This window comes from Salibacterium halotolerans (assembly GCF_900115625.1).
Classification (GTDB): Bacteria; Bacillota; Bacilli; order Bacillales; family Marinococcaceae; genus Salibacterium; species Salibacterium halotolerans.
The window spans coordinates 1-56365 of the sequence record NZ_FOXD01000020.1 but is presented as its reverse complement, the minus strand read 5'-3'; the positions used below and the strand labels follow the sequence as shown (position 1 = coordinate 56365).

At 48.8% G+C, this 56365-nt stretch carries 71 protein-coding genes and 2 other annotated features (1 of these 73 cut by a window edge); of the genes, 1 reads left to right on the top strand and 70 read right to left on the bottom strand.

The window, feature by feature from the left end; all coding sequences use genetic code 11:
• On the top strand, nt 1-98 hold the 3' portion of the coding sequence (gerD, locus tag BM124_RS14750) for a spore germination lipoprotein GerD (RefSeq protein ID WP_093338659.1). 508 nt of this gene lie to the left of the window's left edge; 98 of the gene's 606 nt are visible here — the last part of the coding sequence; its start codon lies off the left edge, out of view; the stop codon is at nt 96-98.
• 93 nt (nt 99-191) lie between these two features.
• On the opposite strand, the gene BM124_RS14745 is transcribed toward gerD, so the two are convergent.
• From BM124_RS14745 to BM124_RS14400, 70 genes are all read right to left on the bottom strand, one after another.
• A complete protein-coding gene (locus BM124_RS14745; protein ID WP_093338664.1) occupies nt 192-1250 on the bottom strand; it encodes an Mrp/NBP35 family ATP-binding protein in 1059 nt (352 codons plus the stop codon).
• 81 nt (nt 1251-1331) lie between these two features.
• Nucleotides 1332-2045, bottom strand: coding sequence for an N-acetylmuramoyl-L-alanine amidase CwlD (cwlD, locus tag BM124_RS14740; protein ID WP_093338657.1), 714 nt, complete (start codon nt 2043-2045; stop codon nt 1332-1334).
• 74 nt (nt 2046-2119) lie between these two features.
• Nucleotides 2120-2566: a DUF2521 family protein gene (locus BM124_RS14735; RefSeq protein ID WP_093338656.1), complete on the bottom strand. Its 447-nt coding sequence runs from the start codon at nt 2564-2566 to the stop codon at nt 2120-2122.
• Between the two features lie 384 nt (nt 2567-2950).
• Nucleotides 2951-3343: a 30S ribosomal protein S9 gene (rpsI, locus tag BM124_RS14730; RefSeq protein WP_093338655.1), complete on the bottom strand. Its 393-nt coding sequence runs from the start codon at nt 3341-3343 to the stop codon at nt 2951-2953.
• 21 nt (nt 3344-3364) lie between these two features.
• Entirely contained in the window at nt 3365-3802 is a 438-nt protein-coding gene (gene rplM, locus BM124_RS14725) for a 50S ribosomal protein L13 (protein WP_093338653.1), read from the bottom strand.
• Between the two features lie 178 nt (nt 3803-3980).
• Nucleotides 3981-4721: a tRNA pseudouridine(38-40) synthase TruA gene (gene truA, locus BM124_RS14720; RefSeq protein ID WP_093338651.1), complete on the bottom strand. Its 741-nt coding sequence runs from the start codon at nt 4719-4721 to the stop codon at nt 3981-3983.
• Nucleotides 4722-4733: 12 nt separating this feature from the next.
• A complete protein-coding gene (locus BM124_RS14715) occupies nt 4734-5531 on the bottom strand; it encodes an energy-coupling factor transporter transmembrane component T family protein (RefSeq protein ID WP_093338650.1) in 798 nt (265 codons plus the stop codon).
• On the bottom strand, nt 5524-6396 hold the full coding sequence (locus BM124_RS14710) for an energy-coupling factor transporter ATPase (RefSeq protein ID WP_093338648.1): 873 nt from the start codon (nt 6394-6396) through the stop codon (nt 5524-5526). The genes BM124_RS14715 and BM124_RS14710 overlap by 8 nt, the downstream gene beginning before the upstream one ends.
• Nucleotides 6393-7202 (bottom strand): energy-coupling factor transporter ATPase, encoded by an 810-nt coding sequence (locus tag BM124_RS14705; protein ID WP_093338647.1) that lies wholly within the window; start codon nt 7200-7202, stop codon nt 6393-6395. The genes BM124_RS14710 and BM124_RS14705 overlap by 4 nt, the downstream gene beginning before the upstream one ends.
• 215 nt (nt 7203-7417) lie before the next feature.
• Nucleotides 7418-7783, bottom strand: a complete 366-nt coding sequence (rplQ, locus tag BM124_RS14700; protein WP_093338645.1) for a 50S ribosomal protein L17 — start codon at nt 7781-7783, stop codon at nt 7418-7420.
• A 43-nt stretch (nt 7784-7826) separates the two neighbouring features.
• A complete protein-coding gene (locus tag BM124_RS14695; RefSeq protein WP_093338643.1) occupies nt 7827-8771 on the bottom strand; it encodes a DNA-directed RNA polymerase subunit alpha in 945 nt (314 codons plus the stop codon).
• A 182-nt stretch (nt 8772-8953) separates the two neighbouring features.
• Nucleotides 8954-9346, bottom strand: a complete 393-nt coding sequence (rpsK, locus tag BM124_RS14690) for a 30S ribosomal protein S11 (RefSeq protein WP_093338642.1) — start codon at nt 9344-9346, stop codon at nt 8954-8956.
• A gap of 24 nt (nt 9347-9370) precedes the next feature.
• Nucleotides 9371-9739: a 30S ribosomal protein S13 gene (rpsM, locus tag BM124_RS14685; protein WP_093338640.1), complete on the bottom strand. Its 369-nt coding sequence runs from the start codon at nt 9737-9739 to the stop codon at nt 9371-9373.
• Nucleotides 9740-9759: 20 nt separating this feature from the next.
• Nucleotides 9760-9873, bottom strand: a complete 114-nt coding sequence (gene rpmJ, locus BM124_RS14680) for a 50S ribosomal protein L36 (protein WP_026702374.1) — start codon at nt 9871-9873, stop codon at nt 9760-9762.
• 88 nt (nt 9874-9961) lie between these two features.
• Nucleotides 9962-10180 (bottom strand): translation initiation factor IF-1, encoded by a 219-nt coding sequence (gene infA / locus BM124_RS14675; RefSeq protein WP_026702375.1) that lies wholly within the window; start codon nt 10178-10180, stop codon nt 9962-9964.
• Between the two features lie 3 nt (nt 10181-10183).
• Nucleotides 10184-10489: a KOW domain-containing RNA-binding protein gene (locus BM124_RS14670; protein ID WP_093338639.1), complete on the bottom strand. Its 306-nt coding sequence runs from the start codon at nt 10487-10489 to the stop codon at nt 10184-10186.
• 19 nt (nt 10490-10508) lie between these two features.
• Nucleotides 10509-11255, bottom strand: coding sequence for a type I methionyl aminopeptidase (gene map / locus BM124_RS14665; RefSeq protein WP_093338637.1), 747 nt, complete (start codon nt 11253-11255; stop codon nt 10509-10511).
• Nucleotides 11252-11905 (bottom strand): adenylate kinase, encoded by a 654-nt coding sequence (locus tag BM124_RS14660; RefSeq protein ID WP_093338635.1) that lies wholly within the window; start codon nt 11903-11905, stop codon nt 11252-11254. Before BM124_RS14660 ends, map begins: the two co-directional genes overlap by 4 nt.
• Before the next feature lie 76 nt (nt 11906-11981).
• The gene (secY, locus tag BM124_RS14655) at nt 11982-13271 is read right to left on the bottom strand and encodes a preprotein translocase subunit SecY (protein ID WP_093338633.1); all 1290 of its coding nucleotides are present in this window, start codon (nt 13269-13271) and stop codon (nt 11982-11984) included.
• Entirely contained in the window at nt 13271-13711 is a 441-nt protein-coding gene (gene rplO / locus BM124_RS14650) for a 50S ribosomal protein L15 (RefSeq protein WP_093338631.1), read from the bottom strand. The genes secY and rplO overlap by 1 nt, the downstream gene beginning before the upstream one ends.
• A 31-nt stretch (nt 13712-13742) precedes the next feature.
• On the bottom strand, nt 13743-13931 hold the full coding sequence (gene rpmD / locus BM124_RS14645; RefSeq protein WP_093338629.1) for a 50S ribosomal protein L30: 189 nt from the start codon (nt 13929-13931) through the stop codon (nt 13743-13745).
• 13 nt (nt 13932-13944) lie between these two features.
• Nucleotides 13945-14442: a 30S ribosomal protein S5 gene (rpsE, locus tag BM124_RS14640; RefSeq protein WP_093338627.1), complete on the bottom strand. Its 498-nt coding sequence runs from the start codon at nt 14440-14442 to the stop codon at nt 13945-13947.
• Nucleotides 14443-14461: 19 nt separating this feature from the next.
• Complete coding sequence (gene rplR / locus BM124_RS14635; protein ID WP_093338624.1) at nt 14462-14824, bottom strand: 50S ribosomal protein L18; 363 nt, start codon at nt 14822-14824, stop codon at nt 14462-14464.
• Nucleotides 14825-14860: 36 nt separating this feature from the next.
• On the bottom strand, nt 14861-15397 hold the full coding sequence (gene rplF / locus BM124_RS14630; RefSeq protein ID WP_093338622.1) for a 50S ribosomal protein L6: 537 nt from the start codon (nt 15395-15397) through the stop codon (nt 14861-14863).
• Nucleotides 15398-15428: 31 nt separating this feature from the next.
• Nucleotides 15429-15827: a 30S ribosomal protein S8 gene (rpsH, locus tag BM124_RS14625; RefSeq protein WP_093338620.1), complete on the bottom strand. Its 399-nt coding sequence runs from the start codon at nt 15825-15827 to the stop codon at nt 15429-15431.
• 29 nt (nt 15828-15856) lie between these two features.
• Entirely contained in the window at nt 15857-16042 is a 186-nt protein-coding gene (locus BM124_RS14620; RefSeq protein ID WP_018924659.1) for a type Z 30S ribosomal protein S14, read from the bottom strand.
• A gap of 29 nt (nt 16043-16071) precedes the next feature.
• Entirely contained in the window at nt 16072-16611 is a 540-nt protein-coding gene (rplE, locus tag BM124_RS14615) for a 50S ribosomal protein L5 (RefSeq protein ID WP_093338619.1), read from the bottom strand.
• Nucleotides 16612-16637: 26 nt separating this feature from the next.
• A complete protein-coding gene (rplX, locus tag BM124_RS14610) occupies nt 16638-16964 on the bottom strand; it encodes a 50S ribosomal protein L24 (RefSeq protein ID WP_093338617.1) in 327 nt (108 codons plus the stop codon).
• A gap of 36 nt (nt 16965-17000) precedes the next feature.
• Nucleotides 17001-17369, bottom strand: a complete 369-nt coding sequence (rplN, locus tag BM124_RS14605; RefSeq protein ID WP_093338616.1) for a 50S ribosomal protein L14 — start codon at nt 17367-17369, stop codon at nt 17001-17003.
• Nucleotides 17370-17404: 35 nt separating this feature from the next.
• The gene (gene rpsQ, locus BM124_RS14600; RefSeq protein ID WP_093338615.1) at nt 17405-17668 is read right to left on the bottom strand and encodes a 30S ribosomal protein S17; all 264 of its coding nucleotides are present in this window, start codon (nt 17666-17668) and stop codon (nt 17405-17407) included.
• Nucleotides 17669-17693: 25 nt separating this feature from the next.
• Nucleotides 17694-17897, bottom strand: coding sequence for a 50S ribosomal protein L29 (rpmC, locus tag BM124_RS14595; RefSeq protein WP_093338613.1), 204 nt, complete (start codon nt 17895-17897; stop codon nt 17694-17696).
• Nucleotides 17887-18321, bottom strand: a complete 435-nt coding sequence (gene rplP, locus BM124_RS14590) for a 50S ribosomal protein L16 (protein WP_090927742.1) — start codon at nt 18319-18321, stop codon at nt 17887-17889. Before rplP ends, rpmC begins: the two co-directional genes overlap by 11 nt.
• 3 nt (nt 18322-18324) lie before the next feature.
• Nucleotides 18325-18984, bottom strand: coding sequence for a 30S ribosomal protein S3 (rpsC, locus tag BM124_RS14585; RefSeq protein WP_093338612.1), 660 nt, complete (start codon nt 18982-18984; stop codon nt 18325-18327).
• Nucleotides 18985-18987: 3 nt separating this feature from the next.
• On the bottom strand, nt 18988-19329 hold the full coding sequence (rplV, locus tag BM124_RS14580; protein WP_093338611.1) for a 50S ribosomal protein L22: 342 nt from the start codon (nt 19327-19329) through the stop codon (nt 18988-18990).
• Nucleotides 19330-19349: 20 nt separating this feature from the next.
• Nucleotides 19350-19628, bottom strand: a complete 279-nt coding sequence (gene rpsS / locus BM124_RS14575; protein WP_093338609.1) for a 30S ribosomal protein S19 — start codon at nt 19626-19628, stop codon at nt 19350-19352.
• A gap of 55 nt (nt 19629-19683) precedes the next feature.
• Nucleotides 19684-20523 carry a 50S ribosomal protein L2 gene (gene rplB / locus BM124_RS14570; protein WP_093338608.1) on the bottom strand — a complete coding sequence of 280 codons (840 nt, stop codon included), beginning with the start codon at nt 20521-20523 and terminating at the stop codon, nt 19684-19686.
• Between the two features lie 24 nt (nt 20524-20547).
• Nucleotides 20548-20838, bottom strand: a complete 291-nt coding sequence (rplW, locus tag BM124_RS14565; protein ID WP_093338606.1) for a 50S ribosomal protein L23 — start codon at nt 20836-20838, stop codon at nt 20548-20550.
• On the bottom strand, nt 20835-21458 hold the full coding sequence (rplD, locus tag BM124_RS14560; RefSeq protein ID WP_093338605.1) for a 50S ribosomal protein L4: 624 nt from the start codon (nt 21456-21458) through the stop codon (nt 20835-20837). The genes rplW and rplD overlap by 4 nt, the downstream gene beginning before the upstream one ends.
• A 25-nt stretch (nt 21459-21483) precedes the next feature.
• Complete coding sequence (rplC, locus tag BM124_RS14555) at nt 21484-22113, bottom strand: 50S ribosomal protein L3 (protein ID WP_093338604.1); 630 nt, start codon at nt 22111-22113, stop codon at nt 21484-21486.
• 28 nt (nt 22114-22141) lie between these two features.
• The gene (rpsJ, locus tag BM124_RS14550; RefSeq protein ID WP_026702399.1) at nt 22142-22450 is read right to left on the bottom strand and encodes a 30S ribosomal protein S10; all 309 of its coding nucleotides are present in this window, start codon (nt 22448-22450) and stop codon (nt 22142-22144) included.
• A gap of 313 nt (nt 22451-22763) precedes the next feature.
• A complete protein-coding gene (gene tuf / locus BM124_RS14545; protein WP_093338602.1) occupies nt 22764-23954 on the bottom strand; it encodes an elongation factor Tu in 1191 nt (396 codons plus the stop codon).
• Between the two features lie 121 nt (nt 23955-24075).
• Nucleotides 24076-26154: an elongation factor G gene (fusA, locus tag BM124_RS14540; RefSeq protein WP_093338601.1), complete on the bottom strand. Its 2079-nt coding sequence runs from the start codon at nt 26152-26154 to the stop codon at nt 24076-24078.
• 63 nt (nt 26155-26217) lie between these two features.
• Nucleotides 26218-26688, bottom strand: coding sequence for a 30S ribosomal protein S7 (rpsG, locus tag BM124_RS14535; RefSeq protein ID WP_090927732.1), 471 nt, complete (start codon nt 26686-26688; stop codon nt 26218-26220).
• A gap of 36 nt (nt 26689-26724) precedes the next feature.
• Entirely contained in the window at nt 26725-27138 is a 414-nt protein-coding gene (gene rpsL / locus BM124_RS14530) for a 30S ribosomal protein S12 (protein ID WP_090927731.1), read from the bottom strand.
• 107 nt (nt 27139-27245) lie between these two features.
• On the bottom strand, nt 27246-27497 hold the full coding sequence (locus BM124_RS14525) for a 50S ribosomal protein L7ae-like protein (RefSeq protein WP_093338600.1): 252 nt from the start codon (nt 27495-27497) through the stop codon (nt 27246-27248).
• Between the two features lie 77 nt (nt 27498-27574).
• Nucleotides 27575-31192, bottom strand: a complete 3618-nt coding sequence (gene rpoC, locus BM124_RS14520; protein ID WP_093338598.1) for a DNA-directed RNA polymerase subunit beta' — start codon at nt 31190-31192, stop codon at nt 27575-27577.
• Between the two features lie 102 nt (nt 31193-31294).
• Nucleotides 31295-34831, bottom strand: a complete 3537-nt coding sequence (gene rpoB, locus BM124_RS14515) for a DNA-directed RNA polymerase subunit beta (protein ID WP_093338597.1) — start codon at nt 34829-34831, stop codon at nt 31295-31297.
• Between the two features lie 375 nt (nt 34832-35206).
• Complete coding sequence (locus BM124_RS14510) at nt 35207-35806, bottom strand: class I SAM-dependent methyltransferase (protein ID WP_093338595.1); 600 nt, start codon at nt 35804-35806, stop codon at nt 35207-35209.
• Between the two features lie 129 nt (nt 35807-35935).
• Nucleotides 35936-36301, bottom strand: coding sequence for a 50S ribosomal protein L7/L12 (gene rplL / locus BM124_RS14505; protein ID WP_093338593.1), 366 nt, complete (start codon nt 36299-36301; stop codon nt 35936-35938).
• Between the two features lie 60 nt (nt 36302-36361).
• Complete coding sequence (gene rplJ / locus BM124_RS14500) at nt 36362-36859, bottom strand: 50S ribosomal protein L10 (protein WP_093338591.1); 498 nt, start codon at nt 36857-36859, stop codon at nt 36362-36364.
• 39 nt (nt 36860-36898) lie between these two features.
• Nucleotides 36899-37050, bottom strand: a sequence feature (ribosomal protein L10 leader region).
• Between the two features lie 59 nt (nt 37051-37109).
• Complete coding sequence (rplA, locus tag BM124_RS14495) at nt 37110-37808, bottom strand: 50S ribosomal protein L1 (protein ID WP_093338589.1); 699 nt, start codon at nt 37806-37808, stop codon at nt 37110-37112.
• A gap of 120 nt (nt 37809-37928) precedes the next feature.
• Complete coding sequence (rplK, locus tag BM124_RS14490) at nt 37929-38351, bottom strand: 50S ribosomal protein L11 (protein ID WP_093338588.1); 423 nt, start codon at nt 38349-38351, stop codon at nt 37929-37931.
• Between the two features lie 239 nt (nt 38352-38590).
• A complete protein-coding gene (nusG, locus tag BM124_RS14485) occupies nt 38591-39124 on the bottom strand; it encodes a transcription termination/antitermination protein NusG (RefSeq protein WP_093338586.1) in 534 nt (177 codons plus the stop codon).
• Nucleotides 39125-39181: 57 nt separating this feature from the next.
• Nucleotides 39182-39376: a preprotein translocase subunit SecE gene (gene secE / locus BM124_RS14480; RefSeq protein ID WP_090928572.1), complete on the bottom strand. Its 195-nt coding sequence runs from the start codon at nt 39374-39376 to the stop codon at nt 39182-39184.
• Between the two features lie 368 nt (nt 39377-39744).
• The gene (sigH, locus tag BM124_RS14475; RefSeq protein WP_093338585.1) at nt 39745-40395 is read right to left on the bottom strand and encodes an RNA polymerase sporulation sigma factor SigH; all 651 of its coding nucleotides are present in this window, start codon (nt 40393-40395) and stop codon (nt 39745-39747) included.
• 85 nt (nt 40396-40480) lie between these two features.
• Nucleotides 40481-40993 carry an NYN domain-containing protein gene (locus tag BM124_RS14470; protein ID WP_093338583.1) on the bottom strand — a complete coding sequence of 171 codons (513 nt, stop codon included), beginning with the start codon at nt 40991-40993 and terminating at the stop codon, nt 40481-40483.
• 1 nt (nt 40994) lies between these two features.
• A complete protein-coding gene (rlmB, locus tag BM124_RS14465; RefSeq protein WP_093338582.1) occupies nt 40995-41744 on the bottom strand; it encodes a 23S rRNA (guanosine(2251)-2'-O)-methyltransferase RlmB in 750 nt (249 codons plus the stop codon).
• Nucleotides 41741-42157, bottom strand: a complete 417-nt coding sequence (locus BM124_RS14460; RefSeq protein WP_093338580.1) for a Mini-ribonuclease 3 — start codon at nt 42155-42157, stop codon at nt 41741-41743. The genes rlmB and BM124_RS14460 overlap by 4 nt, the downstream gene beginning before the upstream one ends.
• Nucleotides 42154-43557, bottom strand: coding sequence for a cysteine--tRNA ligase (gene cysS / locus BM124_RS14455; RefSeq protein WP_093338579.1), 1404 nt, complete (start codon nt 43555-43557; stop codon nt 42154-42156). Before cysS ends, BM124_RS14460 begins: the two co-directional genes overlap by 4 nt.
• Nucleotides 43558-44223 (bottom strand): serine O-acetyltransferase EpsC, encoded by a 666-nt coding sequence (gene epsC / locus BM124_RS14450; protein ID WP_093338663.1) that lies wholly within the window; start codon nt 44221-44223, stop codon nt 43558-43560. It abuts the gene before it with no gap.
• Between the two features lie 60 nt (nt 44224-44283).
• Nucleotides 44284-44516, bottom strand: a binding site (T-box leader).
• A gap of 4 nt (nt 44517-44520) precedes the next feature.
• Nucleotides 44521-45981, bottom strand: coding sequence for a glutamate--tRNA ligase (gene gltX / locus BM124_RS14445; protein WP_093338577.1), 1461 nt, complete (start codon nt 45979-45981; stop codon nt 44521-44523).
• A gap of 53 nt (nt 45982-46034) precedes the next feature.
• A complete protein-coding gene (gene ispF, locus BM124_RS14440) occupies nt 46035-46523 on the bottom strand; it encodes a 2-C-methyl-D-erythritol 2,4-cyclodiphosphate synthase (RefSeq protein ID WP_093338576.1) in 489 nt (162 codons plus the stop codon).
• Nucleotides 46520-47218 carry a 2-C-methyl-D-erythritol 4-phosphate cytidylyltransferase gene (gene ispD, locus BM124_RS14435; RefSeq protein WP_093338574.1) on the bottom strand — a complete coding sequence of 233 codons (699 nt, stop codon included), beginning with the start codon at nt 47216-47218 and terminating at the stop codon, nt 46520-46522. The genes ispF and ispD overlap by 4 nt, the downstream gene beginning before the upstream one ends.
• Before the next feature lie 218 nt (nt 47219-47436).
• Entirely contained in the window at nt 47437-48534 is a 1098-nt protein-coding gene (locus BM124_RS14430) for a PIN/TRAM domain-containing protein (protein WP_093338572.1), read from the bottom strand.
• Between the two features lie 207 nt (nt 48535-48741).
• Nucleotides 48742-50136, bottom strand: a complete 1395-nt coding sequence (radA, locus tag BM124_RS14425) for a DNA repair protein RadA (RefSeq protein WP_093338571.1) — start codon at nt 50134-50136, stop codon at nt 48742-48744.
• 107 nt (nt 50137-50243) lie between these two features.
• Nucleotides 50244-52703 (bottom strand): ATP-dependent protease ATP-binding subunit ClpC, encoded by a 2460-nt coding sequence (clpC, locus tag BM124_RS14420; RefSeq protein WP_093338569.1) that lies wholly within the window; start codon nt 52701-52703, stop codon nt 50244-50246.
• A 27-nt stretch (nt 52704-52730) separates the two neighbouring features.
• Entirely contained in the window at nt 52731-53810 is a 1080-nt protein-coding gene (mcsB, locus tag BM124_RS14415) for a protein-arginine kinase McsB (protein WP_093338568.1), read from the bottom strand.
• Complete coding sequence (mcsA, locus tag BM124_RS14410) at nt 53810-54355, bottom strand: protein-arginine kinase activator protein McsA (RefSeq protein WP_093338566.1); 546 nt, start codon at nt 54353-54355, stop codon at nt 53810-53812. Before mcsA ends, mcsB begins: the two co-directional genes overlap by 1 nt.
• 29 nt (nt 54356-54384) lie before the next feature.
• Nucleotides 54385-54849 (bottom strand): CtsR family transcriptional regulator, encoded by a 465-nt coding sequence (locus tag BM124_RS14405; RefSeq protein ID WP_093338565.1) that lies wholly within the window; start codon nt 54847-54849, stop codon nt 54385-54387.
• Nucleotides 54850-54964: 115 nt separating this feature from the next.
• On the bottom strand, nt 54965-55672 hold the full coding sequence (locus BM124_RS14400) for an MgtC/SapB family protein (RefSeq protein ID WP_093338563.1): 708 nt from the start codon (nt 55670-55672) through the stop codon (nt 54965-54967).
• Between the last annotated feature and the right edge of the window lie 693 nt (nt 55673-56365).

Sequence of the window (56365 nt, the reverse complement as noted above, 5' to 3'; positions counted from 1 at the left end):
AAATCACCAACATTCTGGATAAAGTAGCGGAAAAGCAGATGAGCAAGGGCGGCAGTCAAGGCGGCGGTTCTTCTTCCGGCGGCGGAGGGGGCGGCTGATACATTCAACATCAGCAGGGAGCCCGCCGATTGGGCAACGAACCGGAGCTGAAAAGAACCACCTCGAACAACGGTTGTTCAAGGTGGTTCTTTTTACTTACCGATCTTTTCCATGATACGGCTTGTAATCTCATTGTAGATTTCTCCAATGGGATGATCGGATTCATATACAGACGGGGCGAAGTCTTCTTTTTCCATATCGGGCTGGCCGAGCGGGATCCGGCCGAACATTTCGGTTTTCAGCTCTTCGGTCAGACGATCGCCGCCGCCCTGGCCGAAAATGTACTCGCGTTCCCCGGTTTTTTTACTTTCAAAGTAGGCCATGTTTTCGATGACACCGAGAATCTGGTGGTTCGTCTTAATCGCCATCGCGCCAGCTCTGGCTGCGACAAACGCAGCGGTCGCGTGCGGCGTCGTCACGACCAGTTCTTTACATTCGGGCAGCATGGTGTGCACATCGAGCGCGACGTCCCCGGTTCCCGGCGGCAGGTCGAGAATCAGGTAGTCGAGATCTCCCCACTCGACCTCATTGAAGAAATTATTCAGCATTTTACCGAGCATCGGCCCTCTCCAGACGACAGGGGCGTTATCTTCCACGAAAAAGCCCATAGAAATCACTTTGACTCCAAAGCGTTCCACCGGATAAATCGTTTCCCCCTGCACCGTCGGACGGTCTTCAATACCCATCATGTCCGGAACACTGAAGCCATAGATATCTGCATCAATAATACCGACTCTCTTACCGGCTTTGGCAAGCGACGTTGCGATATTGACAGAGACGGTGGATTTGCCGACTCCGCCCTTACCGCTTGTTACGGCTATAAACTCGACTGGATTGTTTTCGGAGAGGAGGGAAGGATTTTCTTCATCTTCTTCTTCCGCTCCGCCCCCCATTTCTCTGACTTCTTCATCCGACAACGTATCAAAACGCAGGCCGACCGATTCGGCACCTGCTTCTTTTACAATCTGCACAATGTTCTGCTGCACCTGCATCTGTTCGGCTGTGCCGGTTTTGGCAAGTGCGATTTTCAGGCTGACGTTGTCTTCTTTTATCTTTATTTCCCGGACGCCTCCGGTTTCCACGATGCTTTTATGAAGATCCGGGTCCTGGATTTTCTCGAGAGCTTCGCGGATTTGTTCTTCGGTTAACAAATCGGACACCTTCCTTTACAACGCTGTATGCTTCCTCCTACAGCATACCGTCTTTACGGCACCTTTTTCAAACGTTTGCAACTACAGAGCTTCAGGTTCTTCTCCTCCGTAGTACCGAAGAATTCCGCGGTAAATCGAAAACGCGACCTTATTTTGATGTTCCTTTGTCCCAAGACGCTGCCCTTCCGCCGGGTGGGACAGAAAACCGGCCTCCACGAGTACACCGGGAATGTCCGCTTCGTTTAACAAAAAGACTTCTTTTATCCCTTTCGCTTTACGGGTTGTCCGCTCGAGTTCTTCTCTCATCTCTCCCTGAATAAGCCGTGCTATTTTTTCATTTTCAGGAACTCCCGGTTGAAAAAACGTCTGTGCCCCGCTCCAGCGGCTGGAAGGTACCGCGTTTAAATGAAGGGTGAGGAATAAATCCCCGCCGCTTTTGTTTACAATATCCAGACGTTTATGGAGATCTTCTGTTTTACGGCGGCTGTACCCTTTCACGTCGTGAGCAGCCAGATCATAATCGCCTTCCCGTGTCATCAATACAAGCGCCCCGGCTTCCTGCAGATAATCGCGCAGCATAAAGCTGATGGAAAGAGCAACATCCTTTTCAAGCGTCCCGTCTTGTGTGGATGCGCCGCCATCCACGCCACCGTGCCCCGGATCCAGAATAATCACTTTCCCCGATAACGGCGTCTGCCACGATGTTACCGCCTGTGGCATCATCCAACTCTGTATAAGCCATCCCGACGCTGCTAATACTATGAACAGAATGGCAATACCAAGCCATTTTTTCATAAAACGCCCGCTCCTTTATGGTTCACCCAGCTTGTCTCATGTATATGAAGGAGCGGGCCTAATATGACGCTCTGTCACCGTTTTCGATAATCCAGCGGCTGCCGGCGCACCCCTGTCTCGAGGCCGCGTTTCCACCAATACACAATAAAGGAGTCGACCGCTTCTTTCATTTCTTTAAGGTAACAGCCCGGGTCATCTTCCACCCAGCACTGCATAAATTCATACAATTCCCCGGCGATCTCCCCGACTGCTGCGGCAGCCTGCACTTGAAAGGTGAAAGGAAGCGCCCTGCCTTCTACATACCGGCTGTATTTTCCGCCGGAAAGAAACGATTCCAGCGCAAGATCCACGCAGGCTTCCTCCAGAAAAGTATACGGAAACTGAAACCGGTGGAATACCGGCGTAAACACTTTTTCCGCTGTGCTTTTTACTTCCTGCACATCAAGGTCCTGCAGCAGGCGCTTTTCTTCTTTCCACTCCTTTTTGATGCGGTGCGGCTCCAGTGATATGACAATCCCCATCTGACCTCTCCCCCTTCACGATGTAGTATGTGATGGATGGGCGCTGCCATACTAACGGTATATGCCAGTTCTGTGCGGAGGCGTCCCGCGCGGTTATGTTGACGTTTCCGTGCTGATTCCTGGATGAAAAAGGAATCATGAATGGCTTATATTGACGAAAGGATAAGAACTGAAGGGCAAAAACCTAACGATGACTCAGGCATACTTATGTTTTCTTCCCGGGGAATGTGGAAAACGTAAGCATGAACGTTCTTACGTGACGTTTTCACCGTTGTTCATGGTCCAAAAGAAGTGTATATGTATGCTGCGGTCCCGGCACCAATACAAAAACCCCCCACTCGTAAAGAGCAGAGGGGTCTTGAAACCCTTGATATAAGAGGAATTTTAACGCTTCGAGAACTGCGGAGAACGGCGTGCGGATTTGAGGCCGTACTTTTTCCGTTCTTTCATTCTGGAATCGCGTGTCAGGTAGCCGGCGTCTTTCAGCGGCTTGCGGAAATCAGGATCCACGTCCAAGAGAGCGCGCGAAAGACCGTGGCGGATAGCGCCCGCCTGACCGGTGAAGCCGCCGCCGTCGACGTTGACTTTCAGGTCATATTGTCCTTCTGTGCCGGTTTCTGCAAGCGGCTGCTTTACGACAAGCTTCAGTGTTTCCAGGTCAAAATAATCGTCAATGTTTCTGTCATTAATGGTGATGTTGCCGTCGCCTGGTTCAACAAAGACACGGGCTACGGAATTTTTACGGCGTCCGGTGCCGTAATATTGCACTTGTGCCAAATCAATACCCTCCCTTTTGTATTATCCGCGAAGTTCGTACTTCTGCGGCTGCTGTGCTTCGTGTTTATGCTCGGAACCTGCGTAGACGTGAAGCTTTTTCGCCTGCTGACGGCCGAGAGATCCTTTTGGAAGCATTCCTTTCACGGCCAGTTCAAGCATACGCTCCGGCTTGTTCTGACGCATTTCCATCGCACGGGTTTGTTTCAGTCCGCCCGGATACTGGCTGTGACTGTAGTAATACTTGTCCTCCAGCTTGCTTCCGGTAAGCTTAATGCCCGATGCATTAATTAAAATAATATTGTCACCTGTGTCGATATGCGGTGTGTACTGCGGCTTGTGCTTTCCGCGGAGAAGTGACGCTACTTCACTGGCAAGGCGGCCGAGTGTTTCGCCTTCTGCGTCAATCACGTACCACTTTCGTTCTACTTCGCCAGGCTTCGCCATGTAAGTTGTACGCATTGTTTTCCCTCCTGATCCTGTATCATGTGTACGTTTCGTCTATTTGGTTGCACTCATCTTCTTCGTTTTCATTTCGATCCCGGGGCTAGTGGGATTTGAAATGCCAAACTATATCATATAATATCGGCATGTTAATGTCAATGCCTGCAACGCACGGATTCGTTGTTTTTATGTTCTATTATTCATAACGGACTTCCACCAGGTACAACGCGTGGCCCGGCGCGGTGTTTCCGGCGGATTCCCGGTTCTTTGCTTCCACGACGGCGGGCATGTCTTCCGGCCGGCGCAGGCCTTTTCCGACCTCAAGCAGCGTACCTGCCATAATCCGCACCATATTGTACAAAAAGCCGCTTCCGCGGAAGGTAAAATGGAGCTCATCGCCGTCCTCTTCCACCGTTATCTCATGAACCGTGCGGACCATATCCGTCACGTCCGTCCGGGATGAGCAGAATGATGAAAAGTCATGCGTGCCTGTAAGATACGGCGCGGCCTGTTTCATATCCTCCACGCGGACCGGATATGGATAAAAATAAACATAATGCCGCCTGAAAATGTCTCTTTCCTTCGTGAGATGAACCCGGTAGCGGTATGTTTTCTCCACAGCATCAAAACGGGCGTGAAAAGAAGAATCGACGAACGACGTCTCCATGACCTGAACGTCGGGTGCAAGCAGCTGGTTCAGCGCTTTCGGCCATCTATCCTCCGGAACAGCAAGTGTCGTATCAAAATGGATCACCTGGCCGAGCGCATGAACCGAAGAATCCGTTCTGCCCGAAGATACGACCGGCGTGTGCTCTCCTTTATGAATCCTGGTGAGCGCCCGCTCCATCTCCTGCTGCACGGTACGTTTACCGGGTTGCACCTGCCATCCTGAAAAGTGCGTCCCGTCATAACAGATGACTGCTTTTACTCTCTGCATGACCATCTCTCCTTATTTTCCGAACAGTATCAAAAAAACACCAAGTACTGCTGTGAACATACAGGCCATTGTATCACGCCATCCCCATACCAGCTTCCTGAGCTTCGTACGGCTTGTGCCGCTGTTATAGCCTCTTGCCTCCATCGCAAGCGCCAGATCTTCCGCGCGCTTAAAGGCCCGCATAAAGAGTGGAACAAGAAGTGCTGTGAAAGCCTGTGCACGCTTTTTTAACGATCCTTGATGAAACGATGCCCCTCTCGACATCTGGGCCTTCACAATCTTCTCTGTTTCCTGCAGAAGAGTGGGAATAAATCGTATAGCAATGGACATCATCATGGCAATGTCGTGTGCCGGCAGGCCAAACCGCTGGAACGGACGAAACAGCTGCTCCAGAGCATCGGTTAAATCCATCGGATTGGTCGTCAGTGTCAAAAGCGACGTGATAAAGACAAGCAGAAGAAGTCTCAGTGCAATAAACAGCCCTTCTTCCACTCCGCCACCATGTAGGGTGAAACCCCAGACACTTATCCACGCCTCTCCTTCGCTCGTAAACAGAGCATGAAGTAAAAATGTAAACAACACCAACAGCAAAACCGGAAGCATTCCTTTGCGCATATAACGAAGTGATACTCCGGAGATGATAAATGCAGCAACGGCGGTGCTCCAGAGTACGCCGTACCCAAACCAGGTGTCCACCATAAAAACCGTACATATAAACAGAAATACGGTCACCAGCTTCGCACGTGCATCCATCCGGTGTAAAAAAGAATGACCGGGAAGATACTGGCCGACAATAACGTGTTCAAACATCTTTCTCCCTCCCCGGTTGATACCTGCTCATCTCTTCCACCGCTTCTGCGGGAGTGAGGGATAGCGAAGAAAACGTGATACCGGTTTGTGCTTCGATTTGTTTTAACACTTTCGCCTGTTCCGGAAGATCCAGATCCAGTTCCTTAAGCTCTGCTTCCCTTTTGTATATCTCTTCCGGGCTGCCTTCCATGTATATCGTTCCGTTCTCCATCACAATTACATGGTCCGCCAGAGCCGCTGCTTCTTCCATTTGATGCGTAATCATGATAATCGTCGTCCCGCGCTTTTGCTGCCAGTCCTGAAACAGATGTATCATGTCCTGCCGCCCCTCTGGATCAAGGCCGGCTGTAGGTTCATCCAATATAAGCAGCGACGGTTCCATCGCAAGCACACCGGCTATTGCCGTTCTGCGCATCTGTCCGCCGCTTAACTCAAACGGTGAACGAGGCAGAAACGACGCATCCAGACCGACTTTTTCAAGAAGGCCGGGGAGCATCGGCTGTATATCGGTGCTTGCGTATCCCAGATTAAGCGGGCCGAACATGATATCCTTTTCCACTGTTTGTTCAAACAGCTGATGTTCCGGATATTGAAATACCATTCCGACATGCTTTCGCAGAGCGCTTATTTCTTTTCGTTTCATTTTTGAATGGATGCGGTGTCCGCCGACAAACGCCTGCCCCGAGGTAGGTTTTAAAAGACCGTTCAGGTGCTGGACGAGTGTGGATTTTCCGGACCCTGTCCTGCCGATCACAGCCGTGACGGAGCCATCCGGCACCTCGAGGGAAATGTCCCGTAATGCAAGGGTCTCAAACGGGGTTTTGGGCATGTATATGTGATTTAGCTGCTGTACCAACACTCTCATTGCCCTGCCTCCCGGACAGCCTGAATCCACAGCGGGTCCAAGTGCTGTGCCTCCTGTGCCTGCTTCAAAAGGGCATAGGAATAAGGAAGAGGCATATTCAGCTTCTCAAACCATTCCGGATGCTGCAGGATGTAGGACGCGCTGCGGTCATACAGCAGACGCCCTTTTTCCATATACCACACTCTGTCTGCCTCCATCGCTTCGTGCAGACTGTGTGTAATGGACAGTACGGTCATCCCTTCTTCTTTATGAAGGTGCCGCACCATCTCCATGACTGCTTTCCGTCCGGCCGGATCGAGCATGGAGGTCGCTTCATCCAGAATCATGATATCCGGCTGCAGCACCAGCACTCCCGCAATCGCCGCGCGCTGTTTCTGACCGCCGGAAAGCCGGTGCGGTTCTATATCCAGAAGATGACTGGTCCCTGTCTGTTCTGCCACCTTCTGAATCCGCTGTTTCATCTCGGCTCTTTCCACGCCCGCGTTTTCCATCCCAAATGCTATATCATCCCGCACCGTGGGAGCTGTGAATTGATGATCCGGGTTCTGAAAGACCATCCCGACGCGCCGGCGTATGCCGGACAACGCAGCATCATCTTTGGTGGAGGCTCCGTGAACATAGACTCCGCCGCTTGACGGAAGGAGAAGCCCGTTACACAAACGGGCCAATGTGGACTTTCCGGAACCGTTCGGCCCAATGACGGCCGTCCATTCCCCGTCCTTCACTTCGACATCCAAATCCGCTGCTGCCGGTTCATCCTTTTCGTTATAATAGTAATAAACTTGTTTAAATTGAATAACTGTCATTTGAACCCCTCGCTGCTTTCGTTATCACTTCTAAAATGTTAACACATATATAATAAAAGGTTAACAATGAAATAGAATGCCTACACATGCGAGGATTCACCGGGATTTGTACCGGAATAAAAAAAGGGCACAGACGTCTCCCTGTATCAGGTAGTCCTGCCCTTGCAATCCTATTTATACACTTTACCACGAAAAGAAAGCATAAACGCGGACGTTTATACAAATTCAATAATCGCCAACTCGGCCGAATCGCCGCGGCGGGGGCCTGCCTTCAGAACTCTTGTATAGCCGCCCTGACGCTCTTCATAGCGGGGAGCAACGTCATCAAAAAGTTTCTGAATAGCATTCTGGCTGCTGTTTTCATCTGCTGATTCTTTACGGATGATCTGCGCTGCCTGACGGCGTGCGTGCAGGTCACCGCGCTTTCCAAGAGTTACCATTTTCTCGATGATCGGGCGCAATTCCTTAGCTTTTGCTTCCGTCGTTTCAATACGCTCATTGATGATGAGATCTGTTGCCAGATCACGGAACAGTGCTTTTCGTGCGGAACTGTCGCGTCCTAATTTTTGATATGCAGACATGTATATTTCCCTCCTTTATCCGGGACACTAAGGTTACACTGAATCAGTCTTCCTTGCGAAGACCAAGTCCAAGTTCACCCAGTTTCTCCTGTACTTCTTCAAGCGACTTGCGTCCGAGATTACGAACCTTCATCATATCCTCTTCAGACTTCTGCGTGAGCTCCTGTACGGTATTAATACCGGCGCGTTTCAGGCAGTTATAGGAACGGACCGACAAATCCAGTTCTTCGATTGTCATTTCCAGAACCTTCTCTTTTTGGTCTTCTTCCTTCTCTACCATTATCTCCGCTTTTTGAGCCTGGTCCGTCAGCCCGATAAAGATATTGAGATGTTCATTCATAATTTTAGCGGCGAGCGAAATAGCTTCTTCCGGACGGATACTTCCATCAGTCCATACATCCAGGGTCAATTTATCATAGTTGGTAATCTGTCCAACACGTGTGTTTTCCACCTGGTAATTGACACGGTCCACCGGTGTATAAATGGAATCCACCGGGAGTACACCAATCGGCAGGTCATCGCTGTTGTTACCTTCCGCCGGCACATAGCCGCGGCCGCGCTGTGCTGTCATACGCAGATGAAAGTTAGCACCTTTGGTCAGCGTTGCGATGTGCAGATCCGTATTCAGGACATCAACATCACTGTCATGCGTGATATCTTTGGCGGTGACGACACCCTCGCCCTGCGCGTCAATCTCCAATACTTTCTCTTCATCGGAGTATATCTTCAGAGCCAGCTTCTTCAGGTTCAGGACAATCGTCGTTACGTCTTCAACCACACCTTCGATCGTGGAGAATTCATGAAGTACGCCGTCAATCTGAACCGTTGTGACAGCAGACCCTGGAAGGGAGGATAAAAGGATTCGACGCAAGGAGTTTCCCAATGTTGTACCATAACCGCGTTCGAGCGGGTCTACGACAAATTTGCCGTATTTGGCATCCTCGCTTAATTCAACCGTCTCGATATTAGGCTTTTCGATTTCGATCATTCTGGTATATACCCTCCTTCAAAACGTCCACACCCAAGAGCTGTATTTCAGCGTCCCGGGATGTTGCAATAGGCAGTTCCCGACTATATGACACACCTTAACCGTCAATAATAAGCAGGCATTCCGTTTTCAGAGCCTTACCCATTATTGACATTTCAGGGAAAACTAATACCTCTCTCGGGTTACACTCTACGACGTTTCGGTGGACGGCAGCCATTATGAGGGACCGGAGTCACATCGCGGATGACGCTCACCTCAAGACCTGTTGCCTGCAGGGAACGGATTGCTGCTTCACGGCCGGCTCCCGGGCCTTTTACCGCAACTTCAACGGATTTGAGACCGTGTTCCATACCGGTTTTCGCAGCGGACTCTGCTGCCATTTGAGCCGCAAATGGAGTGGACTTACGGGATCCTTTAAATCCAAGAGCCCCTGCACTTGCCCAGGACAGTGCATTTCCCTGTGTATCCGTGATTGTCACAATTGTATTGTTAAATGTGGAACGGATATGGGCGACCCCGGACTCTATATTTTTACGCTGACGGCGTTTGCGGGTGTTTGTTCTGGCTTTAGCCATAATACATGTACCTCCTTTGCTTTATTATTTCCGTTTGTTTGCTACCGTGCGGGCCGGACCTTTACGGGTACGGGCATTGTTTTTCGTTTTCTGTCCTCTTGCCGGAAGTCCTCTGCGGTGACGGATACCGCGGTAGCTTCCAATTTCAATAAGACGCTTGATGTTCAGGGAATGGTTCCGGCGGAGATCCCCTTCCACCAGGTAGTTGTTGTCAACAATGGTACGGACACGGCCCAGTTCTTCCTCGGTCAGGTCGCGTACACGGGTACTTGCATCAATACCGGCTTCCTCTACAATCTGCTGTCCAAGGGACTTTCCGATACCGTATACGTAAGTCAATGAGATGGGAAGTCTTTTATCACGTGGAATATCAACACCTGCGATACGTGCCATTTACGCTGCACCTCCTTTTCTTAGCCTTGTTTTTGTTTGTGTTTCGGATTGGAGCAGATCACCATGACCGTGCCTTTACGGCGGATGACCTTGCATTTTTCACAAATTGGTTTGACAGATGGTCTCACCTTCATGTTTGTTTACCTCCTTAACTGTGCGGAGTACATGCGAGAGTATACACAAATACAGATCTGTTTTACAGGCTGCACAGTCCGTCAGCATTTATTTATAACGGTACGTAATCCGCCCGCGTGATAAATCATATGGCGAAATTTCAACAGTCACCTTATCTCCGGGAAGGATCCGGATAAAGTGCATCCGAATTTTACCGGATACGTGGGCAAGGATCTTATGCCCGTTTTCCAGTTCGACCCGGAACATTGCGTTTGGAAGCGGCTCAATGACCGTCCCTTCCATTTCAATAACATCATCTTTGGCCATGCATTACTCTCCTTCCTTCAGCAATTGCGGCTGCTCCTGCGCACTGCTTAAAGCAAATCTCAATTTTGCATTGGTAACACGTCCGGTTTCCTCAATACTTCGTTTCACTTCATTGGAAACATGTGAAGTGACTTCCACATGGCTGATATTTTTCTTCTTAGCCCGGTCGAATTTGCGTTTTTCACCGTCTGCCAGAAGCAGAAAACGCTCATTCACTATTCCAATGACAACCGCGTAGTTGCCGGTCTCCCGGCCCTGTACAATACGGACGACACGACCGACCCCGGGCGGCGATTCAGCATCATTCATCCTCGCATCACCTTTAACATCAGGCTTTTGTTAAAATCTCAAAACCTGTATTAGTTATTGCAATGGTATGCTCAAAATGAGCACAGTTTCTGCCATCGGTTGTTACAACTGTCCAATTATCCGAAAGGGTATGAACGTAACGCTCTCCGGCGTTGACCATTGGTTCTACGGCCAATACCATTCCCGGTTTCAGACGCGGGCCTTTTCCCGGCGGACCGAAGTGAGGAATCTGAGGATCTTCATGCAGGTCCTGGCCGACGCCGTGTCCGACATACTCCCGTACAATCGAAAACCCATGAGGTTCTACATACGTTTGTACGGCATTGGAGATATTGGACAGACGCTCTTTCGGCTGTGCTTCGTTCAGCCCTTCAAAAAGAGAGGCTTCCGTCACATCAAGAAGACGCTGATCTTCTTCCGAAATGGTGCCGACCGGATATGTCCAGGCAGAGTCCCCATGATACCCATTGTAATCTGCTCCGATGTCGATGGAAATGATATCGCCGTCTTTCAGTTTACGGCTGCCCGGAATTCCATGTACCAACTCTTCGTTTACGGAGACGCAAATGCTGCCGGAGAAACCTCCATAGCCTTTAAATGATGGGATTGCTCCATGGTCGCGGATGAATGCATCTGCAATGTCATTCAACTTCCGGGTCGTAATGCCCGGCTGAATGTTCTTTTGCATTTCTTCATGGGTCAAAGCGACAACTTTACCCGCTTCCCGCATTATATCGAGTTCCCGATCGGTTTTACAAATAATCATGCATGAAGTCCTTTCAATAGTTCTTCAATGTCCTGAAATACTTTGTCAATGTCCTGATCTCCATCGATATTGCGAAGGTAACCTTTTTCGTTATAGAAATCAATCAAAGGCTGCTGCTGTTCAATGTTCACGTCGAGTCTTTTTCGTACAGTTTCAGGCTTATCGTCATCTCTTTGGATAAGTTCACTTCCGTCGACGTCACAGATGCCTTCCTGCGCGGGCGGATTGAATTCGATGTGATACGTTCTGCCGGAAGTCGGCGAAACGCGCCGTCCTGTCAATCTTCTTTCCAGCCTGTCCTTCTCCACCTCAATGTTAAGAACATAGTCTAAAGATGTGTTCAGGTCTGAAAGAATTCCTTCCAGTGCTTCGGCCTGTGCTACGGTGCGCGGAAACCCATCCAGCAGAAATCCTTTACTGCAGTCAGGATTCCCAAGCCTTTCCCGAACAATACCAATCGTTACTTCATCCGGGACGAGCCCGCCGGCATCCATGTACGATTTTGCCTGTTTTCCGAGTTCCGTTTCATTTTTGATAGCGGCGCGAAACATATCTCCGGTGGAAATATGAGGGATGCCGTATTTCTCTACAATGTTTTCGGCTTGCGTGCCTTTACCGGCACCGGGAAGCCCCATTAATATCAAATTCATGATATCTCCTCCATCGCTTCCGATTTCTGCCGGGGAAGAATCGCTGCCGTGCAGCTTCCTTTCCCTTATTCTATCTTTATTTAATAAACCCTTTATAGCTTCTTTGAATAAGCTGGCTTTCAATCTGTTTCATCGTATCAAGTGCCACACCTACAACGATAAGCAGTCCGGTACCACCGATCTGAATCGACTGCGGCAGGCCAAGCTGATTAATGAAAAAGACAGGAATAATGGCAACGACTGCCAGGAACAACGCCCCGACAAACGTCAGCCGGTATAAAATTCTGCGGATGTAAGTCTCCGTTGTTTTACCCGGACGGATACCTGGAATGTATCCACCCTGCTTTTTCAGATTATCTGCCATCTGCTCCGGATTAACCTGAACAAATGTGTAAAAGTACGTGAAACCGATGATCATAGCTGCATACACAACCATTCCAACAGGCTGGGTGTAATCGAAATTCTGGATAACCCATTGTGCAACAGCATTATCCTCTCCGACAAACCCTGCTACGGTTGGAGGGAATATAAATAAAGATAGAGCAAAAATCACCGGAATAACGCCGGCTGAGTTCACTTTTAACGGAAGATGGGTCGACTGCCCGCCGGCCTGACTCCTCCCTACCAGACGCTTTGCATACTGGATCGGGACTTTACGAAGAGCCTGCTGGACATAAATAACGCCGACGATAATGGCAAGAACACCAATTGCAAGGAAAAGCACCGTTACAATACCGGTGAAAAGCCGGTCGGCATCTTGAATCTGCGTAGCGTACAACTGATTGATTCCGCTTGGAATACCGGCAGCAATACCTGCAAAAATCAAAATCGAAATCCCGTTACCGACGCCTTTAGCTGTTATCTGTTCACCAAGCCACATAAGAAAAGTGGTTCCAGCCGTCATAACAATTGCAATGAAAATATACTTCGGGATACTCGGATCAGGAATCAAACCCGAAAAGATGTTATTGAACCCAATCGACATTCCAAGACCCTGCAAAAACGCGAGCACGACAGTGAAATATCGTGTGAACTGCGTCATTTTCTTACGTCCGGCTTCACCCTGCTTTGCCCATTCCGTAAATTTCGGCACAACGTCCATTCTTAAAAGCTGAACGACGATGGATGCCGTGATGTAAGGCATAACACCCATGGCAAAAATCGAGAATTGAGACAGCGCACCGCCTCCGAACGTATTCAGAAAACCGAACGCATTCGCCTGGTCCGCAAAATTCAACACATCATTGTTAGATCCCGGTACCGGAATAAAACTTCCGATCCGGAAAATAATTAACATGGTGAGCGTGAAGAGAATCTTGTTTCGCAGGTCTTTCACGCGAAATATATTGGAAATTCCGCGGAACATTAGATCACCTCTGTTTTTCCGCCTGCCGCTTCAATTGCTTTTGCTGCGGAAGCAGAGAACTTGTTTGCCTTAACAGTCAGTTCTTTATCTACACTGCCGTTACCAAGAATCTTAATGCCGCTTCCAGCGTTTTTCACAACGCCTGTTTCAATCAGCAGTTCCGGCGTAACTTCCGTCCCCGTTTCAAAACGGTTCAGCTCATCAACATTTACAATCGCAAACTCTTTGCGTGTCGGGTTAGTAAACCCGCGCTTTGGCAGACGTTTGTAAATCGGGTTCTGACCACCCTCAAAGCCTGGACGGACACCACCGCCGCTGCGGGAATTCTGACCATGTTCTCCACGTCCGGCTGTATTCCCTTTACCGGAGCTCTGTCCACGTCCCACACGCTTGCGGGATTTATTCGGACCGTGAGACGGCTTCAACTCATGCAGTTTCATGATGACACCTCCCTATCACAAAAATCTTACGTTACGCGTTCAGTTCTTTCACCGTCAATAAATGAGATACTTTGCTAATCATACCGCGGATTGCGGAATTGTCTTCCTTCACGATTGAATGATTAACTTTGCGGAGACCCAGTGCCTCGACGGTATCACGCTGTTCCTGGGGTCTTCCGATCAAACTGCGGCTGAGGGTGATTTCCACTTTATTGGCCATATTCTTTCCCTCCTTATCCTAACAATTCTTCAACGTTTTTACCACGTAGTCTGGCAACCTGCTCTGTTGTTTTCAGTTCAGTCAGACCAGTAATTGTAGCGCGTATCATGTTGATTGGGTTGTTGGAACCAAGGGATTTTGAACGAATATCCTGAATTCCTGCAAGTTCAAGTACAGCGCGTACCGGTCCGCCTGCAATGATTCCAGTACCTTCAGCAGCCGGCTTCAACAAAACATTTCCGGCGCCGAAATGACCGACAATCTGGTGTGGAATAGTCGTTCCGCTGATCGGAACCTGAACCAGATTCTTTTTGCCGTTGTCTACGGCTTTACGGATAGCTTCCGGTACCTCGATCGCTTTACCCATTCCGAATCCAACGTGTCCGTTACGGTCACCTACAACCACAATAGCTGCGAAGCGAAAGCGGCGACCGCCTTTAACAACTTTAGCTACACGATTAATCGCTACAACTCTTTCTTCAATATCAAGTTTACTGGCATCAATCTGCATATATTTCCCTCCCATCATTTTAGAAATGTAATCCGTTTTCGCGTGCTGCATCAGCCAGAGCCTGCACGCGTCCGTGATAGACAAAACCGCCGCGGTCAAATACAACAGTCTCGTATCCTTTTTCCGATGCGCGTTTTGCTACAACTTCACCTATTTTGCTGGCTGCCTCTTTATTACCGCCATTCTCCAAATCCATACCATTTTCCATCGTCGATGCAGATGTGAGAGTGATTCCGTTTTGATCATCAACCAGCTGCGCATAGATGTGCTTGGAAGAACGGAATACGTTCAAACGTGGACGTTCATTCGTGCCTTTAATTTTCTGCCGGATGCTGGCGTGGCGTCTTTTCCGGTTGGCATACTTACTGGATTTCGTTGTCATGCTGCGTTCCTCCTTTCATAACGATTAGCGGAAACGTTATTTACCAGTCTTACCTACTTTTTGACGAACATGTTCGTTTTCATATCGGATGCCTTTGCCTTTATAAGGCTCCGGCAGTCTTACGGAACGGATATTGGAAGCTGTAGCTCCGACACGTTCTTTGTCAATTCCTCTAACCACTACTTTGGTGTTGGACGGTACTTCCAGTTCGATTCCTTCTTCCGGTTCTACTTCGACCGGGTGGGAATAGCCGACATTCAACACCACTTTTTCGCCGGATTTACTTGCGCGGTAACCGACACCGACAAGTTCCAGACTCTTTTCGAATCCGTTTTTGACACCTTCGACCATATTGTTTACAACACTGCGTGTCGTGCCGTGAAGAGAACGGTGCAGCTTATTGTTGCTCGGACGTTCGAATGTGATCTCTTCTTCACCAATGTTGACTTTGATTTCAGGATGGAGATTACGGGTCAATTCCCCTTTAGGTCCTTTTACCGTGATTGTGTTCCCTTCCATCACTGCCGTAACATCACTAGAAAGTTCAATAGGTTTTACACCAATACGCGACATTCATTACACCTCCGTTCTGACTCCATTTTCATTACCAAACGTAAGCAAGTACTTCGCCGCCGACCTGTTTTTTCCTTGCTTCTTTATCACTCATCACGCCGTTGGACGTTGAGATAACAGCAATTCCCAGTCCGCCGAGCACACGAGGAAGTTCCTCTGCTTTGGCATATACGCGGAGTCCAGGTTTGCTGATTCGTTTCAGTCCTGTAATAACACGTTCATTTTCCGCACCATATTTCAAAAAGATACGGATAATCCCCTGCTTGTTGTCTTCCACAGACTCCACATCACGGACAAAGCCTTCCTGCTTAAGGATGTTGGCAACTTCACTTTTCAGATTTGATGCCGGCAGTTCAAGCTTTTCGTGGCGTACCGTGTTCGCATTCCGGATGCGGGTCAGCATATCTGCTATTGGATCAGTCATGACCATATCGATTTACCTCCTTCCCTGTCTCGGGCTTACCAGCTGGCTTTTTTAACGCCTGGAATTTGTCCTTTATAAGCTAATTCACGGAAACAAATACGGCACAATTTAAATTTACGAATGACGGAGTGAGGACGTCCGCAACGCTCACAGCGGGTGTACTCACGTACTTTAAACTTTTGAGGACGTTGCTGTTTGGCGACCATTGATTTCTTTGCCAAGGTCCAATTCCCTCCTTTACATGTTTAAATTATTTTTTAAACGGCATGCCCATTTGATCGAGCAGCTCGTATGCTTCTTCGTCCGTCTCGGCTGACGTTACGATAACAATATCCATTCCGCGGACTTTGTCCACTTTATCGTATTCGATTTCCGGGAAAATCAGTTGTTCCTTCACACCTAGTGTGTAGTTGCCGCGACCGTCGAACGCTTTGTTTGAAACACCACGGAAGTCGCGCACACGGGGGAGAGAAACGTTAATCAGTTTTTCCAGAAATTCGTACATTCTTGGGCCGCGGAGTGTAACTTTGGTACCGATCGGCATACCTTGACGTACCTTAAAGCCTGCAATGGATTTTTTGGCTTTTGTAATAAGCGGTTTCTGACCAGTGATCAGAGAAAGTTCCTCCACTGCTTTATCAAGGGCCTTTGGATTCTGCACCGCATCACCGATACCCATGTTAATGACAATCTTTTCGACCTTCGGTACTCCCATTACGGAAGAGTATTCATATTTATTGTGCAGATGAGGCACAATGTCGTTCTTGAATTTTTCTTTGAGCGCGTTCATTAAAGGGACCTCCTTTCCTCAACGACTTACTTATCAAGGGATTCGCCGGATTTTTTGGCGATACGGACTTTTTTGCCGTCTTCTATTTTAAATCCGACTCTTGTCGGTTCATTCGTGCTAGGATCCAGCGGCATCACATTAGAGACATGAATCGGTGCTTCCTGATTGGATATGCCTCCCTGGGGATTTTCCTGAGAAGGCTTTTCGTGCTTTTTAATAACATTTACACCCTCCACCAGTACACGGGACTGGCTTGGAAATGCCTTAAGGATGACGCCTTCTCTGCCTTTATCTTTTCCTGTGATTACTTTGACTTTGTCACCTGTTTTCACATGGAGTTTCGGTTGACTCATGATCGCACCTCCTTCATCGGGCCATACTGGTTTTTATTAAAGAACTTCCGGAGCGAGGGAAACAATCTTCATATATTGTGATCCGCGCAGTTCCCGTGCTACTGGTCCGAAAATACGGGTTCCACGTGGGCTTTTGTCGTCGCGGACAATGACGGCTGCATTTTCACCGAAACGGATGTAGGAACCGTCCGGACGGCGTGCTCCGCTTTTCGAACGTACAATAACAGCACGAACAACTTCATTTTTCTTGACAACCCCACCTGGTGTTGCATGCTTCACAGAACATACAATCATGTCACCTATATTAGCTGTTTTGCGTCCTGAGCCACCCAGTACTTTAATGGTTTTAATTTCACGGGCACCCGAGTTGTCAGCAACTTTCAGCATCGTTTCTTCTTGAATCATAGACGTTTAACCTCCCTTCTTCCAAAAAAGATTGTTTAGATAATAACGGATTCCTCAACAACTTCTACAAGACGGAAGCGTTTATCTTTAGAAAGCGGGCGGGTTTCCATGATTTTCACAATGTCGCCCTGTTTTGCTGCATTGTTTTCATCATGCGCTTTGAATTTCTTCGAATCTTTTACACGCTTGCCGTAAAGGGAATCTTTTTTATACGTTTCAACATAAACCGAAATTGTTTTGTCCATTTTGTCGGAAACAACACGGCCGGTATAGACTTTCCGTTGGTTACGTTCAGCCATTTTACGCCAAACCTCCCCTCTTGTTTTATACTTTGTTCAGACCGAGTTCACGTTCACGCAGCACGGTTTTAGCGCGTGCGATATCCTTACGGACATTGCGAAGGCGGGCAGGATTGTCAAGTTGTCCGGTTGCCAGCTGAAATCGGAGGTTAAAAAGCTCCTCTTTCAAGGTCTGTGTCTGTTCTTCTATTTCAGTTGAGGTCAAGTCTCTGAATTCATTAGCTTTCATTTGCCTCACCACCCACTTCTTCACGTTTTACAAACTTCGTTTTCACTGGAAGTTTGTGAGACGCAAGTCTAAGTGCTTCCCGGGCAACTTCTTCGGAAACACCTGCGATTTCAAACATAATCTTACCTGGCTTTACAACAGCCACCCAGCCTTCAGGAGAACCTTTACCGGAACCCATCCGTACTTCGAGCGGCTTTTGAGTGTAAGGCTTATCCGGGAAAATCTTGATCCAGACTTTACCTCCACGCTTCATATAACGGGTCATCGCGATACGGGCTGCTTCAATCTGGCGGTTGGAAACCCATGCCGGATCCAGTGCCTGAAGACCGAATTCACCAAACGAAACTTCTGTTCCGCCTTTGGCGCGGCCTTTTGTTCTTCCGCGATGTTCACGACGGAATTTTACGCGTTTTGGCATTAACATAACTTATTCTCCTCCTTCCTCGTTGTTCGAACCTTTCGATGGAAGGACTTCTCCACGATAAATCCAAATCTTCACACCAAGTTTGCCGTACGTCGTATCAGCTTCAGCTGTACCGTAATCGATGTCGGCACGCAGTGTGTGGAGTGGAACAGTACCTTCATTATAACTCTCATTACGGGCGATATCAGCACCGCCGATACGTCCGGATACCTCTGTTCTGATACCCTGTGCGCCGGCACGCAGTGTGCGTTGAATGGACTGCTTCATAGCACGGCGGAAAGATACACGGTTTTCAAGTTGGCGTGCGATGTTGTCTGCGACCAGTCTTGCGTCCAGATCCGGATTTTTCACTTCGGAAATATTAATATGAACTCTTTTTCCAGTGAGATCATTCAGTGCTTTACGGAGAATTTCCACTTCAGAACCGCCTTTACCAATAACCATTCCCGGCTTTGCAGTATGAATAGTAATGTTCACACGGTTGGCTGCCCGTTCAATTTCCACGGTGGAAACGGCAGCATCCTGCAGGCGGTTCTGAATATATTCACGAATCTTTATATCTTCATGCAAAAGCGTTGCATAATTGTTTTCTGCGAACCATTTCGAATCCCAGTCCCGGATGACTCCGAGTCTAAGTCCTACTGGATTTACTTTTTGCCCCACTCATTATCCCTCCTTCTTTTCTGATACCACAACTGTGATGTGGCTGGTGCGTTTATTAATGCGGGTTGCGCGTCCCATCGCACGGGGACGGAAACGTTTCATCGTGACACCTTCGTCTACGAAAATTTCACTGACATACAAATCTTCCGGTTCCATTTCGTAATTATGTTCCGCGTTTGCCACTGCGGAGTTCAGAACCTTTTCGACAATGGGTGAAGCAGCTTTCGGCGTATTCTTTAAGATGCCGACAGCTTCGCCGATGTCTTTGCCCCGTACGAGGTCAACGACTAACCGTGCTTTGCGGGGGGCAATGCGGATTTGTTTAGCGACTGCTTTAGCTTGCATTTTCAGAACCTCCCCTCTTCTTACCGTCTTGTTTTCCTGTCATCGTTTTTATGGCCTTTAAACGTTCTGGTGGGAGCAAATTCCCCAAGTTTGTGGCCTACCATATCTTCAGAAACAAATACAGGTACGTGCTTTCTTCCGTCATAAACAGCAAATGTATGTCCTACGAACTGCGGAAATACTGTAGAACGGCGGGACCACGTTTTAATTACCTGCTTATCGTTCTTTTCGTTCAAGTTCTCAACCTTTTTCATTAAGTGGTCATCGACAAAAGGTCCCTTTTTTAGACTGCGAGCCATGAGGAAACCTCCTTTCATTGTTTAAGCTGCGGAATGTTCCGCGCGCATTATCGTTTTATTTCTTTTTCTTCTTACGTCTGCGGACGATATATTTATCGGAGTCTTTGTTCTTCTTACGTGTCTTATAGCCAACCGCAGGTGTACCCCAAGGTGATACCTGAGTGGTACGTCCGATCGGAGCACGGCCTTCCCCGCCGCCGTGAGGGTGGTCTGCCGGGTTCATCGCAGAACCGCGTACAACCGGGCGTTTGTTGAGCCAGCGGCCTCTTCCGGCTTTCCCGATAACAACGAGTTCATGCTCGAGATTTCCTACCTGACCGACTGTTGCTCTGCATGTCGCCAGGATCAGACGGGTTTCTCCTGAGCGGAGACGAACAAGCACGTACTTGCCTTCCTTACCAAGAACCTGTGCTTCAGCGCCGGCTGAACGGACGAGCTGAGCTCCGCGTCCCGGTTTCAGTTCGATGTTGTGGACAACAGTACCCACCGGGATGTCCGCAAGCGCGAGTGCATTCCCTGTTTTAATGTCTGCTCCCGGACCGGAGTAAATCTCCTGTCCTACACGAAGGTTCTTTGGAGCTAGAATATAACGCTTCTCCCCATCTTTATAGTGAATGAGAGCGATATTGGCCGAACGGTTTGGATCGTATTCGATCGTGGCTACCCGGCCCGGGACTCCATCCTTATCGCGTTTAAAGTCAACAAGCCGGTACTGCTGCTTGTGGCCGCCGCCTTGGTGACGAACCGTAATACGTCCGTGGTTATTGCGTCCGCCTTTTTTATGCTTTGGTTCGAGCAGCGTGCGTTCCGGTGTATCTGCTGTTACTTCCGTGTTCTTGTTAATGGACATGAAACGTTGACCATTTGTTATGGGTTTTGTTCGTTTGATCGCCATGTTTTTCCCTCCTTCGCTGTTGGTTTATGCTCCTTCGAAGAATTCGATTTCTTCACTGTCCGGAGTCAGTGTTACGACTGCTTTTTTCCGATTTGGTTTATAGCCTGTATAACGGCCGAAACGACGGAATTTACCTTTATTGTTCATCGTGTTGACTTTGGCTACTTTCACGTCAAAAATCTCTTCCACAGCTTTAAGAATCTGTGTTTTGTTCGCCTTCACATCTACTTCAAACGTATATTTCTTTTCTTCCATTAAATCAGCAGACCGTTCGGTGATGACGGGGCGCTTGATCACATCGCGTGCTTCCATTATGCGAGCACCTCCTCTACCTTCTCTACTGCTCCCTGCGTAATGATGAGTTTGTCATGCTTCAACAGCTCAAGTGCATTCGCATCATCGACAGTAGCAAAAGTAACTCCTTGAATATTGCGCGCAGACAGGGCTACCTGCTCATTGTAATCAGCAGTTACGACAAGTGCTGTTTCTTCTACAGAAAGACTGGAAAGAATCTTGATCATGTCTTTTGTCTTTGGAGCTTCCAGCTGCAGATCGTCCACTACGATTACTTCATTGTCTTTCACTTTACTGGAGTAAGCGGATTTGATCGCAAGTCTACGGACTTTCTTCGGAAGTTTGTAACCATACTGTCTTGGAGTCGGTCCAAATACAATTCCGCCTTTTACCCACAGCGGCGAGCGTATCGAACCATGACGCGCACGTCCTGTGCCCTTCTGACGCCAAGGCTTAGCTCCGCCTCCTTTTCTTTCAGAACGATTCTTTGTTTTATGCGTGCCCTGACGCTGTGAAGCCTGCTGCATCACGACAGCATCATGAAGCACGTCTACATTCGGTTCAATACCAAAAACAGCTTCAGAGAGTTCGATGTCTCCTACTTTGGAGCCGTTTTGGTTCATAAGATCTATTGTCGGCATGATGGAGCCTCCTTTCTATAAAATGTTACTTTGCTGTTTTTACAGCGGATTGCAGAGTGACGTAGCTTTTGCGCGGGCCGGGTACATTTCCTTTAATCAAAAGAAGATTGCGATCGGTATCCACTTTGACGATTTCAAGATTCTGTACCGTCACTGTGTCGCCGCCCATACGTCCAGGTAGCTTCTTCCCTTTCATAACATGGTAGTTACCCATTGCGCCCATGGAACCGGGACTGCGGTGAAAATGGGAACCGTGTGTCATTGGTCCGCGTGCCTGGTTATGACGCTTGATGGCCCCTGCAAATCCCTTTCCTTTTGATGTGCCTGTTACATCCACAAGCTCACCGGGTTCAAACGTATCTACTTTGACTTCCTGACCAACTTCGTAATCTCCAGCTGCGTTACGGAGCTCACGAGTGTAGCGCTTGGGAGCAGCGCCGGCTTTGTCTGCATGACCTTTTTCCGGCTTGTTTGCATTGGTATTCTTTTTATCGTATACGCCCAGCTGGACAGATTGATATCCATCCGATTCTTCGGTTTTCTTTTGAAGGACAACGTTTGGCTCCGCTTCAATGACGGTAACCGGAAGCAGTTCACCCTGCTCGTTAAACAACTGGGTCATTCCGATCTTCTTACCCAAGATTCCTTTGGTCATTGGTCACACCTCCTATTTAATGATGTTTTTATAATTTTATTTCGATATCGACGCCTGACGGCAGATCCAGACGCATTAGCGCATCGACCGTCTGCGGTGTCGGATTGACAATATCAATCAAACGCTTGTGCGTACGCATTTCAAACTGTTCACGTGCATCTTTGAACTTATGTGTTGCACGAAGGATCGTGTACACCGATTTTTCCGTTGGAAGCGGGATTGGTCCGGAAACACCCGCGCCGGAACGTTTAGCTGTGTCGACAATCTTTTCTGCAGATTGGTCCAGCACCCGGTGGTCATAAGCTTTCAAACGAATGCGGATCTTTTCATTTGCCATGTTAAGCCCTCCTTTATCGCCCGATTTTTACAGACATACTCCGTGAAAATTTCCCACACAGCCAACCATGGCAAAGGGGCCGGGTGTGTCGGCAACCTTTCACATCATCGCCTGGATCATAGGCGCAGCCCGGATGAAACAGCCTGTAACGCATTTGTACGTCATCAACTGCAGTCTATGATCACACTTTATCAATTATAATGATTCAAGGTGTTGAATGCAAGGATTTCTTAAAAGAAATTTAATCATCCTTCGATGTTTTTATGAAAAAAAGGATCCCGCCCATGGACAGGATCCCTTTTCATTATCCAGATTACTCTTCGATCTTGGAAACCACGCCGGCGCCGACAGTACGGCCGCCCTCGCGGATGGAGAACTTGGTTCCTTCTTCAATCGCAATCGGCTGGATAAGTTCAACCGTCATCTCAATGTTGTCGCCAGGCATTACCATTTCTACACCGTCCGGAAGGTGGATAATTCCTGTTACGTCCGTTGTACGGAAGTAGAACTGCGGGCGGTAGTTTTCAAAGAAAGGGGTGTGACGGCCACCTTCGTCTTTGGAAAGAACATAAACTTCCGCCTGGAACTTCGTGTGCGGTGTGATGGAGTTCGGCTTCGCAAGAACCTGGCCGCGCTTGATATCTTCACGGTTTACACCGCGGAGAAGCGCGCCGATGTTGTCGCCGGCTTCTGCATAATCAAGAAGCTTACGGAACATTTCCACTCCTGTAACGGTTGTCTTACGCTTGTCTTCAACGATTCCGATGATTTCGACCTCGTCACCAACGTTAAGCATACCGCGTTCAACACGTCCTGTCGCAACAGTACCGCGTCCGGTGATGGAGAATACGTCCTCAACCGGCATCATGAACGGCTTATCTTTGTCGCGGTCCGGTGTCGGAATGTAGTTGTCTACAGCTTCCATCAGATCCAGGATAGCCTGTTCATGCTCTTCCTGACCTTCGATTGCCTGAAGGGCGGAGCCTTTAATAACCGGCGTGTCGTCGCCGTCAAAGTCGTACTCGCCAAGAAGTTCGCGCACTTCCATTTCTACGAGTTCGAGAAGCTCTTCGTCATCCACCATGTCTGTTTTGTTCAGGAATACAACGATGGATGGCACCCCAACCTGACGGGAAAGCAGGATATGTTCACGAGTCTGCGGCATAGGTCCGTCAGCTGCGGACACAACGAGGATCGCTCCGTCCATCTGTGCGGCACCTGTAATCATGTTCTTTACATAGTCCGCGTGTCCCGGGCAGTCCACGTGTGCATAGTGGCGCGTTGCTGTTTCATACTCTACGTGTGCAGTAGAGATGGTGATTCCACGTTCACGCTCTTCCGGAGCGTTGTCAATAGTATCATAAGCCCTGGCTTCACCAGTACCTGATTGCTTGTTGAGTACAGTGGTGATAGCTGCTGTAAGTGTTGTTTTACCATGGTCTACGTGTCCGATAGTACCAATGTTCGTATGCGTTTTGGAACGATCAAACTTTTCTTTAGCCATTGTGAATTTCCTCCCTTTAATACAGGTTAATTATATGGAAGCCGAAAAGGTGTACCACCTTGGATAGTCACCTTATTCAGCTTACAATAAAACAAATGTAGAGACAATCATTTACACAAAATTATTCTCCGCTGTTCTTCTTGATAATTTCTTCCGAAATGGACTTCGGAACTTCTTCGTAATGATCGAAGAACATCGTGTAGTTACCGCGTCCCTGTGTGATGGAACGCAGGTTGGTTGCGTAGCCGAACATGTCGGACAATGGAACAAAGGCCTTGATTGCCTGGGACTTACCGCGCGCTTCCATGCCTTCGACACGTCCGCGGCGTGCAGTGATGTCGCCCATGACATCTCCCATGTAATCTTCAGGCATAACCACTTCTACGCTCATCAGCGGTTCAAGAAGAACCGGCTTACAATGATTTTTCGCTTCTTTAAGCGCAAGAGATCCGGCTACTTTAAAGGCCATTTCGTTGGAGTCCACATCGTGGTAGGAACCGTCAAACAGTGTAGCCTTGACGTCAACCATTGGATAGCCCGCAAGAAGACCGTTGTCGAGTGCTTCTCCGATACCCTGCTGAACAGAGTTTACGTATTCTTTCGGAACAACACCGCCGACAATCTTGTTCACGAATTCATAGCCTGCCCCTTCGTCGTTCGGTTCAAACGTGACCCAGACGTGACCGTACTGACCCCGGCCGCCGGACTGACGTACAAACTTCCCTTCCACGTCAGCTGACTGACGGATGGTTTCACGGTAGGAAACCTGCGGAGCACCAACTGTGGCATCGACTTTGAATTCGCGCTTTAGACGGTCAATGATGATGTCGAGATGAAGCTCGCCCATTCCTTTGATGATGGTCTGACCTGTCTCTTCATCCGTCTCCGTCTGGAACGTCGGATCTTCTTCAGCAAGTTTACCGAGGGCGATACCCATTTTATCATGGTCGGCTTTTGATTTTGGCTCTACGGAGAGGTTGATAACCGGTTCCGGAAAGTCCATGGATTCCAGGATAACGTTGTCTTTTTCAGCGCAGAGGGTATCTCCGGTACCTGTGTCTTTCAGACCAATACCGCCTGCGATATCACCGGAATAAACCGTGGAAATCTCTTCACGAGAATTGGCGTGCATCTGAAGGATACGGCCGACCCTTTCCCGTTTGTCTTTCGTGGAGTTCTTTACATACGAGCCAGCATTGAGTCTGCCGGAATAAACCCGGAAGAATGTAAGTTTCCCGACGTAAGGGTCTGTTGTAACTTTAAACGCAAGCGCGGAAAACGGCCCTTCGTCGTCAGCTACTCTTTCGACTTCTTCCTCGCTGTCCGGAATGAAACCTTTGATAGCCGGTACATCAAGCGGGGACGGAAGATAGTCGATGACAGCGTCGATCATCAGCTGTACGCCTTTGTTTTTAAAGGCGGAACCACAAAGCACTGGATAAAATTCTACATTCAGGGTGCCCTTACGGATAGCTGATTTGATCTCGTCATTGGTGATTTCTTCTCCTTCAAGATACTTCATCATCATGTCTTCATCAAAATCAGCAACAGCTTCGATCAGGGACTCACGGTATTTCTGAGCCTGTTCCTGATATTCCTGCGGAATCTCACGTGCTTCCGCGCGTGTACCAAGCTCATCCATGTAGTAATATGCTTCCATGTTGACCAGGTCGATGATTCCTTCAAAGCTGTCCTCTGCACCAATTGGCAGCTGAATCGGGTGTGCATTCGCATCAAGACGATCTGTTAATGTAGAGCAGGAATATAAAAAGTCCGCCCCAACCTTATCCATTTTGTTTACAAAAACAATACGTGGAACGTGATAGGTTGTAGCCTGGCGCCACACAGTTTCGGTCTGCGGCTCCACACCGGACTGCGCATCCAGCACCGCGACAGATCCGTCGAGTACACGAAGGGAACGTTCCACTTCTACGGTGAAGTCGACGTGCCCGGGAGTGTCAATAATGTTGATTCTGTGACCTTTCCACTGTGCTGTTGTCGCAGCGGAGGTGATGGTAATTCCGCGTTCCTGTTCCTGAGACATCCAGTCCATCTGGGAAGCTCCTTCGTGTGTTTCCCCGATTTTATGGATACGTCCTGTATAGTACAGAACACGTTCTGTGGCTGTAGTTTTACCGGCATCAATGTGAGCCATGATACCGATATTACGAGTTTTTTCTAAGGAGAATTCTCGTGCCATGAACTTTCAATTTCTCCTTTCTTCCATAACTAATTAGTTAGTAGGGTGTTGGATAGCTGCTTATTACCAGCGATAATGGGCGAATGCTTTATTTGCTTCAGCCATACGGTGTGTGTCTTCACGCTTTTTCACAGCGGACCCTGTATTGTTGGATGCATCCAGAATTTCATTGGCCAGACGTTCCTCCATGGTTTTTTCCCCGCGGAGACGGGCATAGCTGACAATCCAGCGGAGTCCGAGTGTTGTACGGCGGTCCGGCTTCACTTCGATAGGAACCTGATAGTTAGCACCGCCGACACGGCGTGATTTAACTTCCAGAACCGGCATTACATTCTTGAGCGCTTGATCAAATGCTTCCATTGGATCGTTACCAGATCTTTCTTCAACAAGGGTGAACGCTTTGTAAAGAATGTTCTGCGCCTTTCCTTTCTTTCCATCCAGCATAATCCGGTTGATCAGTCTTGTTACCAGTTTGGAATTGTAAAGCGGGTCCGGCAGGACATCTCTGCGTGGTACTGGTCCTTTACGCGGCATGAATCAACCCCTCCTTTCCTGTTGTTTGAATTTCATTTATTTTTTGGCACGCTTGGTACCGTATTTTGAACGGCTTGACTTACGATTCTGCACACCGGCAGTATCAAGAGCGCCGCGTACAATGTGATAACGTACACCCGGAAGGTCCTTTACACGGCCGCCGCGGACAAGAACAACACTGTGCTCCTGAAGGTTGTGGCCGATTCCCGGAATGTAGGCTGTCACTTCAATTTGATTGGTCAAACGTACACGGGCATACTTACGCAGAGCCGAGTTCGGCTTCTTCGGCGTCATCGTTCCGACACGGGTGCAGACACCACGTTTTTGCGGCGAATTCTGATCTGTCGGGATTTTTCTGTAGCTGTTATACCCTTTATTCAGAGCGGGTGAGTCAGAAGCCTTGGTTTTCATCTTACGGCCTTTGCGCACCAACTGGTTCATTGTCGGCATTATTGTGCCTCCCTTCTTTTCTGTTTTTTAAGACCACCGTTCCAGGTGGTTCGTCGGAAAGCAAAAGTAAAGTTTTTGCTGGCAGGCTCTGCCTGCCGGCAAAAACGTCATTGCTTTTTCAGTGCAACCGCAGCTGCTCCCACATCAATTCCACAGACTGTTCCAAGCCTGCGCATGGAATCCACTGTATACACAGGAACCCCTTTTGATTCAGCGGTCAGGAGAACTTTACTGATAACCCTGTTTTCAGCATCTCCTGCTACGATCACTTCTTTTACGAAGTTTGCTTCCAGCGCTTTGAGCGTTTGCTTCGTACCAATTAAAACCTCATCCGCCTGTGAAACTTTTTCATAAGACATTCTGCATCCTCCAAAGCACAGGGTGTTAGGCGCACTTTGACAGCATATCACCGCGCCGGATAGATGTCAACACTGTTTTAATTCTGCGGAACCGTCTCTTCATCGGTTTCCACAATTTCGGCTTCCTGCTCCTCCGGCTTATCCATCTCAAGCGACCGGTAACGCTGCATACCGGTTCCGGCTGGAACAAGTTTACCAAGGATGACATTTTCTTTGAGACCGAGCAGTTCGTCGCGCTTTCCTTTTATGGCGGCGTCTGTAAGCACCCTTGTTGTTTCCTGGAACGAAGCCGCTGAAAGGAATGAGTCCGTCTCAAGCGATGCTTTTGTAATTCCAAGAATGATTGGATGACCGACTGCCGGGCGGCCGTTGTTTTCGAGTACCTTCTGGTTGGCGTTATCAAAGTGATAAATTTCCACCATGCTTCCCGGCAGAACTTCTGTATCACCGGGATCAGCGACTCTGATTTTCTTCAGCATCTGGCTGACCATGACTTCAATGTGCTTATCGCTGATTTCAACCCCCTGCATGCTGTACACTTTCTGCACTTCTTTCAGGAGATAGCGCTGCACTTCCTGCACTCCAGTATAACGCAGAAGTTCTTTTGGATCGATCGACCCTTCTGTCAATGGATCACCGGATTTCACCTTGTCGCCGACGTCCACTTTCAGGCGTGCCCCGTAAGAAGTGGTGTAGTTTCTGTTTTCGAGGCTTCCCTGAACAGTGATTTCTTTTTTACCCTGCTGATCTTTAACGTCTACTACTTCACCATCAAGCTCTGAAATAACTGCCTGCCCTTTTGGATTCCGGGCTTCAACAAGCTCCTGGATACGCGGCAGACCCTGCGTGATATCGTCTCCGGCTACGCCGCCTGTGTGGAATGTGCGCATTGTCAGCTGGGTACCCGGTTCTCCGATAGACTGCGCTGCAATGATTCCGACAGCCTCTCCGACTTCCACGTCGGAACCAGTAGCCAGGTTCTTTCCATAACACTTCTTGCAGACGCCGTGACGACTGTCACAGGTGAACACGGAGCGAATCGTTACTCTTTCCACTCCCGCTTCGTCGATTTCTTTTGCTTTTTCTTCGTCGATGAGATTCCCTTTTCTTACCATAACTTCATTCGTTTCAGGATGACGGACGGTCTTGAAGGCTACTCTTCCTGTCAGGCGATCCTGAAGTTTTTCAATAACTTCTGTGCCTTCCTGAAGGGGGGTAACTTCCAGCCCGCGGTCCGTGCCGCAATCATCTTCACGTACGATAACATCCTGGGCGACATCCACTAGACGGCGGGTGAGATAACCTGAGTCCGCTGTCTTAAGGGCGGTATCGGCAAGACCTTTCCGCGCACCGTGTGTGGATATGAAGTATTCGAGCACCGTCAGTCCTTCACGGAAACTTGATTTAATCGGTAGTTCGATAATCCGGCCGGATGGGTTTGCCATCAGACCGCGCATGCCGGCAAGCTGCGTGAAGTTTGAAGCGTTACCGCGTGCTCCGGAATCACTCATCATGAAGATCGGGTTCATCGTGTAAAGGGATTTCAGCAGTTTCTCCTGAATAACCTCTTTGGCATCACTCCAGACGGAGATGACATTATTGTACCGCTCTTCGTCGGTGATGAGACCACGCCGGAACTGCTTCATTACCTGCTCGACCTTGCTCTCGGCATCTTCGAGAATGTCCGGTTTGTCTTCGAGAACCACGATGTCTGAAATTCCTACGGTAATACCTGCTTTTGTCGAGTAATAAAACCCTAAGTCTTTCATGCGGTCCAGCATTTTGGACGTTTCAATAATCTGGAACTTCTTGAACACTTCCGCAATAACGTCGCCTAGGAAGCCTTTCTTAAACGGCGGTACAAGTTCACGCTGTTTATATTCTTCTGCTACATTGGTTGTTTTATCAACAATATACTGTTCCGGAACGGCTACTTCCAGGTTGGTTCCCGTTGGTTCGTTCACATACGGGAAGGAAGTCGGCAGAATTTCATTAAAGATGATTTTTCCAACCGTTGTCAGCAGGAGTTTGCCGTTCTGCTCTTCTGTAAAGTTGGTTTTTCCAAGGCTGGATACCGGCAGCGCTATTCTTGTGTGAAGATGGATATAGCCGCTGTGGTAAGCCTGCAGCGCCTCGTTTGGATCTTTGAAAATCGACCCTTCACCAGTAGCTCCTTCTCGTTCAAGAGTAAGATAGTAGTTACCGAGCACCATGTCCTGCGACGGCGTAACGACCGGTTTACCGTCTTTCGGGTTCAGGATGTTCTGAGCGGCAAGCATCAGAATACGCGCCTCTGCCTGCGCCTCTGCCGAAAGAGGTACGTGAACGGCCATCTGGTCTCCGTCAAAGTCCGCGTTATATGCTGTGCAGACGAGCGGATGAAGTTTTACCGCGCGGCCTTCCACCAGCGTCGGCTCAAACGCCTGAATACCGAGACGGTGGAGAGTCGGTGCCCGGTTTAGGAGTACCGGGTGCTCTTTGATTACTTCTTCAAGAACGTCCCATACTTCATCATGAACTCTTTCGACTTTGCGTTTAGCGCTCTTAATATTGTGCGCAAGACCACGGCTTACAAGCTCCTTCATGACAAACGGCTTGAACAGCTCGAGAGCCATTTCTTTCGGAAGCCCGCACTGATACATTTTCAGACTTGGACCAACAACGATAACAGAACGTCCGGAATAGTCAACACGTTTTCCGAGAAGGTTCTGGCGGAAGCGCCCCTGTTTTCCTTTCAGCATATGAGAAAGGGATTTCAGCGGACGATTTCCCGGTCCTGTTACCGGACGGCCGCGGCGTCCGTTGTCGATGAGTGCGTCGACTGCTTCCTGCAGCATCCGTTTTTCGTTCTGAACAATGATATTCGGAGCTCCAAGATCAAGCAGGCGCTTCAGCCGGTTGTTACGGTTAATAACACGGCGGTACAGATCGTTCAGGTCGGACGTTGCGAATCTTCCGCCGTCGAGCTGTACCATCGGACGGATTTCCGGCGGAATAATCGGAAGAACATCGAGAATCATCCAGGCCGGATCGTTGCCGGAATGACGGAAAGATTCAAGTACCTCAAGCCGTTTGATAGCTCGTGTACGGCGCTGGCCCTGGGCGGTTTCCAACTCATCTTTCAGCATCTTAACCTCTTTATCCAAATCGATGTTCTGCAGAATTTTACGAATGGCCTCTGCACCCATTTTAGCAGTAAAACTGCGGCCGTATTTATCATAATAGGAACGGTATTCGCGTTCGGAGAGCAGCTGCTTGTATTCCAAAGGGGTGTCGCCGGTGTCCGTCACAACGTAGGAAGCAAAATAGATCACTTCCTCGAGGGAACGCGGGGACATATCGAGTACAAGTCCCATGCGGCTCGGAATGCCTTTAAAGTACCAGATATGGGAAACCGGCGCAGCCAGCTCAATGTGCCCCATTCGTTCCCGTCTTACTTTGGAGCGGGTTACTTCAACACCGCAGCGGTCACATACAACACCTTTGTAGCGCACGCGCTTATACTTTCCACAGTGGCACTCCCAGTCTTTTGTAGGACCGAAAATCCGTTCACAGAAAAGGCCGTCTTTCTCCGGCTTCAACGTACGGTAGTTGATCGTTTCCGGCTTTTTCACTTCGCCGCGGGACCACGAACGCATTTTATCCGAGGATGCGAGGCCAACTTTCATATATTCAAAATTATTCACATCTATCAAGGGGTCAACCTCCCTTTCGAAACTTTGGGATAACGGCAGGCAGCAGGGTTGGAAGAGGTGCTTTGTTCTGCGCACCTCTTCTTGGTTTCTTCAGAATCCGCTTCAGGCGTTTTCGCTTGATTCCAGTTTCAGGTTCAACGTGCCGCTGGACTCTTCTTCATCATCCAGTTCTTTCATATCAATCTCTTCTTCCGTACTGGACAGCATTTTCACGTCCATTCCCAGGCTTTGAAGTTCTTTGATGAGAACTTTGAATGATTCAGGAACGCCCGGCTCAGGTACGTTTTCCCCTTTGACGATAGCCTCGTACGTTTTTACACGACCGACGACATCATCGGATTTGACGGTGAGGATTTCCTGAAGCGTATAGGCAGCGCCGTAAGCTTCCAGCGCCCAGACTTCCATTTCACCGAAACGCTGTCCGCCGAACTGCGCTTTTCCGCCGAGCGGCTGCTGAGTGACAAGAGAATACGGGCCGGTGGAACGGGCGTGGAGTTTGTCATCAACCATGTGGGCCAGTTTGATCATGTACATCACACCAACAGAAACACGGTTGTCAAACGGCTCTCCTGTGCGTCCATCATAAAGAACCGTCTTGCCGTCCCTGGCAAGGCCGGCTTCCTGTATGGTCTCCCAGACGTCTTCTTCCCGGGCACCGTCAAATACCGGTGTTGCCATGTGCACGTTCAATTCGCGGGCTGCCATACCAAGGTGAAGCTCCAGTACCTGGCCGATGTTCATACGGGACGGAACACCAAGCGGGTTCAGCATGATTTCAATCGGTGTTCCATCCGGAAGAAACGGCATATCTTCTTCCGGCAGGATTCTTGAAATAACACCTTTGTTTCCGTGGCGTCCTGCCATTTTGTCCCCTTCGTGAATCTTGCGTTTCTGCACAAGGTAAACCCGTACGAGCTGGTTCACACCCGGTGGCAGTTCATCTCCGTCGTCACGGTTGAAGATTTTCACGTCGAGAACGATACCGTCTGCACCGTGGGGTACTTTTAGCGACGTATCGCGGACTTCGCGCGCTTTTTCTCCGAAAATCGCGTGAAGCAGGCGCTCTTCTGCGCTCAGTTCCGTCATACCTTTCGGGGTAACCTTGCCGACCAGAATGTCACCGTCTTTCACTTCGGCACCGACACGGATAATGCCGCGGTCATCCAGATCCCGGAGCGCATCTTCACTGACGTTTGGTATATCTCTTGTGATCTCTTCGGGTCCGAGTTTTGTATCGCGCGCTTCTGATTCGTATTCTTCAATGTGAACGGACGTATAAACGTCATCTTTTACCAGCCGTTCACTGAGAATAACTGCGTCCTCATAGTTGTAGCCTTCCCAGGTCATGAAACCGACGAGAATGTTGCGCCCGAGCGCCATTTCCCCGTTTTCCATGGAAGGACCATCACCAAGAACTTCGCCTTTTTCCACGCGGTCGCCTTCGATGGCGATCGGGCGCTGATTGTAGCTGGTTCCCTGGTTGGAGCGGATGTGTTTGGACATTCTGTATTTATCCAGGTCCGTTTCTACTTCTTTTCCGTCAATGTCTTCCAGGCGGCGTACCCAGATCTCCCGTGCTGTTACACGCTCTACTACTCCTTTATAGCGCGCAACAATCGCGGCTCCGGAATCTCTTGCCGAAACGTATTCCATGCCCGTGCCGACAAGCGGCGCTTCCGGTTCAAGCAGGGGTACAGCCTGGCGCTGCATGTTCGCCCCCATCAGTGCACGGTTGGAGTCGTCATTTTCCAGGAAAGGTATGCACGCGGTGGCTGCAGAAACAACCTGTTTCGGGGAAACGTCCATATAGTCAATCTTTTCTTTCGGAACATGGGTGTTTTCCCCGCGGAAACGGGCAATAATATTGTCGTCGGCGAACCTGCCGTCTTCGGTCAAGGTCGCGTTTGCCTGGGCAACAACGTAATTATCCTCTTCATCCGCTGTCAGATAGTCGCATTCTTCTGTTACGATGCCTGTTTCGTGGTCCACCCGCCGGTAGGCCGTTTCGATAAATCCGAACTCATTTACTTTCGCGTAGCTGGAAAGAGAGTTGATCAGACCGATGTTCGGACCTTCCGGAGTTTCAATCGGACACATACGGCCGTAGTGGGAATAATGAACGTCCCGGACTTCAAAGCCGGCCCGTTCCCTGGTTAAGCCGCCGGGTCCGAGTGCGGAAAGACGCCGTTTGTGGGTCAGTTCCGCGAGCGGATTGGTCTGGTCCATAAACTGCGACAACTGGGAGCTTCCGAAGAACTCTTTAATGGAAGCGATAACCGGCCGAATATTAATCAGAGCCTGCGGTGTAATGGAACTTGGATCCTGAATGGACATCCGTTCACGCACGACGCGCTCCATGCGGGAAAGACCGATTCTGAACTGATTTTGCAGCAGTTCACCGACAGAACGGAGACGACGGTTACCAAGATGGTCGATATCATCGGTCAGTCCTACGCCGTGAAGCAGGTTGAAGAAATAGTTGATGGTCGAAACGATGTCTTCCGGCGTAATATTCTTCACATCGCGGTCGATGTTGCCGTTACTGATGACCTGGATCGCTTTATCTTCTTCCTGTTCTTCAGGTGGATAGATTTTGATGGACTGCACATCCAGATCCGCCTCTTCTATTACACCGCCGGCCACAGAATACCGTTTGAAGCCGAGGTCGTTTTCCAGATAAGGCAGCAGACGGTCGAGTGTGCGGCGGTCCAGCAGATCGCCGTCGGAGGCAAGAACCTCTCCTGTCTCCGGATCAGCGAGTGTTTCAGCCAGACGCTGATTGAAAAGACGGTTTTGGATGTGGAGTTTTTTGTTTGCTTTATAACGGCCGACATTGGCAAAGTCATAACGTTTTGGATCAAAAAATCTTGTATTCAACAGACTTTTGGCGCTGTCAACAGTCGGGGGCTCGCCAGGGCGCAGACGCTCGTAAATCTCAAGCAGCGCTTTCTCACTGCCTTCCGTATTGTCTTTTTCAAGGGTGTTGCGAAGATATTCATCTTCCCCAAGCAAGTCAATGATTTCTTGATCAGACCCGAACCCAAGTGCACGGAGCAGCACAGTCACTGGAACCTTTCTGGTGCGGTCAATTCTGACGTACACAACGTCCTTGGCGTCGGTTTCCAGTTCAAGCCAGGCTCCGCGGTTCGGAATTACCGTGGCGGTATGGCCTTTCTTCCCGTTCTTGTCCAATTTCTCATTAAAGTACACGCTCGGGGAGCGGACCAGCTGGGAAACAATGATGCGCTCGGCTCCATTAATAATGAAGGTACCGATATCGGTCATCAGCGGGAAGTCCCCCATAAATACTTCCTGTTCCTTTACTTCGCCCGTTTCTTTGTTCATTAAACGGACTTTCACGCGTAAAGGCGCGGAAAAAGTCACATCCCGTTCTTTGGATTCTTCCATAGAGTACTTAGGTTCACCAAGATTGTAATCAATGAACTCAAGCACCAGATTTCCTGTAAAATCCTCAATTGGAGAAATGTCCTGAAACATCTCCCGGATACCCTCATCAAGAAACCATTGATACGACGCGGTCTGGATTTCAATAAGATTCGGCAGATCCAGCACCTCGTTGATACGGGCATACGTTCTTCTTTGGCGGTGGCGTCCAAACTGAATAAGTTGACCTGTCAACTGAGTCACCCCTTAAATATCACATAATGTCAACCTGTTACTACAGGCTAAAGTAACCCTGTGGCGGCTGCTAAAATTATAGAAACATAAAAGCCTGAAGACTTTGGAAAACAGCGTTACCGTGTCGTCCGCAGAGGCTTATTATGTTATCATTCTTTCAGTGCCTGACCTCTCCCACAAAGAAAAAAATGGTTTCTTCTTCAAGAAAGAACCACTATTTTCCACATGTCAGACTGATTATATTATTTTTCCCTACCCTTGTTTCTTCTATACGTGGTACAATGATAAAAAATAACGTAAGTGCATGTTTAATGGCATGCAAAAACAAGGATACTTATACGCATTAAATAATGTTAACACAACGACCGGGCGCGGTCAATTCTTTTTTGCGTAAAAAATGTAGTACCCTTTTTTTCTGGCTTCAATATGCACGCTGTCAAACACCGCCTCCAGCTTTTCTCCGGCAGAGGGTGCCCCCTGCTTTTTCTGCAGTACTGTCCAAAATGACCCTCCGCTGCAAAGGTGTTGATAAGCTTCTTCAAAAAGAGTGTGCACGGTCTCTTTGCCGGCTCTCACCGGTGGATTCGCGAGCACCGAAGCGAACGTTTTCCCGCCGAGCTCATCAAACAGATTACTCTTCATCACCCGCGTGTTAAAAAGCCCGCCTTCTTCTGCATTCCGCCCGGCGAGTTCCAGAGCCCGCTCATTTACATCCGCCATCCAGATCGTACGGTTTGTCTCCGCGGCAAGCGTCAGTCCAATTGGACCGTATCCGCACCCCATATCAAGAATATCCCCTTCTACGTCCGGCAGGCGGTAAACATCCAGCAGAACACGCGTCCCATAATCCACTTCCCTTTTCGAGAATACACCGTGATCACTGCGAAAAGACATCTGCTGCCCGCGAAGGTGTGCCGTTACTGTTCTTTCGTCACTTCGCTGTTCCGGGTTTTCATCAAAATAGTGGTTCGCCATCTATTCACACCCTTTTGCATCGTTCAACTATTTTAACAGATCTTCCCTACTTCCTCAAATAACTCTGGTACTCTCATAATGAAAAAGAGCTTCCTCTATTGGAAGAGAAAGCTCTCTGTCTTGCCCGTCTTACTTCAGTTCTACTGTCGCACCTGCTTCTTCAAGCTGGCCTTTCAGCTGTTCTGCTTCTTCTTTTTCTACGCCTTCTTTAAGTGTATCCGGTGTTCCGTCAACCAATGACTTCGCTTCTTTCAGGCCGAGACCTGTGATTTCACGAACGACTTTGATAACGTTAACCTTGGAAGAACCTGGGTCAGCAAGGACAATGTCGAAGTCAGTCTGCTCTTCTTCCGCTTCAGCAGCATCGCCACCGCCGCCGACAGCAACCGGCGCCGCTGCAGTTACACCAAATTCTTCTTCAATAGCTTTTACAAGATCGTTCAGTTCAAGAACGGACATTTCTTTGATTTCTTCAATGATTTGTTCTTTACTCATTGTAGATCCTCCTTTAATAAATATCTTTTGTCAGAATAAAAAACTATCCCCGGGTTTTGTTTACGCGCCTTCTTCTTTTTGATCGGCAACCGCCTTGGACGCAAGCGCAAAGTTGCGGATCGGAGCCTGAAGTACGTTAAGCAGCATAGACACAAGTCCTTCGTGGGAAGGAAGACTTGCGAGTTCCTTGATTTCTTCCATGGAAGCTACGCGGCCTTGAATCACTCCGGTTTTAATCTCCAAAGCACCATGTTCTTTCGCAAAGTTATTGATGATCTTAGCAGGAGCCACAACATCTTCAGTGCTTGTCGCGACAGCGGTAGGGCCGAGGAGAAATTCATCAAGTTCCGTTAGATTCGTTTTCTCTGTAGCACGGCGGACCATTGTGTTTTTATACACTTTAAAGTCCACGCCCGCTTCGCGAAGCTGCTTACGGAGTTCTGTCGCTTCTTCCACATTCAGCCCGCGGTAATCAACAATGACGGTCGATACACTGTTTTCCAGTTTGTCCGCGATTTCCTGAACAACCTGCTGCTTCTGCTCAATGACTACACTCATCCTTTACACCTCCTGCTCTCAATTGTAGGACCACAGACAAACGACATTAAAAAACCTTCATGTCCACAGACATGAAGGCGGTCAGTCTCAACTCGTTCTCCCTGAATCACAGGAAGGACGTCCAAAACTACCTCGGCAGGAAATTAAGCACGGAATGCACCTGCTGTCTGCGGTAAAATTCATATATTTTCTACCAGTACGTTTCATACCGCTGTTAAGTGTAACGGTTTTTTTTCCGGCAGTCAATCCATTATTTCAGATTGAGTGTGGAAGTACTGATTGTCACGCCCGGCCCCATAGTAGAAGCCACAGCTGTGCCTCTCACGTACGTCCCTTTCGCTGCTGCCGGTTTCGCCTTAACAAGAGCATCCACCAGCGCATTGAAGTTTTCAGCCAGCTTTTCTGTGTCGAACGAAATTTTTCCGATCGGCGCATGGATGTTTCCGGATTTGTCCACCCGGTATTCCACCTTACCAGCTTTTACTTCTTCAACGGCTTTGGTTACATCCATGGTTACCGTGCCGGTCTTAGGGTTCGGCATAAGGCCTTTTGGTCCAAGGATTTTACCAAGTTTACCAACCTGAGCCATCATATCCGGAGTCGCGATGACTACGTCAAAGTCAAACCAGCCCTGCTGCACCTGATTGACGAGATCTTCCTCTCCAACATAGTCGGCGCCGGCCTGCTCTGCTTCCTGTGCTTTATCGCCCTTGGCAAACACAAGAACACGCTGGGTTTTCCCTGTTCCGTGCGGAAGCACAACAGCACCGCGGAGCTGCTGGTCGTTTTTACGCGGATCCACGCCGAGACGGACAGCCGCTTCCACGGTTTCATCAAAATTCGCGATGGACGTCTTTTTCACCAGTTCAATGGCTTCTTCCGGATTATATACCTGCTCTTTATCAATCAGCTTGACTGCGTCTTGATATTTTTTACCTCTTTTAGCCAATGTTATTCCTCCTCGTTTGTGGTTATAACGGTCAGACCTACCTCCCACTTTTAAAGGTTGCGAACAGATATCCTTTCCGGTGCGGAAAGGAAGTCGCAACCTCTGGCAAGGCAATGTGTTTTATTCTACGTTAAGCCCCATGCTGCGGGCTGTACCTTCAACCATGCGGATCGCTGCATCCAGGTCAGCCGCATTCAGGTCAGGCTGTTTTGTTTCAGCGATTTCGCGCACTTGATCACTTGTAACCGAACCTACTTTATTCTTATGCGGTTCACCGGAACCACTTTCAATACCGGCTGCTTTCTTCAAAAGAACGGCAGCGGGCGGAGTTTTTGTAATGAAAGTAAAAGAACGGTCTTCATATACAGATATTTCAACAGGGATAATCATACCTGCTTCATCTGCCGTGCGAGCATTGAATTCTTTACAGAATCCCATGATATTCACGCCTGCCTGACCGAGCGCCGGGCCAACGGGCGGTGCCGGGTTTGCTTTACCGGCAGGAATCTGAAGTTTTACTACTTTCTCGACTTTTTTAGCCACGCACATACACCTCCTTAGTCCGTGATGTGGTTGATCGGACGACCAAATCGTCCTCCCACTCTCAGAAAAAACGCGCAGAACACCTGCCTGCTGTCCTTCCTGTTATCAATTCCAAACATTAAAATCTTATCACTTCATACCATGTCCCGCAAGGGTTTTTTATAAAGGGGAAAACTTTATGGATTCCGCTGTCCGCAAAATCCAGCGCCGGCGCCCACCCAGGCACGCATACGCTTTTTCTATATCTTTTCCACCTGTCCGAATTCAAGCTCTACCGGGGTTTCACGTCCGAACATGTTGACATGGACTTTTATTTTCTGTTTTTCCGCATTGATATCTTCGATTGTACCGGTGAAATCGGCGAACGGACCATCTGTTACTTTCACCGCTTCCTGCAGCTCAAACTCTGTTTCAGTTTTTGGCTCCTGCTCACCGGCCTGCCGGAGAATATGCTCCACTTCTTCAGGCAGAAGCGGGGTCGGCTTCGAACCGGCTCCGGTGGATCCGACAAACCCTGTAACCCCCGGCGTATTCCGTACAACGTACCAGGAATCATCGGTCATAACCATCTCCACGATGACATATCCGGGGAATATTTTACGCATGACCTGTTTCGTCTTTCCATTTTTCACTTCTGATTCTTCTTCGACCGGCACAAGTACCCGGAAAATTTTGTCCGTCATTTCCATCGAGGCGACACGCTTTTCCAAGTTCGTTTTTACTTTATTCTCGTAGCCGGAATAGGTGTGAACCACATACCAATTCATTTCCATTATTTACTGGACGGTCCGTCCTTCCCTCCTTTTATTCGGAGCCTTCTGCTCATTCCTTTATTCAAGGATAATTCGAACCAGTTCTGACAACCCGAGATCCACGACCGCAAAGAAAATAACAAAGAACACTACCGTCACTAAAACAACAATCGTATATTTTGTCAGTTCCCTCCGGGTCGGCCAGGTGACGCGCTTCATTTCTTTTCCTACTTCACGCAGAAATTTCACCGGGCTTTTTGTTCCGTCAGCCATACAGCCACCTCCAAACCAGTCAAACCGCCTTTTGCAGACGGCCGCCTTTCTCCTCTGATCAAACTATGTGTCTATCGTTTTGTGCACAAATAAAAAAACAACCGCTCTCAATGTTTTTCATCCGTTCCATGCGGTTTGTTTCTTCCGGTTATTCCGTTGTTTCCCAAAAACACGCAGTCTATTCTTTCTTTTTTTCATTTGAAGTATCCATTAAACAGATACCCTGCATACGCTAAGTCACTTTATCATAAAAAAAAGAGCATGTCAATTTACATTGACATGCTCTTCCATTTCAGCAGAAAAGCTTCTGTGACGCCGTTTTGAAAACGCTTTCTTAAATTGTTTAAAATTGAAGGTCTCTTCATTCATTAAGAACCGACACCCTTTACTTCGACACACTTCTCTAATTTTCGTTTGACACGCTGCAACGCATTATCAATAGACTTCACGTGGCGTTTCAAATCTCCTGAAATCTCCTGATACGACCTCCCATCGAGATATAACAACAGCACTTTCTGTTCCAGATCGCTGAGAACTTCACCTATCCGTCCTTCAATATCGTGCAGTTCCTCGCGGTTCACAATAAGCTCTTCCGGATCACTTCCACTGGATTCACAGAGCACATCAAGCAGCGTCCGCTCTGATTCTTCATCATACAGAGGCTTGTCCAGCGAAACATAGGAATTGAGCGGCATATGCTTCTGCCGGGTCGCCGTTTTTATAGCAGTAATAATCTGCCTTGTGATGCAAAGTTCCGCAAACGCACGAAACGATGACAGCTTGTCCCCCTGATAGTCCCTGACCGCCTTGTACAGGCCGATCATGCCTTCCTGTACAATATCCTCCTGATCACCGCCGATCAAAAAGTAGGACCTGGCTTTAGCCCGGACAAAGCTTTTGTACTTGTTAATAAGAAATTCCAGCGCATGATTGTCTCCGGATTGAACATGCCGGATGAGCAGTTCATCTTCTGTTCTGCCGGTATACTGATGCCCGTTTTCTTTGAGGTCAAGACCCAATACAACCCCTCCGCCCTCGACTGATTGTAGATTTTAGGAAGATATAGCAACATTATATAGGAATTTTTATGAAGGCGTCAACAGCTCAACGGCCGCCTCGACGCCATTTTTCAAAAATTTCAGCGATTTCGCGTGGAAGGGGAAAATTCGACATATGTTCCTGCCGCGCCTGATCGGTTACACTCCTGGATATGTTTTGTTCCACCATTTCCATCTCCACCCGGAGTTCGCGTGCGGACTTACGCAGGGCTCCGCTTCCAAAGGTGAAAGACTGCTCCGCATAATCCGAAGTCGCCACATAAACTCTGGTTTCCACATTCTTCAACTGTCCCACCAGTTTTTCAATGCGCTCATCCGCTGTTTCGTTCTCTTTGGTGAAAATAATATCCACCAGATACTTCTGATACTCGCGGCCTGCCCCTTCTACCATGTGAGCATCAAAAATCACTTTGATGTCCCAGCCTTTGTATGCCCGGTATTCGGCCATCTTCTGCACAAGACGGTCTCTTGCCTCTTCCAGGTTTTTATCCCGTAAGTCTTTTAATTCCGGCCAGTCTCCAATAATATTGTATCCATCCACCAGCAGTATATCTTTCATACTAGACGCTTCCTAACGGGCGGCGGCGCCGGTAAACTTCATACATGAGAAGAGTCGCCGCTGCGGAGACGTTCAGCGAAGAAACCTGCCCGGTCATGGGGATCGACAGCAGGAAATCACACTTTTCCTTCACGTTGCGGCTCATCCCTTTCCCTTCATTTCCAACGACCAGGCCGACCGGGACCGAAGCATCCAGTGTCCGGTAATCTTCTGATCCCCCCCCGGCTGCCCCGGCCAGCCAGAGCCCTTCTTTTTTCAGTTCTTCCATCGTCCGTGCCATATTGGTTACCCTGGCGACAGGAACATGGGCTGCTGCACCGGCGGATGATTTAAAAACAACGTCGGTCAGGCCCGCAGAGCGGCGTTTTGGAATAATGACACCGTGGGCGCCGGATGCATCTGCCGTACGGATGACCGCCCCAAGGTTATGGGGGTCCGAAATTTCATCCAGAAGCACAAAAAACGGATTCTCCTTCTTCTTTTTTGCAGCTTCGAACAAATCATCCAGCGCTGCATAGGACACCGCCGGCAAGGAAGCCAGCACTCCTTGATGGTCCGTCGTTCCGGAAAGATCGTTCAGCTTGCCGCGCGGCACGGTCTGCACGACAATGCCCTGATCCTTGGCGAGCTTCTGCACATCCCGGGCCTGGCCTTTCACAGAGCCTTCGGCCAGCCACACTTTATGGATCGGCTGCTCTGCCCGCAGCGCTTCCAGCACAGCATTTTTTCCGTATATCCATTCTTCGTTCATTTTTTTTCACTCCCTTCTCTTATCGTTACGGCATAATCTATAAGCTCTGTCAGCCTGTCTTTGCGTCCGCGGAAGTACACATAGCCAATCAGTGCTTCAAACGCGGTGCTGTACCGGTACGTGTTTTGATCCGTGTTTTTTGGAACCGATCCTGATTTTGCATTTCTGCCGCGTCTTGCTGCGGCAGCTTCCTCACCGGACAGCATGTCCTCCTGCAGAAAGGCATGCATCACTTCAGCCTGGGCTTCCGCGGAAACATACGTGACAGCGCTCCGGTGAAGCTGGTTTGGCCGTACACTTCCAGACGCGATAAGGTAATGTCGGATGTGAAGATCATAGACGGCATCCCCCATATAGGCAAGCGCAAGAGCATTTAATTGTCCTGCATCGACGTGCTGGTTTTTTTCTGTCATGACTGCTCCCTTTTCCAGCGTGTGCCCTGCGGGGTATCTTCAAGAATAATGCCCTGATCCTTCAGATAGTCCCGGATTTCATCTGCTCTCGCAAAATTTCTTGATTTCCTGGCCTGCACCCGTTCCTCCATTAATGCTTCAATCTCTTCATCCAGCATGCCTTCCGAGGTTTCCACCATGATATCCAGCGCCGAACCGATTTCACGGATGGTATCCAGAAAAGATATCAGTACTTCTTTGGACGTCTGCTTCTCCTGAAGATAAAGGTTGGCTGTTTTGATGAGATCAAACAGAACGGTGATACCGTTGGCGCTGTTAAAGTCATCGTCCATTTCACGGATAAAACGCTGCAGGTATTCAGCTGCGGTTTCCTGCCAGCTGCCTGCTTCTCCAAAGTCCGCGCTTTCCTGATGGCGGTGTTTCAGGTTATTGACCGTCGTCTGGATCCGTTCCAGGCTGTTTTTGGCACTTTCGAGCAGCTCTTCATTAAAGTTCAGCGGGCTGCGGTAATGCGCCTGCAGCATAAAGAAACGAATTACTTCAGGTGCGTGCTTTTGAATAATATCATGCACAAGCACAAAGTTCCCGAGTGATTTGGACATTTTTTCATTATCAATCTGGATATAGCCGTTATGCATCCAGTAATGGGCCATCTGCTTTTCGTTTAAAGCTTCCGACTGTGCGATCTCATTTTCATGATGCGGGAAGGCCAGATCCTGTCCGCCGGCATGAATATCAATCGTCTCACCCAGATATTTCTCCACCATCGCCGAGCATTCGATATGCCACCCCGGACGTCCGCTTCCCCACGGGCTTTCCCAGGAGATTTCCCCTTCTTTGGATGATTTCCAGAGAGCAAAATCAAGAGCGTTCTTCTTTTTCTCCCCCGGTTCAATACGGGCACCCAGCTGCAGATCCTGAATGGACTGCGACGATAACTTCCCGTAGTCAGAAAAGGACGGCGTGGAAAAATAGACATCTCCGTCTGCTTCATACGCATATCCTTTGTCTATCAATGCTTTGATAAACGAAATAATTTCAGGCATCGTTTCTGTCACCCGCGGATGGAGATCCGCCTTATCCACCCCGAGCGCTCCGGTATCTTCAAAATATGCCTCTATAAAACGCTCCGCCAGCCGGGGAACCTCTTCACCGAGTTCGTTCGCGGCTTTGATGATTTTATCGTCCACATCGGTGAAATTCGAAACGTAGTGAACGTCGTACCCGCGGTATTCCAGGTATTTACGAACCATGTCAAACACGATAGCCGGACGGGCGTTTCCGATGTGGATATAGTTATAAACGGTTGGTCCGCACACATACATCTTCACTTCGCTGCCGGACATCGGCTGAAAAGCTTCTTTCTGCCGGGTTAATGTGTTATACAGCGTAATCCCCATTCAGTCATCGGTCCCTTCCTTTATCGTTTTTTCTTTTTGCTCCGAAAGTTCTTTCTTCAGTTCCGCGATCTCCTGTTCCAGTTCTTTGAATTTATCCGAGACAGGATCGGGCAGCTTATGATGGTTCAGGTCATTACGTTCCACTTTCACTCCGTCCTGAACGACGACTTTGCCCGGAATGCCGACCACGGTGGAGTTGGGCGGCACTTCTTTTAAAACAACGGAGCCTCCGCCTATATTGGAATTCCGGCCGATCGTCATCGATCCCAGTATCTTGGCACCTGTCGCGATCAGCACATTGTCTTCAATGGTCGGGTGGCGTTTCCCCTTTTCTTTTCCGGTCCCGCCAAGTGTCACACCCTGGTAAATAGTGACGTTGTCTTTAATCTCACATGTTTCTCCAATAACAACACCCATGCCGTGGTCAATAAACAGACGCTGGCCGATGACCGCTCCCGGATGAATTTCAATCCCCGTAAAGAAACGGCTGATCTGGGAGAGAAGACGTCCCAGAAAATACATCTTCTTTTTCCAGAGCAGATGAGCGATCCGGTGGGACCAGATTGCATGCACGCCGGCATAGGTGAATACGACTTCGAGTCTGCTTCGGGCAGCAGGATCCTGTTCAAACACCACGTCCATATCATTTTTTAACGTCTTCCACATAGCGTATTCCACTTCCCTCCCCCGGGTGTAGTAAAAAAGCGTCTCCGTGCATGTTTTCTGCACAGAGACGCTTGTCTTTAAACGCGGTTCCACTCTGTTTAAAAGAAATATCCCGCGGGATATTTCTTTTCCCTTCCTGGATAACGGCATTGCTGCCGCTTCCGCCTACTATCATTTCAGCGGAAGGTTCAGGGATGCATATTCAGCTGCGTCGTTCCAAAACCACTCTCAGCCGCGGTGATTCTCTCTGTCTGGACGAAGCGCCGCCTACTTCTTCCCGTCTACACTTTCTCTTTTTTATTGTGTTACTGCGTGCTGCAGCCGCTTCTGTACGGTTTCTTCTCCAAGCAGCGCAATCGCCTGCGGCAGCTCCGGACCGTGTGTCTGTCCGGTCACCGCTGCCCGGATCGGCATAAACAGTTTCTTGCCCTTTTGTCCTGTCGCTTTCTGCACGGACTTGATGGCTGCCTTTATTTCATCCGGTTCAAAGGCCTCAAGAGCTTCCAGTTCTTTTGAAAACTGCTCCAGCACTTCCGGCACCTGTTCTCCGGACAATACGTCTTTGGCATCTTCATTATAATCGATTCCGCTTTGAAAGAACAACTCTGTCAGCTTGGTAATCTCCGCGGCATAATGCATCTGCTCCTGATAAATGGAAACGAGACGCTTCGTCCATTCATACTGCTCTTCACTTAAGGTATCGGGCAGTTTGTCTGCTTTTTGAAGATAAGGAACAGCAAGTTCTGTGAGGCGGTCCAAATCCGCTTCTTTTACATACTGGTTATTCATCCAGGCTAATTTGTCGTTGTCAAAAACCGCCGGCGCTTTGGAAACCCGCTCCAGTGAAAACTGCTCCTGCAGAGCTTCCATCGAGAACAGCTCTTCTTCCCCGACAGGCGACCAGCCGAGAAGCGCGAGAAAGTTGACCAGTGCTTCCGGCAGATAGCCGAGTTCCTGGTACTGCTCCACGAACTGCATAATGGATTCGTCCCGTTTGCTCATCTTCTGACGGTCGGGATTTAGAATAAGGGAAGCATGGGCAAACATCGGCTTTTCCCACCCGAATGCTTCAAACACAAGAGCCTGTCTCGGGGCGTTGGATAAATGTTCTTCCCCGCGAATAACATGCGAGATGGCCATTAGATGATCATCTACGACGACCGCGAAGTTATAGGTTGGGATTCCGTCTTTACGAGCGATGACGAAATCACCGATATCGTTCGTTTCAAACGTGACATCTCCCCGCACCTGATCCGGTACGTGTACGCTTTTGTTTCCAGGAACACGAAAGCGCACGACTGGCTGTATACCCTGATCTTCGTAGGCTTTTCTCTGTTCCGGTGTCAAATCCCGGTCGCGTCCGCTGTACTTCGGCGCTTCTCCGCGGGCAAGCTGTTCTTCACGTTCTTTCTGCAGTTCTTCTTCGGTCATATAATCATAGTACGCTTTTCCTTCTTCGAGAAGCTGCTGCAGGTATGTTTCATAAGTATCAAGACGCTCCATACAGCGATAGGGGGCATACGGGCCTCCCTTGTCCACACTTTCATCCCAGTCGATACCCAGCCATTTCAGGCTGTCCATCAATTTGCCGGTGGCATCTCCTACGTTTCTGGCCTGGTCTGTGTCTTCAATGCGGACAATAAACTTTCCGCCCTGGCTGCGGGCGAACAAAAAGTTAAACAAGGCGGAACGCGCTCCGCCGATATGAAGATGTCCTGTCGGGCTTGGCGCAAACCGAACTCTTACTTCACTGCTCATAATTCTCCACCTTCCATCATCATTGGTACTATTCTCTATTATGCGCAAGTTCCTTATTCATCTGTGCCGGAAAGGCTCTCCAGAAGAACGACTGCATGGGCGGCAATGCCTTCTTCTCTCCCCGTGAATCCAAGCGTTTCTGTCGTTGTTGCTTTTACGTTGATCCGGGAGAGAGGACTATCGAGCACACGGGCTATATTGCTTTCTATGTCAACAATGTAAGGTGCCATCTTCGGTTTCTGCGCAAGAATTGTACCATCTATATTCACCAGTTGGTACCCCTTCTCTCGGACTACCTTATACACCTGCTCAAGCAGCAGCGATGAATCCATATCTTTATAGGCGGGGTCCGTATCAGGGAAGTGAGCGCCGATGTCCCCGCCTCCGACAGCTCCCAGAAGCGCATCCGCAGCTGCGTGCAGCAGTACATCGGCATCGGAATGTCCTGCCAGCCCCTGGGGGTGCGGAATTGTCACGCCTCCCAGTATGAGCGGCCGCCCTTTTGTCAGCCGATGTACATCAAACCCATGTCCAATTCTCACTGCCGTTTCCCCCTTCGTTTTTTCAGGATCGCTTTGGCGACGACCATATCTTCCGGGGTAGTCAGTTTAATATTATCATAACCGCCTTCCACGATATGTACCGAAACGTTCATGCGTTCCACAAGGCTGGTGTCATCCGTTCCCCGGAAATGATCTTCTTCGGCTTTACGGTAGGCATCATAAACTACGGAAAACCGAAAAGCCTGCGGTGTCTGGACGGACCACACGCTTGAGCGTTCAATCGTTTCTGTCACAACGCCGTCCGCTACCTTTTTCACTGTATCTTTCATGCGGAGACCGATTACGGCTGCGCCCTGCTCCGATGCTTTCAGGACCAGTTCATGTATATGGTCTTCCGTCACAAACGGCCGCGCCCCGTCGTGGACCAGAACAATCGCGTCATCTAAGCCGTCCGCCTTTTTCAGTCCTTCAAACACACTATCCTGTCTCTCCTCGCCGCCAGTCACAATGCGGTCAACTTTGCGGAAGTTCCACTGTTCGAATAATGTGTTCATCGGACCGGTTTCATCCTCATTGGCGACGACAATAATGCGTTCACACCACGTGTCCTGTTCAAACACAGAGACGGTATGAACGATTAAGGGCCGGTCCTCAAGCATTAAAAACTGCTTATTGTGGCCGGCTTTCATGCGCTTGCCCTGCCCTGCCGCCGGTATCACGACTGTATATTTCATAGTACCTCTCCAATAACTGAACTCGCTTTAAAATCAGGCTCTTTTATCATAACTTGAAAGCCCGTCTACCGCAACAAGAAAAGCGTAAACGCCCTGAGCAGTGGAAGTTCGGCTTAAAAGCGCCACGTCCTGAGGCAGCGCCGAGCTGACCTGCAGGCCCGCGGCAGCTATTAACCACGAAAACCCCTCTGCCTGCATCAGACAGAGGGGGATCCTGTTTATAGGGCTTTTTCCATCAGTTTTGGTTTGGCAAATATCATACGACCCGCACTTGTCTGCAGAACGCTGGTTACTACAACCTGGATCGTTTTGCTGATATACTCGCGTCCGCCTTCCACGACAATCATCGTGCCATCATCCAAGTAGGCGACACCCTGACCCTGTTCCTTGCCGTCTTTGATCACCTGCACGTTCATTTCCTCTCCCGGCAGTACGACTGGTTTGACGGAATTTGCCAGGTCATTGATGTTCAGTACTTCCACACCCTGCAGATCACAAACTTTGTTCAGGTTGAAATCATTGGTGACGACCATGCCTTCACGTATTTTTGCCAGCTTCACCAGCTTGCTGTCCACTTCATGGATGTCTTCAAAGTCCCCTTCATAAATCTCTACATTGACGGAAAGTTCTTTTTGAATCCGGTTTAAAATATCAAGACCACGGCGGCCGCGGTTTCGTTTGAGAACGTCGGATGAATCCGCAATATGCTGCAGTTCCTCCAGAACAAACTCAGGGATCACCAGCGTCCCCTCAATAAACCCGGTCTGACAGACATCCGCGATACGACCGTCTATAATAACGCTTGTATCCAGAATTTTAACTTTAGCTCTGTGTTCGGCTGGAACGCCTTCCTCCTTTTTCTTCGCCGCAGAAGCAGCGCGGCCGGCCGGAATCAGACTTTTCAGTTCATCACGTTTCTTGAAACCGAACTGAAATCCAAAATAACCAAGAAAAAACGTGATAAAGATCGGAAGAACCGAGTTAACAACCGGAAGATACAGGGAATCCAGCGGCAGACTGATGAGAAACGCGACCACCAGACCGAATACAAGACCGAATGTTCCAAAAAGCACATCGGTAACCGGCGCCTTCACAATCTTTTCTTCCAACACCTTCATTCCGTGGACAATATGGTCAGCCACCCAGAACGTTGCCGCAAATACAATAATTGCGCCGAGAAGTGCACTTACATATGGATTGCCGAGCCACCCGGGTATCGAACTATAGTTTAGTAAAGATATTAATGCAGGTATAAAGATAACACCCAGCGTGCCTCCGGCCAAAATAAAAAACAGCTGTACAATACTTTTCAGCACACCCTCTCACCTCCTTTTTTCATTATGGACACTATTTCTTTTTTCAAACCCTTCTACCGTATTTCTTTTTAACAAAATGAAACCGGGAAAGGGTTTTAATTTTAATATAGCAAATTTTTGGCTTCTTGTCATAGATTTTTAGAATTTTTCATTGTATCGTGAAGGAATTGTAAAGTCAATGTCACATTCTACAAAATGTTACATTTTTCACCATTGAACAGGAGAGTGTTCGAGACACACTTCCAATGCTTCTTCGAGCGTTGATACTCCGACAACTTCAATGTTCTCCGGGTAGGTCCAGCCTTCCAGGTTCTTCTGCGGAACGACCGCACGTTCGAAACCAAGTTTGGCTGCCTCATAAATTCTGTCCTCCACCCGGGCCACTCTTCGTATTTCCCCGGTCAAACCGACTTCCCCCACCACAACATCCGCCGGGTTGGTCGCATGATTGCGGAAACTTGAAGCAATGCAGACCGCCAGCCCAAGGTCAATCGCAGGTTCATCCAGTTTGACACCGCCTGCCACATTCATATAGGCGTCCTGATTCTGCAGCAGCATGCCGAGCCGTTTCTCAAGCACTGCCATCAAAAGGGCAATCCGGTTGTGATCCACTCCGGTTGCGGTTCGTTTCGGATTGGAAAAACTCGACGGTGCAATAAGCGCCTGTATTTCAACAAGTACAGGCCGGGTTCCTTCAAGTGACGCTACGACAATGGACCCGGCACTCCCCTGGGTTCGTTCCTCCAGAAAAATCTCCGACGGATTTTTAACCTCTTTCAGCCCCATTTCCTTCATCTCAAAAATACCAATTTCATTCGTGGATCCGAAACGGTTTTTCACAGCGCGGAGAATACGGTACGTGTGGTGCTGTTCTCCTTCAAAATACAGAACAGAGTCTACCATATGCTCCAGCATTTTCGGCCCGGCTATCGCTCCCTGTTTCGTCACATGTCCGACGATAAACACAGCAATTCCTCTCGACTTCGCGATTTTCATAAAAGACGATGTCGTTTCGCGAACCTGGGATACGCTGCCCGGAGCAGATGAGATGCTGGACTGGTGCACCGTCTGGATGGAATCAATGACAACCATCGTTGGTTGAATCTGGTGAATCGCCTGTTCTATCAGATCCAAATCAGTTTCGGCAAATACAAACAGTGTATCCGCATGAACGCCGAGGCGGTCCGCCCGCAGTTTTGTCTGTTTTACTGATTCCTCACCGGAAATATACAGCACCCTGTGATGCTGTTCAGCAAGCACTGATGTCAGCTGCAATAGAAGGGTGGATTTCCCTATTCCCGGATCTCCCCCTACCAATACGAGGGAACCCGGCACAATTCCGCCCCCGAGCACCCTGTTCAATTCCGGAAGGGACGTGTCAATTCTCGGTTCTTTTTCTCCCGCTACCTTCGTTATTGGTTCCGGCTTCCTGGACGCTTCCCCACTCTCTTGAAACGAACGTTTGGCGCCGGAACTGTTTGCCGGTGCTTCGATTTCCTCGACGAGCGTGTTCCACTCCCCGCACCCGGGACAGCGTCCCATCCATTTCTGTGATTCATATCCGCAATCCTGGCAGACAAATTTCGATTTCTGTTTTGCCATCAAGTGTCCTCCGTTTTATGTTTTGGTTCAACTTTGATATAAAACAGCTGTTCGCAAAAGGCCGGAGCCTTCTACAAACAGCTGTTGCTATTCAGATATACTCTCTTTTACGTTTTGGCTCCGGATTTCGTTTCAACGACAAAACCGCCGTCTTTCACATCGATATATGCTGTGTCTCCATCTTTAATCGCACCGCGCAGGAGCTCCTCGGAAAGACGATCTTCCACCTGGCGCTGCAGGGCACGGCGGAGTGGACGCGCTCCGTATTCCGGGTCAAAGCCTTCATCAGCAATTTTACTTTGGGCCGCTTCACTGAGCTCAAAGTTAATACCCTGCTCTGACAGCCGTTTTTTCAGCTGTTCGGCCATCAAACCGACAATTTCTTTGATGTGCTCCTTCTCGAGACTGTGGAAGACGATGATTTCATCGAGGCGGTTTAAGAATTCCGGCCGGAACGTATTTTTCAGCTCACCCATCACTTTATCGCGCATATCTTTAAAGTTTTCCCCTTCATCAGTATTGGTGGTGAAACCTGCATAGTTATTTTTGCGGAGCAGGTTGGCACCTACGTTTGAAGTCATAATGATGGCCGTGTTTCTGAAATCCACGCGTCGTCCTTTTGAATCTGTCAGGAAACCATCCTCTAGAACCTGCAGGAGGATGTTAAAGACTTCAGGATGCGCCTTTTCCACCTCATCAAGCAGAATAACAGAGTACGGATTACGGCGGACTTTTTCTGTGAGCTGGCCGCCCTCTTCAAACCCTACATATCCAGGCGGGGAACCGACCAGACGGCTGGTGGCATGACGTTCCATAAACTCGGACATGTCAATGCGGATGATGGATTCTTCATCTCCGAACAGTGTTTCTGCGACAGCGCGTGCCAGTTCTGTTTTACCAACACCGGTTGGTCCAAGGAATATGAATGAGCCGATTGGACGTTTAGGGTCCTTCAGACCCGCACGGGCACGCCGCACAGCCTGGGACAGGGATTTCACTGCTTCGTCCTGGCCGACCACACGATTATGAAGAATTTCTTCCATACGAAGCAGCCGTTCGGTTTCTTCCTCGGCAATTTTTGACACAGGGATACCGGTCCAGCTTGCCACAACCTGGGCGATATCTTCTGCTGTCACTTCCGTGTTTTCCTGCCCCTGTTTTTCTTTCCATTCATCTTTCATGTTTTCGACTTCTTCGCGCAGCCGCTGTTCACTGTCACGGAGCGAAGCCGCTTTTTCAAATTCCTGGCTCTGCACAGACGCATCTTTTTCTTTGCGCGTTTCTTCAAGCTTCTGTTCCAGCTCTTTCAGGTTAGGCGGAGCTGTGTAGGAGCGGAGTCTTACTTTTGATCCCGCTTCATCGATCAGGTCAATCGCTTTGTCCGGAAGGAAACGGTCGGAAATATAACGGTCTGACAGTTTAACGGCCTCTTCGATGGAAGCGTCCGGAATCGTGACGCGGTGATGGGCTTCATAACGGTCACGAAGGCCGGCAAGAATCTGAATGGACTCTTCTGTCGTTGGTTCATCGACCTGGATCGGCTGAAAGCGGCGCTCTAGTGCCGCGTCTTTTTCGATATACTTACGGTATTCATCCATCGTCGTTGCACCAATACACTGCAGTTCCCCTCTGGCAAGAGACGGCTTCAGAATGTTGGAGGCATCGATGGCTCCTTCTGCACCTCCGGCTCCAATAAGTGTATGAAGTTCATCAATGAAAAGAATGACGTTGCCGGCTTGGCGGATTTCTTCCATTACCTTTTTCAACCGGTCTTCAAACTCGCCGCGGTATTTTGTCCCGGCGACAACCGTTCCCATATCGAGTGTCATAACACGCTTACTGCGGAGAATTTCCGGAACTTCATTGGAAATGATTGATTGTGCCAGACCTTCAGCTACGGCTGTTTTACCAACACCAGGTTCCCCGATAAGAACCGGGTTGTTTTTCGTCCGGCGGCTCAGTACCTGAATAACACGTTCAATTTCACTGCCGCGCCCGATGACCGGATCAAGGCCCTCTTCTTTCGCTACGGCTGTCAAATCACGGGCCAGACTGTCCAGGGTAGGCGTGCCGGCATTGGAATTTCCGCCTGCGGGTGCTGCCTGCTGCTGGCTGCCGCCGCCTGCGGATTCATTGTTACCAAGCAGTTGCAGCACCTGCTGGCGGGCTTTGTTCAGGCTGACACCAAGATTGTTCAACACTCTGGCCGCAACACCTTCTCCTTCCCGGATTAAACCGAGTAGAATGTGTTCTGTTCCTACATAGGAATGACCAAGCTTTCGTGCTTCATCCATGGACAATTCAATAACCTTTTTGGCTCTCGGCGTATAATGAATCGTTTTCGACCCTTCCTGGCCGCTGCCGATCAAGGCCTCCACTTCTTTTTGAATCTGATCTGAACCAAGGTTCAAGGCCTGCAGCGCTTTGGCCGCGATACCTTCTCCTTCCCGTATCAGGCCGAGAAGAACATGCTCTGTTCCTATATTGTTATGCCCCAGACGGATTGCTTCTTCCTGAGCAAGCGCCAGTACTTTCTGGGCTCTTTCTGTAAAACGTCCAAACATCATCTATGCGCACCTCCACTTATAAATTACTTATTCACCGCTCTCTTTCTCCAGCTCCATTCTCTCACGAATAAGCGAAGCGCGTCTCATGTCACGCTCATCCGCACGCAGTTCTTTTTTTGCATACTGCTGGAGGAAACCCGACTGCGTCAAAATCATCAACTCATTCAGAATATTACCCGAAATCCCTTTAATTAAATCAAGATCAATACCCAGACGTACATCCGACAGCCTTTCCGTTGCCTCTTTAGACTCCATAATCCGGCTGTTTTTCAGGATGCCGAAGGAGCGGAACACTTTATCTTCCATATACGTTCGGGACGAACGCATCAATGCGTCTCTGGCCATCCGTTCCTGGCGGATAATCTGGGTTACAACGCCTTGCAGATCTTCGACAATATCCTCTTCAGACTTTCCAAGTGTCATTTGATTGGAAATCTGAAAAAGATTACCCTGGGCTTCACTTCCTTCTCCGTAAATGCCGCGTACGACAAGGCCCAGCTGGTGAATGGCGGGTAGAATCCGGTTCAACTGCCTTGTCATTACCAAAGCCGGCAGATGCATCATGACCGATGCTCTCATACCAGTACCGACGTTGGTCGGACAGCTTGTTAAGTACCCCCGCTTTTCATCAAAGGCATATGTTATTTTCTCCTCGGTCCAGTCATCCAGCTTATTTGAAAAATCAAGCCCCTCACTAAGCTGAAAACCACGGAAGAGCGACTGCATTCGTATATGGTCTTCTTCATTTAACATAATGCTCACCGATTCATCCGGGCTGAGCATGACAGCTCCGAATTGGGAGCGTTCCGCCAGATAAGGACTGATTAAATGCTTTTCCACCAGCACTCTTTTTTCGTTCAGGGTGAAATCATCCATATTCAGACGTTCCAGAGAACTTCCGGCCTGCATCCGGATAGATGAAAACTCACGGGCTGTATGATGCAGCACAGCTTCAGCTGTCTCCTGTGAAGCAAAAACAGGAAAAGGGTATTGTTCCATGTTCCGGGCAAGACGAATTCTCGTGCTCAATACAATATCACTGTCCGGCCCCGGTTCATTTTTCATCCACGGACTGATTGCTTCTGAGATGAAACGCTGCAGTGACATCAGGCGTCCTCCTCTCCGCTGTGCATTTTCTTTTCCAGTTCGCGGATATAATCGCGCAGGCGCGCCGCTTCTTCAAATTCTTCCTGTTCCACACGGCTGCGCAGATCTTCCCGAAGCTGCTCCATTTCGCGCTGCACCTTTATATTTCCACCTGTACGTTTGGGAATTTTGCCCGAATGGCGGTAATTTCCACTGTGTACACGTTTTAATATGGGATCCAGTTTCGTTTCAAACGCTTGATAGCACTGTGCACATCCAAACCGTCCCGTTTTCGCAAAACGTTCATACGTCAACCCGCAACCGCGGCAGACAGGCTGTTTCGGCTCCTCGGTTTCCTGTGTCTTAAATCCATTATTTCCAGATACCTGCTCAACATTCAGCAGACCGGATAATAATTCATGAATAGAATAACTGTTCGACCCCGGAATCTGTTCTCCTTTGTTCCGGGCGCATTCATCACACAAGTGCATTTCCGCTTTTTTTCCGTTTATAATTTTAGTGAAATGCAGAGCAGCCTGGCGTGTTTGGCATTCTTGACATAGCACTTCCTGTGTTCCTCCCTCCGCCATTAATTCTATTGGTACCGCAGACTCTGCAGCATGGCTTTCAGCATTTTCGCGCGAAGCCAATCCCGTTCTTCTGCGTATCTCAACGATAGAATATTACGGTCCAGGGCGGATGCCATCACATTTGCCTCCCGCCTGGATACAGCATTCTCTTCGTACAGCCGCATAATGATACTTTCCGCTGTCACCTGATCAATCCCTCCGTCAATCAGCATCAACAGTTGATTAATCAGTTCAGCGTGATCATCCACCTTTACTTTCGTAATACGGATATACCCTCCGCCGCCCCTTTTGCTCTCTACGATATATCCTTTTTCATTTGTAAATCTCGTACTGATAACATAATTTATCTGCGACGGCACACATTCAAAACGCTTCGCCAGTTCACTTCGCTTTATTTCAATTAAATCCTTCTCGCTCTGGGTAAGAATCTGCTTCAAATATTTTTCTATACCATCTGAAATGTTACGCAAAAGGGCCAGCCTCCTTCCCTTTCTATATCTGTTTTAATACTACTGACTTTGACTATCTTTGACTTTAAGCATAATACAATACAGAAAAAAAATCAAGCAAAACCCTTTTATCTAATCAGGAAGACACCGCCAAATCCACTTTCTGTACACCCTCCATTCTTATTAACTGATCATAAAGATCGGCTGTGTTCTTATCTGGAGGACTTTCAATATCAAAAACAAAGGAAATATTCTGCTCCTGTGCTTCATGTTCTGTGCTCCCGGTTATGTTTTTAACCAAAATGTTTTGTTCTTCAAATATTTTGATAATATTAGATAAAGACGTGTGATGAGTTCCCACTGTAACTTCGACCTTTTTACGTGTCGATGTATGCTGGAATAACCGCTCGATATTATGGAGAAACAACAGACTCAACAAAACAACAATGGTTGTTAAAAGTGCCGCGAAATACATACCGGCTCCGGCGGCCAAGCCAATCGAGGCCACTACCCAGATGGAAGCCGCGGTGGTTAATCCTTTCACGGATACCCCCTGCACGATAATCGTTCCTGCCCCTAAAAATCCGACACCACTGATAACGTAGGAAGCCAGACGGGACGGATCATATGCAGAGATATCAGGATTTTCTTCGAGGTAAGGCTGGAATCCAAACAAAGCCATCACCATGGCGAGACACGCTCCCGTGCCTACAAGCAGGTGTGTCCGGAAACCGGCCGGGTGCTTTTTATATTCCCGTTCTGCACCAATCAAACCGGCAAGCACAGCAGCAGATAAAATCCGCACCATAATAACAACGGAGTCCTCGGTCCACAGCACATCCATAAAAGACCTCCTCTACGGTGACATACAAGCAGCGTATAGTCTTGTTAAAAAAATTATACCATATGAATGGAACATCCGATAAAGCCGTCTGAAATTTGGCATTATTGTTTCCATAATAGAAACGGCTGTAAGCAGGCAGGAAAATTTTCAAATGCCATTATGACTTTTCTATAGTGATCTTGGCCATATAGTCTTTGGAATCATAGCTGGAGAAGGCTGTATTCCTGATGCAGCGGGTGGAAGCGTCGTTCATAGGCAGCTCCCACCACATCTACGTCGCGTTTATCATGAAAAAATAGAGACAAACGCAACATAAAAAGGTTCATGGTGACGTTTACCGATCCTGAAGGGAGAAGAAACGTAACTATGATTAATTCATAGTTGCGTTTGCACCCCAAGCAGCAGCTGCAAACGTCGTTATAATTTTTCTAAAATGACCTTGGCTATAAAATCTTTAAATTCCCAGCTGGAGATAACTGCATTCCTAATGCAACGGTTTCTCCCTCGTCCGGAAACAGTACGCAACGCCTTTACGTTGCGTTTATCTCGGAAAAAAAGAGACAAACGCAACGTAGAGGGGTTCATAATGACGTTTACAGGTGCAGGAAAGCGGAGAAACGTAACTATGGTTAATTCATAGTTGCGTTTGCACTCCCCATAGCAGATGTAAACGTCGTTATGATTTTTCTAAAA

Coding starts and splice junctions, on each gene's coding strand:
- infA (WP_026702375.1), bottom strand. CDS start 10,180: ATGGCCAAAGATGATGTTATTGAAATGGAAGGGACGGTCATTGAGCCG.
- secE (WP_090928572.1), bottom strand. CDS start 39,376: ATGGCTGACGGAACAAAAAGCCCGGTGAAATTTCTGCGTGAAGTAGGA.
- rplM (WP_093338653.1), bottom strand. CDS start 3,802: ATGCGTACAACTTACATGGCGAAGCCTGGCGAAGTAGAACGAAAGTGG.
- fusA (WP_093338601.1), bottom strand. CDS start 26,154: ATGGCACGAGAATTCTCCTTAGAAAAAACTCGTAATATCGGTATCATG.
- rpsL (WP_090927731.1), bottom strand. CDS start 27,138: ATGCCGACAATGAACCAGTTGGTGCGCAAAGGCCGTAAGATGAAAACC.
- BM124_RS14510 (WP_093338595.1), bottom strand. CDS start 35,806: ATGGCGAACCACTATTTTGATGAAAACCCGGAACAGCGAAGTGACGAA.
- secY (WP_093338633.1), bottom strand. CDS start 13,271: ATGTTCCGCGGAATTTCCAATATATTTCGCGTGAAAGACCTGCGAAAC.
- BM124_RS14705 (WP_093338647.1), bottom strand. CDS start 7,202: ATGACAGTTATTCAATTTAAACAAGTTTATTACTATTATAACGAAAAG.
- rplL (WP_093338593.1), bottom strand. CDS start 36,301: ATGAGTAAAGAACAAATCATTGAAGAAATCAAAGAAATGTCCGTTCTT.
- rpsK (WP_093338642.1), bottom strand. CDS start 9,346: ATGGCTAAAGCCAGAACAAACACCCGCAAACGCCGTCAGCGTAAAAAT.
- rplO (WP_093338631.1), bottom strand. CDS start 13,711: ATGAAACTGCATGAGTTGAAGCCGTCTCACGGTCCGAATAAATCCCGC.
- BM124_RS14670 (WP_093338639.1), bottom strand. CDS start 10,489: ATGAATGATGCTGAATCGCCGCCCGGGGTCGGTCGTGTCGTCCGTATT.
- BM124_RS14695 (WP_093338643.1), bottom strand. CDS start 8,771: ATGATCGAAATCGAAAAGCCTAATATCGAGACGGTTGAATTAAGCGAG.
- truA (WP_093338651.1), bottom strand. CDS start 4,721: ATGCAGAGAGTAAAAGCAGTCATCTGTTATGACGGGACGCACTTTTCA.
- rplJ (WP_093338591.1), bottom strand. CDS start 36,859: ATGAGTGTAGTCATTGAGCAGAAGCAGCAGGTTGTTCAGGAAATCGCG.
- BM124_RS14470 (WP_093338583.1), bottom strand. CDS start 40,993: ATGAAAGATATACTGCTGGTGGATGGATACAATATTATTGGAGACTGG.
- rlmB (WP_093338582.1), bottom strand. CDS start 41,744: ATGAACGAAGAATGGATATACGGAAAAAATGCTGTGCTGGAAGCGCTG.
- BM124_RS14525 (WP_093338600.1), bottom strand. CDS start 27,497: ATGTCTTATGAAAAAGTTTCACAGGCGGATGAGGTTTTAATTGGTACG.
- rplF (WP_093338622.1), bottom strand. CDS start 15,397: ATGTCGCGTATTGGTGTAAAACCTATTGAACTTTCTAGTGATGTTACG.
- rplQ (WP_093338645.1), bottom strand. CDS start 7,783: ATGTCTGCATATCAAAAATTAGGACGCGACAGTTCCGCACGAAAAGCA.
- rplN (WP_093338616.1), bottom strand. CDS start 17,369: ATGATTCAAGAAGAAACGATGCTGAAAGTTGCTGACAACTCGGGTGCC.
- rplX (WP_093338617.1), bottom strand. CDS start 16,964: ATGAGTCAACCGAAACTCCATGTGAAAACAGGTGACAAAGTCAAAGTA.
- rplR (WP_093338624.1), bottom strand. CDS start 14,824: ATGACAACGAAATCCAGTAAGTATGCCAACCGGAAAAGACGCCACGCC.
- tuf (WP_093338602.1), bottom strand. CDS start 23,954: ATGGCTAAAGAAAAGTTTGATCGTTCCAAAACGCATACGAACATTGGT.
- cysS (WP_093338579.1), bottom strand. CDS start 43,557: ATGGGGATTACGCTGTATAACACATTAACCCGGCAGAAAGAAGCTTTT.
- rplE (WP_093338619.1), bottom strand. CDS start 16,611: ATGAACGCGCTCAAAGAAAAATTCAAGAACGACATTGTGCCTCATCTG.
- rpsE (WP_093338627.1), bottom strand. CDS start 14,442: ATGCAGATTGATGCCAGTAAACTTGATATTGAAGAAAGAGTTGTAGCG.
- rpsS (WP_093338609.1), bottom strand. CDS start 19,628: ATGGCTCGCAGTCTAAAAAAGGGACCTTTTGTCGATGACCACTTAATG.
- mcsB (WP_093338568.1), bottom strand. CDS start 53,810: ATGTCACTGCAGCGTTTCATCTCAGAAGCAATCAGTCCGTGGATGAAA.
- rpmC (WP_093338613.1), bottom strand. CDS start 17,897: ATGAAAGCTAATGAATTCAGAGACTTGACCTCAACTGAAATAGAAGAA.
- BM124_RS14735 (WP_093338656.1), bottom strand. CDS start 2,566: ATGGGGATTGTCATATCACTGGAGCCGCACCGCATCAAAAAGGAGTGG.
- rpsJ (WP_026702399.1), bottom strand. CDS start 22,450: ATGGCAAATGAAAAGATCCGCATTCGTTTGAAAGCTTATGACCACCGG.
- rplV (WP_093338611.1), bottom strand. CDS start 19,329: ATGCAAGCTAAAGCAGTCGCTAAACAAATCCGCATTGCCCCCCGCAAA.
- rpsQ (WP_093338615.1), bottom strand. CDS start 17,668: ATGGCTGAACGTAACCAACGGAAAGTCTATACCGGCCGTGTTGTTTCC.
- rplD (WP_093338605.1), bottom strand. CDS start 21,458: ATGCCGACAATAGATCTTATGAACCAAAACGGCTCCAAAGTAGGAGAC.
- rplP (WP_090927742.1), bottom strand. CDS start 18,321: ATGTTAATGCCAAAACGCGTAAAATTCCGTCGTGAACATCGCGGAAGA.
- BM124_RS14710 (WP_093338648.1), bottom strand. CDS start 6,396: ATGAGAGTGTTGGTACAGCAGCTAAATCACATATACATGCCCAAAACC.
- BM124_RS14715 (WP_093338650.1), bottom strand. CDS start 5,531: ATGTTTGAACACGTTATTGTCGGCCAGTATCTTCCCGGTCATTCTTTT.
- rpmJ (WP_026702374.1), bottom strand. CDS start 9,873: ATGAAGGTGAGACCATCTGTCAAACCAATTTGTGAAAAATGCAAGGTC.
- rplC (WP_093338604.1), bottom strand. CDS start 22,113: ATGACCAAAGGAATCTTGGGTAAGAAGATCGGAATGACCCAGTTGTTT.
- rpsM (WP_093338640.1), bottom strand. CDS start 9,739: ATGGCACGTATCGCAGGTGTTGATATTCCACGTGATAAAAGACTTCCC.
- radA (WP_093338571.1), bottom strand. CDS start 50,136: ATGGCAAAACAGAAATCGAAATTTGTCTGCCAGGATTGCGGATATGAA.
- gltX (WP_093338577.1), bottom strand. CDS start 45,981: ATGAGCAGTGAAGTAAGAGTTCGGTTTGCGCCAAGCCCGACAGGACAT.
- cwlD (WP_093338657.1), bottom strand. CDS start 2,045: ATGAAAAAATGGCTTGGTATTGCCATTCTGTTCATAGTATTAGCAGCG.
- rplB (WP_093338608.1), bottom strand. CDS start 20,523: ATGGCGATCAAACGAACAAAACCCATAACAAATGGTCAACGTTTCATG.
- rpsG (WP_090927732.1), bottom strand. CDS start 26,688: ATGCCGCGTAAAGGACCAGTACCACGCAGAGATGTCCTGCCGGACCCG.
- rpmD (WP_093338629.1), bottom strand. CDS start 13,931: ATGGCCAATAAAGTGGAAATCACCCTCAGCCGCAGTTTGATCGGAAGA.
- rpsH (WP_093338620.1), bottom strand. CDS start 15,827: ATGGTCATGACTGATCCAATAGCAGATATGCTGACCCGCATCCGGAAT.
- ispD (WP_093338574.1), bottom strand. CDS start 47,218: ATGAAATATACAGTCGTGATACCGGCGGCAGGGCAGGGCAAGCGCATG.
- clpC (WP_093338569.1), bottom strand. CDS start 52,703: ATGATGTTTGGACGTTTTACAGAAAGAGCCCAGAAAGTACTGGCGCTT.
- map (WP_093338637.1), bottom strand. CDS start 11,255: ATGATTATTTGTAAAACCGATCGGGAACTCGATATAATGCGGGAAGCG.
- BM124_RS14460 (WP_093338580.1), bottom strand. CDS start 42,157: ATGACAGAAAAAAACCAGCACGTCGATGCAGGACAATTAAATGCTCTT.
- epsC (WP_093338663.1), bottom strand. CDS start 44,223: ATGTGGAAGACGTTAAAAAATGATATGGACGTGGTGTTTGAACAGGAT.
- BM124_RS14400 (WP_093338563.1), bottom strand. CDS start 55,672: ATGGATGTGCTGTGGACCGAGGACTCCGTTGTTATTATGGTGCGGATT.
- nusG (WP_093338586.1), bottom strand. CDS start 39,124: ATGGAAATGAATTGGTATGTGGTTCACACCTATTCCGGCTACGAGAAT.
- BM124_RS14660 (WP_093338635.1), bottom strand. CDS start 11,905: ATGAATTTGATATTAATGGGGCTTCCCGGTGCCGGTAAAGGCACGCAA.